Raw genomic sequence first — 44,684 nt, forward strand, 5'->3', positions numbered from 1 at the left:
TGCGGTCCATCCACTGGGTCATGTAGTGGCAGCCGATGCCGCCGAGGGCGCGACTGCCTTCCGGCACCTTGGTCGAGCTGTTGTGCGGGCAGCCGGAGCAGAAATGCGGGGTGCGCACGGTCTTGTGCTTGGGCGCGGCCAGGGCCTTTTCCTTGGCATCGAGAAAGGCCAGGCGCTCTTCGATGGTCGGGCTGCTGTAGATCGGCGCCAGGCGCTTGGCGATCACCCGGGCGATCATCGCCGGCGTCAGCTCGCCCAGGTTCGGCAGCAACGAATTGCCCTGCTCGTCGAACTCGCCGACCACGCGCGGGCGCTTGCCCACCGGCCAGTTGTAGAGCTGACCAGTGAGCTGGTCTTCGATGATGCTGCGTTTTTCTTCCACTACCAGAATTTCGTCCAGGCCTTCGGCGAACTGGTGCACCGACACCGGCTCCAGCGGCCAGCTCATGCCGACCTTGAGCACGCGCAGGCCAACCTTGGCGCACAGCGCCTCGTCCAGGCCGAGGTCATCCAGGGCCTGGCGTACATCGAGATAGGACTTGCCGGTGGTGATGATGCCGAGGCGCGGGTTGGGCGAATCGAGCTTGACCTGGTTGAGGTTGTTGGCCAGGGCGAAGGCGCGCGCAGCGTAGATCTTGTAGACGTTGAGGCGCTTTTCCTGCGCCAGGGGCGGATCGGGCCAACGGATGTGTACGCCGTCTTCCGGCAGCTGGAAATCCTCGGGAATCTTCACCTGGATACGCAGCGGGTCGACGTCCACCACGGCCGAGGAATCGACGTTCTCGGCGATGGTCTTCAGCGCCACCCAGCAGCCGCTGTAGCGCGACAGCTCCCAGCCGATGATGCCGTAGTCCAGCACTTCCTGGACGTTGGCAGGATTGAGCACCGGGATCGACGCGGCGATGAACGCATGCTCGCTCTGGTGGGCGATGGTCGAGGACTTGCAGCCGTGGTCGTCACCGGCCAGCAGCAGCACACCACCGTGTTTGGAGACACCGGCCGAGTTGCCGTGCTTGAACACGTCGCCACTGCGATCGACGCCCGGCCCCTTGCCGTACCACATGGCGAACACGCCGTCGTAGCGCGCACCAGGGAACAGGTTGGCCTGCTGGCTACCCCATACCGCCGTCGCACCCAGCTCTTCGTTGACGCCGGGCTGGAAGTGGATGTGGTTTTCCTTGAGGTACTCGCGCGCGTCCCACAGGCTCTTGTCCAGGCCACCCAGGGGCGAGCCGCGATAGCCGGAAATGAAGCAGGCGGTATTGAGTCCGAAGGCGGCGTCACGCTGCTTCTGCAGCATGGGCAGGCGGGTGAGCGCCTGAGTGCCGGTCAGGTAGAGGTGACCAGTAGCGAGACGATATTTGTCATCCAGGCGGATTTCGGCCAGTGACATGGAGCGCTCCTTTTATTTTTATGGCGAGCACGAGGAGCGCGACGGTAAACACGCTCCGTTGGTTTCCACGGCAGGATCGCTGCTGTGAATTTGCCTAAATCATGACCGGAGGGTTCCGCTTTTTTCTTTCTATTTTCGAGTAGCGAAGGCGATACTTCGCATGATCCTTCCAACAATCACAATAAATTGGAAACAATCATGCAGGACAAGCTCAGCCCCATCGACCGCCGGATTCTCCGCCTGCTGCAGCACGATGCCGACCTCTCTGCCGCCGAGGTCGCCGAGAAAGTCGAGCTGTCGCAATCGCCCTGCTGGCGACGCATTCATCGCATGCAGGAAGAGGGACTGATCGAACGCAAGGTCGCCCTGCTCAATCACAAGCGCCTGGGGTTCGGCATCACGGTGTTCGTCGACATCAAGCTGTCGGCCCACGGTCGCGGCAATCTGGATGAGTTCGAGCAGGCCGTGGTCGGCTACCCGCAGGTACTGGAGTGCTACAGCATGGCCGGCGGTTCGGACTACCTGCTCAAGGTCGTGGCCAAGGACATCGCCGATTACGAGCGCTTCCTGCGCGACCACCTGCTGCAACGCCCGCACGTGCACGAAGCGCACTCGCACATCGCCATGAGCGAGGTCAAACGCACCACCGAGCTGCCGCTGGATTGAACCCCGCCCTGCAGGAAACACATGCGTAGGGTATGCCGTGCGCACCGAAATACCGGTGCTGCCTTCATGGGTGCGCATGGCACACCCTGCAAAGGCCATCCGTGCCAAACATTACGTCTTATCTGATCGGCATCAGGCCAAGCGCCTGCCCTTGCGCGCCCGCATTGCGGCCATCAGCGATGGGCCGAGCGCGGTGAGCGCCGAGCCCAGCACCACCACCACGGCGCCTGCGTAGGCGATCCAGTTGACCTGCTCGGGCAGCACGTGGTCCGGCCACCAGGTCGAGGCCAGGGCCACGGAGACGAAGGTCACCAGCGGCGTCAGCGCGAGGGTCGCGCTGACCCGCGAAGCCTCCCAATGCGCCAGTGCCTCGGCAAAGGCGCCATAGGCGACCAGTGTGTTCAGGCAGCAAGCCAGCAGAAGCCAGCCCTGCAGCGGGCTCAACTCCAGTGCCTGCATTGGCTGCGCCCAAGGCGTCAGCAGCAGCGCGCACGACAGGTAGATGACCATCATCACCTGCACCGAATTCCACTTGGTCAGCAGTTGCTTCTGCGCCAGGCCGTAGAAGGTCCAGACGAAGGCAGCCGCCAGCACGGTCAGCACGCCGGTGGTATAGGCGGTCAGTGAGGTCAGCAGCTCACCCAGGCGCTGATTGAAGAACAGGCCGAAGCCCAGCAGCATCACCATCAGGCCAATCGCCTGCCCCAGGCTGAAGCGTTCGCGAAAGACGAACAGGCTACTGATCAGCAGCAGGATCGGCGCCACCTGGATCACCAGTTGCGTGGTCCCGGGGCTAAGCAGGTTGAGCCCGACCAGATACAGCACGTAGTTGGCCGTCAGCCCGCCAATGGCCAGTGCCAGCAGCCAACCACCCTTGCGTCCCAGCGGCCGAAAACGCGGTAACCGGCGACTCGCAGCGAGATAGGCAAATAGCAGGGAACCGGCCACGGCTAGGCGATACCAGGTGACCGTCACCGGGTCCATCACCTGCAGAACTTCTTTCAACTTGATGGGCAGGATGCCCCAGAGCACGGAAGTGATCAGGGCGAGCAGCAGGCCGTACATCCAACGGCCGGAAGAAATGTGCATGGCAACCTCTGGCAGGCGGCCAACAGAGCATGTCGACCGCAGCAGAGCATTCTAGGAGAGGCATACACACCTACACAGCAACAGTTCAGCCCGGTTGCCGAGCGAAACTGTACTGCTCAGCATCCGCAGAACGCCAGCCGACCGGCGTCAATAATCCATAAAATCCGCTAAAAGACGCTAACAGGCTGCCAAAATCTACCATCTGTCGTTTTGCCAAGCACGCCGCATTGGCCACAGTAGACTCAGATTATCCAGAACCTGCAGATGGAGCTCTCACCATGTTCGGCCAACGCGATATCGACCCTCAACCGGGCACGCACTACCGCAGTTCACGTCTGAGCGCCGTCAATGGCCAATACTTCTTCGCCACTCGCGAAGGCACACTGGAAGGCCCCTTTATCTCCCGCCATGACGCTGAGCAGAGCATCACGCGCTATATCGAACGCATGACCATGGCCGACAAGCTGCTACGCCACAGCAGCGAGCACATCGACCATCTGCAACGCCGCGAAGCGATCAAGCACAATCAGGAGCTCTGAGCGCTCGCCCCTTACAGATGCGCCAGGCCCAAATCCCCCCGATGCGCTGCGAGATGCGGCAACACCGCGGCCAGCAAAGGTTCCTTGAAGGCATCCTGAAAGCGATGCGCCAGGCCCGGAATCAACTTGAGCTCCGCGCCCTTGATGTGCGCCGCCACGTGCACGCCATGCATCACCGGCAGTAACGGATCGGCCGTACCGTGCACCACCAGCGTCGGCACTGTCAGACGATTGAGTAGCTCGACCCGACTCGACTCGGCAAGAATCGCCAGCAACTGACGCTGTACGCCTTCGGGATTGAAGGCGCGGTCATAAGCCTGCTCGGCCTGATGCAGGAGCAAGGCACGGTCATCATGCACCGAAGGGCTGCCCAGGGCCGCGAGCAAGTCGGCCTGCTGCTGCAACGCCGCTTCGCGACTCCCCGCCTCACGCCTCGCCAGCAGCGACACCAGCGCATCGCTGGGTGCAGGCAATCCCTGAGCACTCGAACTGGTCATCACCAGCGTCAGACTGAGAACGCGCTGCGGCGCCAGATCGGCCAGGTGCTGGGCGATCATGCCGCCCATGCTCGCGCCCAGCACATGGAAGTTGTCGACGCCCAGGCGATCCATCAAGCCCAGGGCATCGCCAGCCATGTCGCGCAGGTGATAAGGCGCACCGAGCGACAGGCCCAGGCGATAGCGCAGCACCTCGTAAGGCAGGTTGATGCTCGGCGCCGGCCGCCGCCAGGTGCTCAGCCCCACGTCACGATTGTCGAAGCGCACGACGCGAAAACCCTGCTGACACAGGCGCTCGACCACCTCGTCAGGCCAGTGGATCAACTGTCCGCCCAGCCCCATCACCAGCAGCAGAGCCGGATCGCGCTCGCTGCCGATGCTTTGATAAGCCAGGCGCACTTCACCGACATCCGCATAACGGGTCGGCTCGGACAGGTCGCAACGATTGGCCGCAAAAGACGGCAGGCCACAAAGCAACGCGGCCAGGAAAATTAATGCACGCATGGAAACACCAGAAACGCAGAACCCCATTGGAACGCGAGTCTGATGAAAGTCGTTCGATGGCGCTGCCACACATGCATGACAGTTTGATGAAGGAGGACGAACGGTTGCTTTGCAGGTGACCAGAAGCCCAGCCCAGAGCGTCGCGAACGCCCCTCCTACTTAACCGTGGGAGGGGGTTCAACCGCGACTGGCGGGAATCAGGCCAGCTCGGCGCGCAACTGCCTGGCTGCGGCCACCATGTTCACCAGCGCGGCCTCGGTTTCCGGCCAGGCACGGGTTTTCAGGCCGCAATCGGGGTTGATCCACAGCCGTTCGAGCGGGATACGCCGTGCCGCCTTGCGCAACAGCCCGGCCATCTCGGCGCTGTCGGGCACGCGCGGCGAGTGGATGTCGTAGACGCCCGGGCCGATTTCGTTCGGGTAGGCGAATTTCTCGAAGGCCTCCAGCAACTCCATGTCCGAACGCGAGGTTTCGATGGTGATCACGTCGGCATCCATAGCAGCGATGGACTCGATCACATCGTTGAACTCGCTGTAGCACATGTGGGTGTGGATCTGCGTTTCGTCACGCACGCCGCTGGCGGTCAGGCGGAAGGCCTCGGTGGCCCAGTTCAGGTAATGCTGCCAGGCGGCCTGGCGCAGCGGCAGCCCTTCGCGGAACGCGGCTTCGTCGATCTGGATGATCTTGATGCCGGCCGCTTCCAGGTCTACCACCTCGTCACGAATCGCCAGCGCCAGTTGCCTGGCCTGCACTTCACGGGAAACATCCTCGCGCGGAAACGACCACATCAGCATGGTCACCGGGCCGGTCAGCATGCCCTTCATCACCTTGTCGGTCAGGCCCTGCGCGTAGGTGATCCACTCCACGGTCATGGCCTTGGGCCGACTCAGGTCACCGACGATCACCGCCGGTTTGACGCAGCGCGAACCATAGCTCTGCACCCAGCCGAAGCGGGTGAAGGCGTAGCCGTCGAGTTGCTCGGCGAAGTACTCGACCATGTCGTTGCGCTCGGCCTCGCCATGCACCAGCACGTCCAGGCCCAGGCGCTCCTGCACCTGCACCGCATGGCGAATTTCGCTGTGCATGGCCTCGGTGTACTCGGCAGCGCTAAGCTTGCCCTGCCTGAACGATTGCCGCGCCAAGCGAATCGCCGAGGTCTGCGGGAATGAGCCGATTGTGGTGGTCGGCAGCAACGGCAGTTGCAGGCACTCACGCTGCTGCTCGATGCGCTCGGCGAATGGCGACTGGCGCTGGGCATGACGCGGACGGGTCGCTGCCAGGCGCGCCTGCACCTCGGGCTTGTGAATACGTTTTGAAGCTGCACGAGCGGCCTGCACTGCGCGGCTCGCTTGCAAGGCGGCTTGCACAGAGGCATCTTCCGGCGCCTCCAGGGCCTTACCGAGCAACGCGACCTCCTGGCATTTCTGCACGGCGAAGGCCAGCCAGCCTTTCAGCTCGGCATCGAGTTTGTCCTCACGGGCCAGATCCACCGGGCTGTGCAGCAGCGAACAGGATGGCGCCACCCACAGCCGTTCGCCCAGGCGTTCGTGAGCGTGACGCAGCACCTCGAGCACCTTCTGCAGATCGCAACGCCAGACGTTGCGCCCGTTGACCACACCCAGCGACAACACTTTATAGGCGGGCAAGCGGTCGAGGATGGTCGGGTACTGCTCCGGCGCACGCACCAGATCGATATGCAGACCATCGACCGGCAGGTTGGCGGCCAGGCCCAAGTTATCTTCCAGGCCGCCGAAATAGGTGGCGATCAGCTTCTTGCAGGGTTCGCGCTGGATCAGGTTGTAGGCGCGCTCGAAGGCGTTCTTCCACTCCTGCGGGAGATCGAGCACCAGAATCGGCTCGTCGATCTGCACCCACTCAACGCCCTGCGCAGCCAGGCGCTGGAAGATCTCGCCATAGACCGGCAGCAGGCTTTCAAGCAACTCAAGCTTGTCAAAGTCGCCCCCCTTGGCCTTGCCCAGCCATAGATAAGTCAGCGGACCGATCAGCACGGGCTTGACGCTGTGCCCGAGGGCATGCGCTTCATCCACCTCCTCGAACAACTGCTCCCAGCTCAGGGCGAACTGCTGGTCCGCGCTGAATTCCGGCACCAGGTAGTGGTAGTTGGTATCGAACCACTTGGTCATTTCCTGGGCGTGGGCACCTCCGCAACAAGTGCCACCGCTCTTGCTTGCAACGGCCCCACGGGCCATGGCGAACAGGGTATCCAGCGTCGGCTTGCCATCGGCCGGGCGAAAACGCTCGGGAATCACACCGAAGGCCAGGGAATGAGCGAGCACCTGGTCGTACCAGGCGAAGTCGCCCACCGGCAGCAGGTCGATGCCCGCATCCTTCTGCAGTTGCCAGTGTTCGGCGCGCAGGCGCTGGCCAACGGTGCGCAGGCCGGCTTCGTCCAACTCACCTTTCCAGTGGGCTTCGAGGGCTTTTTTCAGTTCGCGGTCGCGACCAATACGCGGGAAACCGAGGGAATGGGACAGGGCCATGTCGTGAAACTCCAGAATCAATCGAGATGGCGCCATTCTCGGCATCGATGCCGAGTGAGACAAACTCAAGATTTTCGCCTTGATCTATAGATTTACTCATGTAGGCTGTATGAACGATTTTCATCCGGCCACGGCATTGGATGAATGAATTCCTCGCAGAGACCCGCCATGCTCGAGCTACGCCACCTGAAAACCCTGCACGCCCTGCGCGAAACCGACAGCCTGGTGGAGGCCGCCGAGCGCCTGCACCTGACCCAGTCGGCGCTGTCGCACCAGTTCAAGGAACTGGAAGAACGCCTCGGCCTGCAGCTGTTCGTGCGCAAGACCAAGCCGGTGCGCTTCACCAGCGCCGGCCTGCGCCTGCTGCAACTGGCCGATGCCACCCTGCCCCTGCTGCGCGGCGCCGAACGCGATCTGGCGCGCCTGGCCGGTGGCACGGCCGGTCGCCTGCACATGGCCATCGAATGCCACAGCTGCTTCCAGTGGCTGATGCCGACCATCGATCAGTTCCGCGATGCCTGGCCGGAAGTGGAGCTGGACCTGGCCTCGGGCTTCTCCTTCGCCCCGCTGCCCGCCCTGGCCCGAGGCGACCTGGACCTGGTGGTGACGTCAGACCCCATCGAGCTGGCCGGTATCACCTATGTGCCACTGTTCACCTACGAGGCCATGCTCGCCGTGGCCAACCAGCACCGTCTGGCGCACAAGGCCTGCATCCAGCCACAGGATCTGGCCACGGAAACCCTGATCACCTACCCGGTGGAACGCGATCGCCTGGACATCTTCACGCGCTTTCTCGAACCCAACGATATCGAGCCAGCCCAGGTGCGCACCTCCGAGTTGACGGTGATGATGATGCAACTGGTGGCCAGCGGTCGTGGCGTATGCGGCCTGCCCAACTGGGCACTGCACGAGTACAGCTCGCGCGGTTACGTCAGCGCCAAGCGCCTGGGCGAAAAAGGGCTGTTCGCCACGCTCTACGCGGCGATCCGCACCGACATGCTCGACGCGCCTTTCATGCGTGACTTCCTGCTCACCGCCAAGGACACCTCCTTCGCCAGCCTCGAAGGCGTCAGCGTGGCACGCTGACGGCCGCACGCAGGGTGCGCCGTGCGCCCCAACAATCCACCACCGCCGGCCCTGGTGCGCACGGCGCACCCTACGACCATATCTCCAATCGCCAACGCCACGGCGAACTCACACCCACACCAATTGCCTTGTTACAACTCCCGCATTGCCGCAGCGTGACCAACAGTCATAGCATGACCACCGGTCACGAAACCCGGAACCGTCATGCGCTACCAGGATCAACTTTTCCAGCAGCGGGAAAATGCCCTGCTGCAATCCGCTCGCCAACTGTTTCAGGAGCAATCCTGGGATCGCGTCACCATCGCCGAGGTGGCCCGTCACGCCGGCATTGGCAAGGGCACGGTGTACAAGCACTTTTCCAGCAAGGAGGCGCTCTACGCGCGCCTGGTGCTGGACTGCTCGCGCCAGCACCTGAGCGAACTGCATGAGACCGCGAACCGGGCTCCGCCTCGCGAGGCCATGCGCCGTGTGATTCGTCGCGCCTTCGAACAACTGCTGGCCGACCCACTGCAAGCCCAACTCTGCCTGCTGTGCGACCGCCCCGCCTTCCAGGAACGCCTGGACGCGCCCTACCGTGAGCAGTTCCTCGAACTCGAAGGTCAGTACATGGCCCTGTTCAACCAACTGCTGCAGGGCAGCTTCGGCGAACTGAAACTCTCCCCCACGGATTGCCAGCACCTGCTGTGGGGCGTGGAGGCTTGCGTCAATGGCGTGATGGCACGCATCGCCTCCGGCGGCTTCGCCCACTGGGCCGAACCCATCGAACTGGAGGCCTATTTCCAGCGCGTCACCGATTTCATCATTGCCGGCCTGCAAGGCCAGGCCGCCGCGCTGCACGCAGCGCCTGCACTCAGCGAGTAAACCCACATGTTCGCCCAACTCAGCAAGCGTCCCTGGATCATCGCCATCGTCATCGCAGTTCTGCTGCTGGCCTGGCTGTTCAGCGGCGAGCGTTTCGTCGCGCGCGACGATGTCGAGCCCGACCAACCCGCCACCAGCAACGATCTGGCGCGCGTCGAAATTCAATGGCTGCAAGCGCAACCCATGCAGCGCGAGCATGTGGTGCAAGGGCAGATCGAAGCCTGGCGCCGAGTGGAACTGCGCGCCCAGGTCAGCGGCAGCGTGCAGAACCTGGATCAGGACAAGGGCAGCCGCGTCGCGGCCGATCAATTGCTGCTGAGCATTTCGCCAGACGACCGCCCGGCCCAGGTCGCGCGCAGCGAAGCCGATGTGCGCCAGCGTCAGAGCGACGTCACCGCCGCCAAGCGCCTGCGCGAACGCAGCCTGGTTTCGGCCAACGAGCTGATGCGCCTGGAAAGCGAACTGGCCAAGGCTCGCGCCGAACTCGACAGCGCCCGCCTGCAGCAGCGCAACACCAGGATCACGGCGCCATTTGCCGGTATCTATGACCAGCGCATGGTCGAGCTGGGCGATTTCGTCCAGCCCGGCCAGAGTCTGCTGACCCTGGTGGATATCGACCGCCTCAAGGTCAGCGCACAGATTGCCCAGCAGCAGGTCACCCAGCTGGAACTGGGCCAACCGGTAAAAGTGGAACTGCTCGATGGCCGTACACTGCAAGGCGAACTGCACTTTATCGCCGCAGCTGCCGACCCCGGCTCGCGCAGCTTCCGCATCGAGGTCAAGGTGGACAACCCAGACAGCCTGCGCCTGGCCGGCGCCAGCGCCACCCTGCACATCCAGACCGGCGAAGCCATGGCCCATCGCCTGTCCCCTGCCCTGCTCAGCCTGGATGAAACCGGCCGCCACGGCGTCAAGTGGGTCAACGAGGCGCAGCGCGTGGAGTTCACCCCAGTGCAACTGATCAGCGTCGACAACCAGGGCGCCTGGGTCAGCGGCCTGCCGCCGAAGGTGGCGTTGATCACCCTCGGCCAGGGCTTCGTCCAGCCCGGTCAGCAGGTACGCACGCAACTCGCGGCCGAGGGCAGTTGAGATGCACGCCTTGATCGCTGCCGCACTCGACCGTAGCCGTACCACCATCCTGGTCCTGCTGTTCCTGCTCTGCGGCGGGCTGGTGGCCTACATCGCCATGCCCAAGGAATCCAACCCGGACGTGGTCATTCCCATCATCTACGTTTCGGTGACCCTCGAAGGCATCAGCCCGGAAGACGGCGAACGCCTGCTGGTGCGTCCACTGGAGCAGGAGCTGCGCAGTCTCGAGGGCGTCAAGGAAATGCGCTCGGTATCCAGCGAAGGGCACGCCTCGGTGACCCTGGAGTTCGACGCCGGCTTCGACGCCAAGGTGGCGCTGGCCGATGTGCGCGAGAAGGTCGATACCGCGCGCAGCAAGCTACCAGAAGAAGCCGACGAGCCAACCGTCACCGAAGTCAACGTGGCGCTGTTCCCGGTGCTGTCGGTGGGGCTGTCCGGGCCGATTGCCGAAACCGAGCTGGTGTACATCGCCCGGCGCCTGAAGGAGAACATCGAGGGTATCGCCGAAGTGCTGTCGGTGGAGATCGGCGGCGACCGCGAGGACCTGCTGGAAATCGTCGTCGACCCCCAGGTGCTCGACAGCTACGGCATCGACTACAACGAGCTGTTCAACCTGGTCAGCCGCAACAACCGCCTGGTCGCCGCCGGCAGCCTGGATACCGGCGCAGGCCGCATGAGCATGAAGGTGCCCGGTGTCATCGAAGACCTCGAAGACGTGATGCGCATGCCGATCAAGGTAGTCGGCGACAGCGTGGTCACCTTCGCCGATGTCGCCACCATTCGCCGCACCTTCAAGGACCCCACCGGCTTCGCCCGCATCAACGGCCAGCCGGCCATCGTGCTGGAAGTGGCCAAGCGCAGCGGCGCCAACATCATCGAGACCATCGACCAGGTCAAGGCATTGATGGAGCAGGCCAAACCCCTGCTGCCGCCGGGCGTTGAAGTCAGCTACATCATGGATCAGTCGCAGGAAGTGCAGAGCATGCTCGGCGACCTGCTCAACAACGTGCTCACCGCCATCGTCCTGGTACTGATCCTGGTGGTGGCGAGCATGGGCATGCGTTCGGCGCTGCTGGTCGGCCTGACCATTCCCGGAGCCTTCCTCAGCGGCATCCTGCTGATCTGGATGCTCGGCTTCACCCTCAATATCGTCGTGCTGTTCAGCCTGATCCTGGTGGCCGGCATGCTGGTGGATGGCGCCATCGTCGTCTCCGAGCTGGCCGACCGCTACCTGCACCAGGGCCAGACGCCTCGTCAGGCCTGGGCCAATGCCGCCACGCGGATGGCCTGGCCGGTGATCGCCTCAACCGCCACCACCCTGGTGGTGTTCCTGCCGCTGCTGTTCTGGCCGGGCGTGGTCGGTCAGTTCATGAAGTACCTGCCGGCCACGGTGATTCTCTGCCTGCTGGCATCGCTGGCCATGGCCCTGGTGTTTCTGCCAGTGCTCGGCGCCGTCACCGGCGGCCAGGCACGGCCGCAGGCACAGAGCGCAAGCCGCGCGGGCAGTGCCTATCGCCGCCTGCTGGAAAAGCTGCTCAAGCGCCCCGGCCTGACCCTGCTCGGCATGCTCGCGCTGATCGCGCTGATCTATGTCGGCTACGGCCGCTTCAACCATGGCGTGGAGTTCTTCCCTGACGTCGAACCGGAAAGTGCACAGATCTGGCTGCGTGCACGTGGCGACCTGTCGGTGCAGGAGAAAGACGCCCTGCTCAAACAAGTGGAAAACCAGGTGCTGGGCATGCGCGAGGTCAAGGCACTGTATGCGCGCTCCCTGGCGCAGCCGGACGGCCAACTCGGTGCCGACGTGATCGGCACCCTGCAGTTCCAGTTCGTCGACTGGCATCAGCGCCGCCCGGCCAAGGACATCCTCGCCGAAATGAGCCAGCGCACCGCCGGTATTCCCGGCGTGGTGCTGGAGTTCCGCAAGCAGGAACAGGGTCCCACCGACGGCAAGCCGGTGAAGCTGCAGATCAGCTCGCTGGACCCGGCACTGGGCGAGCAGTGGGTCGAGCGTATCCGCGGGGAAATGCAGAAGCTCGGCGGCTTCGCCGATATCGAAGATGACCGTGCGCTGCCCGGCATCGAATGGCGAATCAAGGTCGACCGCGAGGCCGCTGCGCGCTTCGGCGCGGACGTACTCAGCGTCGGCAACGCCGTGCAGATGATCACCAACGGCCTGAAACTGGCGACCTACCGTCCCGAAGATGCCACCGACGAAGTGGACATCCGCGTACGCCTGCCCGGCAACTGGCGCTCGCTCGACCAACTCGGCCGCCTGACCCTCAATACAACGGCCGGCCAGGTACCGCTGAGCAACTTCGTCGACCTGCAGCCTGCGCCCAAGGTCGGCACCCTGCGCCGCGTCGATGGCGACCGCACCATCACCCTGCAGGCCGACCTGGCCGAAGGTGCGCGCCTGGACGAACGCCTCAAGGCATTGCGCGAAGCGCTCGGCGATGTACCGGCCGAGGTCAAGGTGAAGTTCGCCGGCGAGGATGCCGACCAGCGCGAGGCGGCCACCTTCCTGATGACCGCCTTCGTCGTCGCCATCTTCCTCATGGCGATCATTCTGGTGACCCAGTTCAACAGCCTCTACCAGGCGGCGCTGGTGTTATCGGCCATCGTCCTGTCCACCGCTGGCGTGTTGATGGGCTTGCTGATCAATGGTCAGTCGTTCGGCATCGTCATGGTCGGCATGGGCCTGATCGCCCTGGCCGGCATCGTGGTGAACAACAACATCATCCTGATCGACACCTACAACCAGTTGCGCCGCCAGGGCCTGGAGCCGCGCGAAGCAGCGCTGGAAACCGGCAGCCTGCGCCTGCGTCCGGTGCTGCTCACTGCAGTGACCACCATCCTCGGCCTGATGCCCATGGTGCTCAGCATCAACGTCGACCTGCTCACCCCGAGCCTTGGTTTCGGCGCGCCCTCGACGCAGTGGTGGACGCAACTGTCCAGCGCCATCGCCGGCGGCCTGGCCTTCGCCACCGTGCTGACGCTGCTGCTCACACCTTGCCTGCTGGTACTCGGTGCCCGCTTCGAGCGCCGCCCGCCACCGCTGGAGACCTACGACACCGACCTGCTCGACCTGCCGGAACACCTGATCGCCGCCAAACCCGACAAGGCGCAGGTGCAGCGCACCAGCTGACGCCTAACCGCCCTGGAATACATGGCAAAACGCCAGATATCGCCTAGGCTAACCAGCAACGATGCTTAGGGCGGGAATGGAAAGACGGCAGGGATGCTCTTAATAGGCAGCAGACGCGCAAGGCGTCTTGCAGAAACGACAAAGCCCTCTCTCGGAGGGCTTTGTCTTTTCCGCTCGCTTCGCATAGGCCAGCGCAAGCAATGAACACCGAGCTAACGAAGTGTATGGGGTCGGCATCCTGCCTGTTGGCCACTTCGTTAGCCCGGTGACCGGAGAGTAGTTCAGGCAGTGGCACTGTGCCAAGCCTCAATTACGTGGCATGACTCACAGAGCGGAGCAGCTCTCCAACGCAAGCTGTCGCCCTTCGAAATCCCCCTGTCTATTCGCATGACGGCTAATCAGCACTCCCGCTCCCAGCGTCGAACACGGCACAGCGCACTCATGCACAACTTCCGAGCAGAACCTTACTGCAGCGCCATACAACTAAGCACAAAAGATAATGTTTTTATGGCGCCATAAAAATAACACACTAAAAAGCTGCAACTTTTTTTTGGCGCCCAAAAAAACAGCAAATATAAGTATTTGTTTTTATTGATAAAAAAATTAAACACTGACAATAAAAAACATTTCAAAACTTTTGGTTCAGGTTTTGCTTGAAATGCCAAAACAGCCAACTTAGTATCCGCGCCAATTCGAGCACCCCCTATTCGATTGCAGTCACCATTACGCAATCTTAGTGGCGTACTTAATGAACACGGATGTTGGCCAATTCAAACCGGCTAACTCATTTATATGAGAGAGGGACCTATGAGAATCAGCATCTTTGGATTGGGTTATGTAGGCGCCGTATGCGCCGGTTGCTTGTCGGCTCGCGGCCATGAGGTCATCGGCGTCGACGTCTCGCAAACCAAGATCGACCTGATCAATCAAGGCAAGTCCCCCATCGTCGAACCCGGCCTCGCCGAACTGCTCGAAGCCGGCGTCAACTCCGGCCTGCTGCGTGGCACCACCGATGTGGGTGCCGCAGTGCTGGCCAGCGAACTGTCCTTCATTGCCGTGGGCACGCCGAGCAAGCGCAATGGCGACCTCGATCTCGGCTACATGGAATCGGTGTGCAAGCAGATCGGTACCGCCCTGCGCGACAAGCAGGAACGCCACACCGTGGTCGTACGCAGTACGGTCCTGCCGGGCACGGTAAAGAACGTGGTGATCCCCCTGATCGAAGCAGCGTCCGGCAAGAAAGCCGGTGTCGATTTCGGCGTGGCCACCAACCCGGAATTCCTGCGTGAAAGCACGGCGATCAAGGATTACGACTTCCCGGCCATGACCGTGATCGGAGAACTGGACGAACAGTCTGGCGATCTTCTGCAAGAGCTGTACAGCGAGCTGGACGCCCCGATCATCCGCAAGTCCATCGAAGTGGCGGAGATGATCAAGTACACCTGCAACGTCTGGCACGCGGCCAAGGTCACCTTCGCCAACGAGATCGGCAACATCGCCAAGGCCGCCGGCGTCGACGGCCGCGAGGTGATGGATGTGGTCTGCCAGGATCACAAGCTCAACCTATCCAAGTACTACATGAAGCCCGGCTTCGCCTTCGGCGGCTCGTGCCTGCCCAAGGATGTGCGCGCCCTCTCCTACCGCGCCGGCAGCCTGGACGTGGAAACGCCGCTGATCGGCTCGCTGATGCGCAGCAACGCCGCCCAGGTGAAGAAGGCCTTCGACATCGTCACCCACTATGACAAGCGCCGCATCGGCCTGCTGGGCCTGAGCTTCAAGGCCGGTACCGACGACCTGCGCGAAAGCCCCCTGGTCGAACTGGCTGAAATGCTGATCGGCAAAGGCTACGAACTGCGCATCTACGACAGCAACGTCGAGTACGCCCGGGTTTTCGGTGCGAACAAGGAATACATCGAATCGAAGATCCCCCACGTTTCCTCGCTGCTGTGCAAGGAGCTCGATGAGGTGGTCGCGCAATCCGACGTGCTGATCATCGGCAATGGCGAACAGCGCTTCGCCGAGGTCATGAACAGCGTCGGCGACGACAAACAGATCGTCGATCTCGTGGGGTTCATGGCGCATGCCACCCAAGCCAACAAGGAAGGTATCTGCTGGTAGCAGACAGCTAACAAGAACAGAGGCGGCACCGGTCAGGTGCCGCTTGGTTGGTTATGGCGTGTCGCCCGTTCACTGCCCATACGATCCGAATCGATGTTTACAGGAGTGACAGCATGATTCCTCTGATTTTGTCCGGCGGCAGTGGCTCCAGACTCTGGCCGCTCTCGCGCAAGCTGTATCCCAAGCAGTTCCTGGCCCTCACTGGCAGCGAAACCCTGTTTCAGCAGACGCTCGGCCGCCTGGCCATCGAGGGCATCAGCAAGCCTATCGTGGTGTGTAACGAGGAACATCGTTTCATCGTCAGCGAGCAACTTGCCGCTGTCGGCAACGAGGCGCAGACCATTCTGCTCGAGCCGTTCGGCCGCAACACCGCGCCGGCCGTGGCCATCGCCGCCATGCACTTGCTCGCCGCCGGCCGTGACGAGCTGCTCCTGGTTCTGCCGGCCGATCACGTGATCGAAGACTTGCCGGTATTCCACAGCGCACTCGGCGTGGCTCGCAAGGCTGCCGAACAGGGCGAGATGGTGCTGTTCGGCATCCCCGCCGAGCGCCCTGAAACCGGTTACGGCTATATCAGGACCGGCGAGCGATCCGGGCTGCCTGGTGGTGTTCTGTCAGTCGAGCAGTTCGTCGAGAAACCCGATCTGGCCACCGCCAGCGAATTCGTGGCGCAGGGCGACTACGTCTGGAACAGCGGCATGTTCCTGTTCCGCTGCAGCCGCTACCTGGAAGAGCTGCAACGCCACGATCAGGACATCTACGACACCTGCCAACTGGCGCTCAGCCGCAGCAAGAGCGACCTGCAGTTCATCCGTATCGACCCCAGCGCCTTCGAGTGCTGCCCGGACAACTCCATCGACTACGCGGTGATGGAAAAGACCGATCGTGCCTGCGTGGTACCGCTCGCGGCAGGCTGGAACGATGTCGGTTCCTGGTCCGCACTGTGGGACGTCCAGGACAAGGACGACCAGGGCAACAGCCGCTCTGGCGACGTGGTGATCCACGACAGCCAGGACTGCCTGGCTCACAGCCAGAGCAAGCTGGTGACCTTGGTCGGCCTGAAGGACGTGGTGGTGGTGGAGACCAAGGACGCCGTGATGGTCGCCCACAAGGATCGCGTGCAGGACGTCAAGCAACTGGTCAATACCCTCACCAGCGACGGGCGCCCCGAGGCGCAGAACCATTGCCAGGTCTATCGCCCGTGGGGCAGCTACGACTCCATCGACAGTGGCAACCGCTTTCAGGTCAAACGCATCGTGGTCAAGCCAGGCGCCAGCCTGTCGCTGCAAAAGCATCACCATCGTGCTGAGCACTGGATCGTGGTCTCCGGCACCGCGCGGGTGACCTGTGACGACAAGACCTTCCTGCTCTGGGAGAACCAGTCGACCTACATCCCCATCGCCGCCGTTCACCGCCTGGCCAACCCCGGCAAGATTCCCCTGGAGATCATCGAGGTCCAGTCCGGCAGCTACCTGGGCGAGGACGACATCGAGCGCTTCGAGGATGTCTACGGCCGCACCGACGCCACGATCAGCTAGCGACTTTCGGCGTCACCGCGCCTGACGCTCGTACACGGCTTCACTGGAGGAAGCACGTCACATGCCTAGGTTATTCAATGGGGTCGACACCTCATCCGGTTTCGGCAAGCTGTGCGGTTGGCTATGCCTGATCGCCTTGCTCGCACTTGCCTCGGAAATGGTCGACCCGAGCTACCTCGACCCGTCGCATCAGAAATTCATTTTTCTGATCGGCGCGCTGGGCATGTGGCGTTATGGCAACGCCGCCACTCACTATCTGCGCGGCATGTACTTCCTGCACTGGCGCTTCCCACGGATGCGCAAGGCCGTCGAACGCATGGGGGCCGCGGCACTGCCCGAACACATGTTCATGGTGGTGACCAGCTTCCGCATCCCGACCCACACCACCTTCAAGGTGTACCAGTCGGTGTTTCAGGAAGTGCAGCGGATGCCGGTGCCCTGCACCGTCATCGCCTCGATCGTGGAGAAAGGCGACGAGAACTTCATCAAGGACATCATGCGTCAGGAAGTCCGCGACCGCGACGACATCAAGCTGATCATCATACGCGCCCGCGGCACCGGCAAACGCGACGGCCTGGCGCATGCCTTCCGCGCGCTGTCCCGGCAGATGCCGCTGGAGAACGCCGTGGTCGGTGTGGTCGATGGCGACACCATGATGCTGCCCGGCTGCGTCGAGCGCGCCGTCAGCATGTTCGCCTATCTGCCCAGCGTCGGCGGCATCACCACCAACGAGTTCTGCGAGGTGGAAGGCAGCCGGCTGATGCAGGAGTGGCACACCATGCGCTTCGTCCAGCGGCACATCAACATGTGCTCGATGGCACTGAGCAAACGCGTGCTGACCATGACCGGGCGCCTGTCGTTCTTCCGCGCCAGCGTGATGACCAACCCGGAATTCATCAAGGACGTGGAAGCCGACTTCCTCGATCACTGGCGGCTGGGGCGCTTCCAGTTCCTCACTGGCGACGACAAGTCCTCCTGGTTCAGCCTGATGCGCGCCGGCTGGGACACCTTCTACGTGCCCGACAGCCACACCCTGACGGTGGAGCATCCACCCGACAACAGCTTCCTGCGCGCGACCCGGCAACTGATGTACCGCTGGTATGGCAACTCGCTGCGGCAGAACTTCCGCGCTACCCGACTGCTGGGCCTCGACCGTCTGGGCCTGTTCACCATGTACGTGCTGTACGACCAGCGCGTGTCCATGTGGACCTGCCTGATGGGATTGAGCGCCTCGGTGGTGGCCGGCCTGCTGTTCGGCATCCAGTACCTGTTGCTGTACCTGTTCTGGGTGCTGTTGTCGCGCACCCTGGTAACGCTGTTGTTCTTCTTCGCCAAGCACCCGGTGCATCCGATGTACCCCTTCGTTCTGTATTACAACCAGATCGTCGGCTCGGTGATGAAGGTTTACACCATGTTCCACATGGACCAGCAGAGCTGGACCCGGCAAAAGACCACGCTCAGCAATGGCAGCGTCAGTTTCGATGCGGCCCTTAATCGATGGACGTCGAAGACGATGTTGTTGTCCTCCATTGCCATCTTCTTCGGGGTCATTTCGGTCCTGCTAGAACTCACGCAACCTTAAGTAAAGGCGCGAATGCTATGAGTAGCACCACTGTCTTACCTGCAAATGTTGTTCACGAAGCAATCGATGAGCGCCAGTTCGTCCGCGCCAAGATTCCCGCCCGCATCAGCCTGCAAGGGCACGGCCTGAACGGCGTGGAATGCGAGATCCTGGACATCTCCCTGGGCGGCATCGGTCTGTCCCACGAGCAGCCGCTGAAGCTCGGCAGCCTCTTCCAGGGCTCGATCAAGCTGAAGCTGAACAGGGTCGACCTGAACATCGACACCAAGCTGAAGATCGTCTCCCAGCGCGGCCATGAAGTGGGCGCCGAGTTCGTCGAACTGGATCGGCAGAAGCGCGACATCCTGCGCTACATCATCTCGGCCTACATGTCCGGCGACATCGCCGACATCAACGGCCTGTTCAACGTGATGCAGCGCGAGAACTACATCAAGGAGCGCAAGACCAAACAGGCCAGTTCGCGCACGCCCACGGAACGCCTGAAGGCAGCGCTGGGTTCGATGCTATTTCTCGGCGCCGGCCTGGCGGCACTGAGCCTGATCCTCTACAAGAGCTACCTGCTGTTCTTCCAGATGCCGGCCGCACAGGCGGTGGTCAGCGCCAACGCCTACGTGGTGAGCATGCCGGAGAACGGCAACCTCAAGTACCTGATCGGCCCCGAGCAGACCAGCGTGAGCACCGGCCAACCGCTGGCCAGCGTGTCCACGCAACTGGCCAGCAGCCTGACCAGCCCGACCGACATCGCCGCCCTGGCCAGCCTTTCCGAGCAGGATGCAGCCGCCCTGCTCGGCCGCGTGACCGTCGAGACGGTGATCGCCAGTCCCTGCGACTGCAGCCTGTACTTCCCCCGCCCGCGCATGGACGGCTTCGCCTACAAGCAGGAGCAACTGGTGCATCTGCTGCCGCAGGATCAGCCGCTGAACGTCAAGGCCAGCGTCCCCTTCGACCGCATGGACAAGATCGAGCGCGTGCGAGCGGTCGAGATGCGTGTGCTGGGTAGCGACGCCCTCTACAGCGGCGAAATCATCGCCAGCCGCGTCGACGACCAACGGCAGATGGTCGAGCTGACCATCAAGCCTGATCAGGCGTTGCCGCGCAGCGCCTATCAATTGCCGACGGCCGTCGACTTCAAGCTCGGCCTGCCCCTGCGCTGGACGTTCTGAGGTCGCCATGCCGGTCAGATACCTTCTTTGCACAACTGCCCTGACGCTGGCGCTCGCCAGCTCGGCGCATGCGGCGCGCAGCCTCGAACAGGTCCGTTATGCGCTGTTTCAGGACGGCCAGGCACAGGTCGAAGCAGACCTGCGCCATCTGGCCGCGCGTGGCGACCTGGGCGCCACGCGCCTGCTCGGCGAAGTGCTGGCCGGCCGCAGCCCGGCGAATACCACGCAGGCCATCGACCTGTTCAAGCAGGCCTTTGCCGATGGCCGCGGTGACATCGGCGCGCTGATCCCCCTGGCTCGCCTGGTGGACAACAAGCCGCGCTGGCGCGAAGCCAATCGCGCATACATGCGCCAGGCTCTCGGCCGCTTTACCGCTGGACGAGACTTCATCGCCGTCGACACGCGCCTGGAAGTATTCCTGGTCTACCCCGAGCTGTTCACGCAGGACGAGGTTACCCGCCTGATCGAACTCTATGACCGCGCCTGCCTGATCTACTGCCACGCGCCGCTGTACCGAGCGGTGGCGGCAGCCCGCTACGGTGAAAGAAGCGAAGCCGAGAAGTGGTTCCAACTGGCCGTGGAAAGCGACCCGCGCGCCGTGCAGCGCTATTACGAGTTTCTTGGCGAGCAGCGCAACGTGCTGTTTCGCGCCTTCGCCGAACGCCTGACGCCGCGCATGAACACGCTGCCGGTCGACCTGGTGCACCGCATCGCCCAGCAGGTGGCGAACATCCGCAACATCGAGATCAGCACTTTCAACAACAACCGCCCGACCACTCGCGCGCAGAACGACGAAGAAAAGCAGGCCCGCGAACTGAAGGCGAAGACCCATGCCAGCCTGGTCGAACAGCTCGACCGCGAAGTGCTGCAGTGGCTGGACAACGCCATCGAGCGTGATTTCGGTCCGGCCATGCTGAGCAAGGCCAGCTTCCTCATGACCGCACCGGACCGCTACGGCCCGGAGCCGGTGCTGGACCTGATCCAGCGCCTGGAACAACGCCAGGGCGAGAGCCTGACCCTGAGCATGGCCGAACGGGAAAACCCGATCACCCCGCAGCGCATCAAGGCACTGCGCGCCAGCCTGCACATGGTGCTGTGGCGCACCCTCGATCCGCAGTTGAGCCAACGCCTGATCACCGAGCTGCAGGCCGAGCAGTACCCCGAAGCACAGCTGCTCGAAGGCGACCTGTACAGCCAGGGCGGGCTGGACGAGCCCGATCAGGATCGCGCCCTGACCCTGTACATGGCAGAAGCCCGCCAGGGTTCGGTGAACGCCCTGCTACGCATCGCCCGCCTCTATACCTACGGCCGCGCCATCTGCCGCGATAACGGCAAGGCCTACGCCTTCGCCTATGCCGCCCACGAGCTGGGCGACCAGCGCGCCACCGACCTGATGCACTCGCTCAGCACCCGGCTCACGCCTGAACAGCGCGACATAGCCGCCGCCGAAGGCAACCGTCTTATCGAGGAATCCACACTGTGAGCGCTCCCAATTCCTTTGCCCGCGCAGCCCTGCTGCTCGCGTGCCTGCCGCTCGGTCTGCTGCACGCAGAAGAAACCAGCATCGCCTCGCCCGAGCTGGAGCCGGTCACTTCGCTGCTGACGCACAAGTTGTTCCTGCGCACCGGCTATGGGCCGGACGAAACGCGTCTGGGCGAAGACCGTCGCAGCTTCTTCAGCCTGCGCTATGAGCCGTCCTACCGCTGGTACTCCCCCGAACAACGCTGGGCCAAGTGGGAAGCCTTCGGCCGCCTGTGGCTCAACTACGACACCGATCCGAATGCCCTGCAAAGCGACGAGGGCAACGACGAGAACCTGTCGAGCCGGCGCCATGCCTACAGCGAAGCCCGCGAGTTCTATGTACGCCGCAACCTGCTGGGCGACGACCCGCGCTTTTCCGCGACTTTCGGCCGCCAGCGCTTCAGTGATCGTTTCGGCATCTGGTGGGACGACAGCATCGAAGCCCTGCGCCTGGACTACAACGACAGCTTCGGCAAAGGCTTTGTCGCCATCGCCGAGAAGTTCTACTACTACAACTCCGACGACAACCGCCTCGACCCGCGCGACAAGAAAATTCGCTACCTGATGGCCGAGTACGCCTGGCGCTGGCATGCCGATCACTGGATCGGCGCGCGCCTGCTGCACGAGGACGACTACTCGGGCAGCTCGCCCGATGATCGCCAGGACTTCGACGGCCTGCGTTACGGCGTATTCCTGCATGGTGACACCCGCCACCTGACGTCGCTGGTCAGCGACTACCACCTGGAAGTCGCGGCACTCGACGGCAGGCAGGAAACCACGCAGAACAATGGCCTGCGCGACAGCGGCGACAAGACTGGCTGGGCCGTGGTAGCGGATGTCGGCAAGCGCTTCGAAACGCTGCCATGGACACCGCGCGTGGGCATCAGTGGTGGTATCACCGATCGCCCGGACGACAGCGGCAGCGACGGTTTCACCCTCAACCGCATCCAGTCCGACCGGCGCAACGATCCGCTGAGCTACAGCAGTCGCCTGGTCAGCAACCTGGTCAGCGTCAACCTGAGCAACCTGGCCTTCTACGGCATCGTGCTGGAAACCCAGCCCACCGACCGCACTGCGCTGGATCTGCGCATCAGCGATCTGCATCTGCGCAACCGTTCGGCGCAGCTGCCCCTGCGTACCACCACCGAAGGCGTGGTGCGCGATACCGGCTCGTCCCATCTGGGCCAGGTGCTGGACATCAACCACTACTGGCGCATGTTCCCGCTGGCCTACGACGGCAAGCGGGTACAGCTCAACACCCTGGCCAGCCTGAGCTACTTCAAGGCCGGTAGTGCGCTGGAAATCGGTGATGACTATCAATTAACGCTGGGCATAACCCTGACTTACTGACCGAGAGCAGCGCTAGCATGATCTTCGCCTCCAACGTCTTCCTGTTCCTGTTCCTGCCGGTGTTCCTGCTTTGTTACTACATAGCCAAGGACCACTGGCGCTCGTACGTCATCGTGCTCGGCAGCTACCTGTTCTACGCCTGGTGGCGTCCGGACTTCCTGCTGCTGTTCGTCGCCATCTCGTACTGGAACTACTGGTTCGGCCTGCGCATCAAGGCGCGGATCGATGCCGGCGAGAAGAAGATCGCCTTTCGCCTGCTGACCGTCGGCGTGATCGGCAACCTGGCCACGCTCGGCTACTTCAAGTACGCCAACTTCGGCGCCGACGTGCTGGTGGCGGTGCTTGAACCGCTGGGCATCAATACCTTCACCCTGGAACACATCATCCTGCCGCTGGGCATCTCCTTCTATGTGTTCCAGGCGCTGAGCTACATCTTCGACATCTATCGACGCAATGCCGAACCCACTCATCGCTTCGTCGATTTCGCCGCCTATATCGCCCTCTTCCCGCAACTGATCGCCGGGCCGATCCTGCGCTACAGCCTGATCGACAAGCAGTTGAAGAACCGCACCCACTCGCTGGAGCTGTTTTCCTTAGGGGCCTGTCGCTTCATGCTCGGTTTCATCAAGAAGGTGCTGATCGCCGACTCCCTGGCACCGATGAATACCCTGTTCATTGGCGGCGGTGGCGAACTGCAGATGGCCGACGCCTGGTTCGGCCTGTTTATCTCGGCCCTGCAGCTGTACTTCGACTTCTCCGGCTACAGCGACATGGCCATCGGCCTGGGCATGATGATGGGCTTTCGCTTCGCCGAGAACTTCAACCAGCCCTATATCGCGCAGAGCATCACCGAGTTCTGGCAGCGCTGGCACATGACCCTGGCCGACTTCTTGCGCGACTACGTGTACATGCCGCTGGTACGCAAGCGCCTGACCGGCATGCTCGTCGGGCTGGTCATCACCATGGTGCTGTCCGGGCTCTGGCACGGGCCGAGCTTCGCCTTCATCTTCTGGGGGCTGTTCTTCGGCATAGCCATGGTGCTCGAACGCAAGCTGGGCATCGCCACCAAGGTCAACACGCCCTACAACTTCTGGCGCAACGCCCGCTGCATGTTCGTGCTGGCCTCCTGCATGCCGCTGTTCTTCACCGGCAACCTGCCGCACGCCCTGCAGGTCTATCAGGCGCTGATCGGCCTCAACGGCATCGGCTCGCTGGACCTTTACTGGTTCGGCACCTCAGCCATGACCATGACCTTCACCCTGATCGCCCTGCTGTGGATCGTCATCGCCGGCGGCATCAACATTCGCTACTACGCCGGCACGCACAAGGACCAGTACTTCATGCAGCACGTCAGCGGTTTCAGCGCCCTGCTGCTGTGGGTCGGCTTCCTGCTGACGCTGACGCGCCTGGCCGCGAACTCCTTCTCACCCTTCCTGTACTTCCAGTTCTGAGGATGCCCCCATGTTTCCGGTGATGAACTCGGCCAGCAAGATCAACGGGATTCTCTTCTGCGTGATGCTGTGCGCCATGTTCCTGTATTCGCTGCCGACGGTGTTCGCCTTCGCCGGCACGCAGACCCAGGCTGTGTCGCTGTTTCTCGACGGCAAACTGGTGCGCAAGTTCGAGCAGTTCTACGACAAGCGCCTGTTCCTGCGCGACCCGTCCGTCGAGCTGTGGGCCAACATCCAGCACGCGATCTTTCGTGAAGGCGCCAGCGGCGTGGTGCTGGGACGTGACGGCTGGTTGTTCACCAACCAGGAATACCTGCAGCCCAGGGACCTCGAGGGCAACCTGGAGCGACAGATCGTGCTGATCGACAAGGTGCGCGCGCAACTGGCGCAACAGGGCGCGCGGCTGATCGTCCTGCCCATTCCGATGAAGCTGGACACCTACACCGTACATTCCACCTATGCCCCCTCGCAGCCGATCAGCGACCTGTACCAGCACTTCAGCCAGCGCCTGCACGAACACGGCATCGACACCGTGGACCTGCGCAGCGCCTACCAGAACGCGGCGGCCAATGAGCAGCTGTTCCTGCGTAACGATACCCACTGGAGCCCGAGGGGTGCCGAACTGGCAGCGCAAACCCTGGCCGCGCAGTTCCCTGAACTGCAGGGCGAGACCCCTTACCTGACCCAGGCGGTCAGCGAAAAAGAGGTGACCGGCGACCTGCTCAACTACCTCAAGTTCGACCCCAGGCTGGCGCCCAGCTATTTCGAGCCGGTGCATATCCAGCTCTACGAAACCCTGCAGCAGAGCCGCAACGACCTCGCCGACAGCCTGTTCGGCGAAGAGGCCGTGTCACTGGCGCTGGTAGGCACCAGCTACACACGCATCGATGACTGGAACTTCGTCGGTTTTCTCAAAGAGGCCCTGCAGCGCGACCTGGTAAGCGTCGCACTGGAGGCCCGTGGCCCGTTCCAGTCGATGAACGAATTTCTCGCCGGCCCAGCCGCGAAAAGCGCTGAGCTGCAGACGGTCATCTGGGAATTCCCCCTGCGCACCCTGCTCGCCCAGCGCCAGATTCCTTCGCCCCTGGCTACGCCAGAAACTGCCCAACACTGACCGAGGTACCGTCGCATGCCTGCCTTCATTTCCCGCGCCCTGATCATCCTGCTGACGATCGCCAGCGCCGCCGCCCAAGCCCAGGACGGCAACGCCGACCTTTACGATCCGGTGGCCCCGGCCAACTCGGCTTTCGTACGGGTGCTCAACCTCAGCGAACGCAACATCGAAGTCACCCTCAGCGGCAAGAACAAACCCCAGGTCGTCACCGGCGGGCAGTTCGGCGGCTATCGCTTCGTTGTGCCGGGCAAGCAGCGCATCGCCGTGGCCAACCAGGCGATCGAGCATGAGCTGAAGGCCAACACCGCCAGCACGGTGATCTACCGCGACGGCCAGTTGCTGCTGATCGCCGACCAGTTCGTCAACGAACCGCGCAAGGCGCAGATCGCCTTCTACAACCTCACCGACAAGCCGGCAGCGCTGAAGACCGTCGACGGGCAGCACGTGGTGGTCGACACCATCGAGCGCGACCAGACCGGCAGCCGCATGGTCAACGAGCTGAAGATCGCCTTCGCCGCCTATGCCGATAGCGAACAGCTGATCGGTTTCGACGAGCTGTTCCTGAAAAAGGGCCGCTCCTACAGCTATGCCCTGCTACCCGCAGCCAACGGCTACCGCGCGATAACCCTGGCCAACAGCATCGACCCCAGCGAATGAACCCTGAACGGCCGGCCAAACAAGTGAGCGGACGATGATCCCAACGAGCATGAAGCACTATTTTCTACTGGCCATTGGCAGCCTGGTCGCAGCAGGCGTACAGAACGCCTCCGCTGCGGCGCAGGGCGAAAAGACCGATGAATGCACGGATTTGCAATGCCTGATCTGCCCGCAACTCAGTGCGCCCGAGGAATATGCCGAAGGCAACATGAAGTCACTCAAGCAGATCGTGCCGGGGAGCGACCGCTGGCTGTTCCGCTCGGAGGTCGACCTGACCAACGAGTTCGGCATTCCGCCAGCCATGCAGCCGGAGTTCGCCCGCCTGATGCGTGCGTTCGCCAGCCATGGCACCCAGGTGGCGGTAGCCGTGCAACCGACTCGCGGCCTGATGCATCGCGCCCAGCTGCAGCCAGGGCAGATGCATGGCTTCGACTACGCGCGTGCCAGCGCCAACCTGCGCAAGTTCCTGCAGCAGATGCGTGACGGCGGCGCCATCGTCCCGGACATCATGACCCTGGTGGAACAGCCGCCGAAGGACTTCTTCTTCCGCCGCGACCACCACTGGACCCCGGTAGGCGCAGAGGCCACCGCCCGCGTCACCGCCGATGCCATTCGCCAGCACCCGGTCTACGCGCAACTCCCGCGCAAGGGCTACACCACCGAGCGAACCCTGACCCTGTCCAAGGACGGCACCCTCAACCTCGGCCTGGCGGCGATCTGCGGCAACCACTTCGGTTATCAGTTCGTGCCCGGCTACCAGACCGTGCCGGAAGACAACGACGCCGCCCTGCTGTTCGAGGATCAGCCCGACCCGGAAATCGTCCTGGTCGGTACCAGTAACTCCGCCGCCCGTGAAGACGAGACCAAGCAGTTCAACTTCGACGGATTTCTCAAGCAGTACCTGAGCAGCGACCTGATCAACTACGCCCTGCCCGGCGCGGGCCAGGACGGCTCGCTGCTGGAATACCTGCTGTCGTCCAACTACGCACCGGACAAGGCGCCCAAGCTGATCATCTGGGAGCTGCCGGCCAACTACCGCCTGGATGGCGACCTGATGTACCGCCAGTTGATCCCGGCGGTCAACGGCGGCTGCAAGGCCAGCGACAGCCTGCTCGAAGCGCGTCTCGAACGCCCGGCCATGGGCCTCAACGATCGTCTCGAACTGCTCAGCAACGCCGGTGCGCAGCGCAAGGACCTCAAGGGCCGCGATGCGGTGCTCGACATCCGTATCAGCGACCCCAACATCAAGAACTTCTACATCATCACCTACTACGACAACGGCACGCGCGACAAGGTGTGGTTCCGCCGCGAGGCCATCGTCACCGGCGGCCAGTACTACCTGGAGCTGAGCCGCGCTGCGGAGTTCCGCGACGCCAACCTGCTCTCGGTGCTGCTAGAACCCACCCAGGTCGTGGAGCAACCCTTCCAGATCGAGACCAAGCTATGTCTGTGAGGATGTCGCCCGGCCGCCTGACGGCCATGCTGGTGCTGCTCGCCGGCTCCATGAGCGCCAGCGCCACGCAGTCGATCTGGAGCAACCACGCGCCGAACGTGGCGGCGCAGATGACGGGCGACTACCGCAACGCGAGCTGCCCGAAAAAACCGCCTGCCGCCTACACCGGGCACCTGCAACTGGACAGCAAGTACGACCAGAGCGACGCCAGCAAATCGCGACTGGTAGCACGCCAGAGCAAGGACACCGAACGCATCCGCCAGCAGGTCAAGCAATACATCGGCGGCTTGGTGAAAGCGACACAGGTGTTCCAGCGCACCCGCAAGGCCGATGAAGCCACCACCGCCCTGGCCTGCCTGAACCAGTGGCTCGATGCCTGGGCCGGCAAATCGGCGCTGCTCAGCGACGACGCCAGCAAGACCGGTGTCGCCTCGCGCAAATGGGCCCTGGCTGCCATCGCCTCAACCTTGCTCAAGGTCCAGGCCTTGAGCGATCAGCGCTATCAGCTGAGCACCGTTCAGGCGCGCTGGCTGGGCGAGCTGTCGGCCAAGGTGATCGCCGAGTACGAGCCGCGCCGCTACGACAGCGGCATCTACTTCAACAACCACGACTACTGGGCCGCCTGGGCCGTGGCCGCCACCGCCATGCTGCTCGACGATGACCGCGCCCTGGCCTGGGCCGATGTCGCACTGCGCCGCGCCTTCACCCAGCTCACCCCCGGCGAGGGCGATTACCAGTACCTGCCCCTGGAGGTCGCTCGCGGCCGTCTGGCTGCCGACTACAGCCACTACGCCCTGGTGCCGCTGATGCTGCTGGTGGAGGCTGCCGAACATAACGGTCGCCCACTCACCGAGCAGGAGCGCGAGAAACTCGCCGGCCTGGCCAACTTTGCCGCGCGCGCCGCGCTGGAGCCCAAGACCCTGGCGGAACTGACCGAGCGCCAGAGCGAAGTCGGCCCGCACAAGATGGTCTGGGTGCTGCCCTTTCTCACTCGCTATCCGCAGCACCAATGGGCCGCACGCCTGTACCAGGCACACGGTAAAGCCATCAATCATTACAGCCAGGTGGGCGGCGATCTGAAACCGCTCTACCCCCAGCTCAACTGACGCAGGATGCCACCATGTCCCAGGCACTGACCCTCTCCCGCGCGCTGCTGCTGACGGCCTGCGCAGCCTGCAGCCTGAGCGCCCTCGGCGGCCCGGCGGCGTTGCACACGCTGGACCCGCAATGGCAACAGCAGCAGCAACAGCGCACCCGCCAGCAGATCATGCAGCACAGCCAGCCACCGGCCTTCGACCTGCCGGCACCGTCGCAGCGCGGCAACGCCAGCCTGGAGCCGATGTATTCGGCGCAGGCGGGCAGTTGGCCGTTCGAGCCGTTCGTGCATAACGGTCTGTTCCGCGCCATCGCCAGCTACCAGGCGCAACACCCGCGCGCCGTGGTCATCCGCGGTGGCAGCGTCAGCCTGGAGCAACTGCACGCGCAACTGAACGACCCAAAGGTGCTGCGTAAGCATGAAGACGGCTATCTGCTCAGCTACCCGCTGATGATTGCCGAAGACGCCGCCCTGCTCGTCGACGACCAGGTGCTCTACCTCTTCGGCCCGTCGGGCACCGCGCTGATCAACCAGGGCTTGCTGCAGGTGCAGGGCTCGCGCCTGGAAAGCTGGAGCGACGGCCGCGCGCTGGCCACCGACCGCCCTACCCGGCCCTTCATCATGAACTGGGCCGGCAGCCGCTTACGGGTTGTCGACTCGCATCTGGTCAAGATCGGCTACAACGCCAACTTCTCCCGTGGCATCAGCAGCGGCATTAGCGCGCAGCAGTCCGCCACCCGGCCGGCGGCGCGCATTCTGATCGACAACAGCCGCTTCGACAGCATGGCCAGCGCCCTGGAGCTGCGCCACAGCGAGGCCCTGATCCGCAACAACCAGTTCAGCCACCTGCAGCAGTACGGCATCGACCTGGGCAACAGCCGCTTCCTGATCGAAGACAACCGCATCGACGGCGTAAAGCACAACAGCGGTATCCGCATCGGCGGCAGCAGCAGCGGGCGCATTCAGAACAACCTGATTTTGCACACCGGCAAGAGCGCCATCGAAGTCAGCGAGCAAAGCGGCGCCCTGCTGATCGAGAACAACCGCCTCGGCGCGTCCAAGGGCTACGGCGTGATGCTGCGGCAGATCAACGGCGGAGCCGGGCTTCTGATCGAGAACAACCTGATCGCCAACAACCAGCTCAGCGCCATCGACGCCGGCGGACTCAGCGGCGCCCTGATCATCGACAACCGCATCCAGTCCACCCCGGAATACGCCATCAGCCTGCGCAACGAGCAGCTCACCGCAGGCCAACTGGTCATCACCGGCAACACCCTGGAAAGCATCGGCAAAGCCATGATCCGCGTGGAAGGCATGCAGAACACCGTGCTGGGCAGCAACCAGTACCGCGCCAACCCGCTGCTGCAGAACCTGCTGATTGGCGATCTGCTGCCCCTGCAGAGCCAGATCCTCGACAACACCGTGCGGCGCAACTGCCACCTGCAGATATCCCAGCCCCTGACCGGCACCGCAGGCAGCGCAGACGCCCCCACCTGCACCAACTGACCAGCGCCAGACGTGGCTGAAAGGCCTGCACTCAACCCGATCCGAGTGCAGGCCAGAACACTAGCGATGTTCGACTTTCAACGCTGAAAACACCGCAGCCCCGGCGCTGGTTTCATTGCCGTTGTTGTCGAGCGTGTAAACACCCGCCTTGAAATACAGGTTGTGACTGGCCCAGGCCGAATTGAGCACAGCGCTCCAGGTCTTGACCGCGCCACCCGGCTCAACCAGGCCAATCGTCAGCCTGCCGTTCTTCGCCAGAAAGACCTCATAACTGAAATCCTGATTCAGCTTGATCTTGCTCGACAGCACGATCTTGGTGGAATTGCTGCTGGCCGGATTGCCCCGAAACGAAATCACCACATTGCCATAGCCAGTGGGTGACAAGGATTGATAGCCCAACATCATGGGGGGCGACGTGCTGTTCTTCGAATGGATCTGGGAAAAGGCGAGCAGCCCATTCGACGGCACCTGAGTGATTCTCGCCGTGGCGGTCAGCACGTTATCCGCGGCGCGATAGGGCCAGTTGCGCAGAGCGCCGTTGGCGAACGTCTCGCGCAACTCACTGCGCGGATAGGTCGAGTTGGCAGTCGTGGTGCCGTTGACCGGCGCCCAGAAAAACAACTTGCCCTCCTTCGACTGAAAGTAATGATCCTGATACCCACCGGCCAGAACGGGGGTGGAAATGACGGCAGCAGGAACACCGACAGGGATGGTCAGGTTCCAGGTGGACAGATCGATCATGGGGGCGGTACTCCGAGAGAGGAACGACGGTCGTACGCCCGATCTATCCATGACCGTGCCGGCATCGCTTCGAGCGTTGAGGCGCAGAATATCGGCACACTCAGCGCCAGTTAACGACCATCCGTCACCGTGCTGGCGCTATTTTTTTGACCTTTTGAAACATAGCCAACAGCAAAATCTATCCACCCATTCACCGCTAAGGAATTTCCCAAGCGAAACGCCGAACAGCGCGCCAAAACTGAAGGAGTTGGCGCCAATGAGCGCTTTGCAGAAATGTGCGCCAGCTCGCGCTTTGTAGCGCGGCGAGCGCTCCTTCTAGTGCGCTCAGCCATTCACTGCCGGCTCAAGCGAACTCACGGAAACGATAAAGCCCCGAAGCGCATTGCGCTTCGGGGCTTTGGTTTGGATATGAAGGGAAAGATGGAGATTTGAACCCGTTCTAGCAGGTGCCCATTATTGCCCGTCCCTGCCCAACGATAGCAAAATCAAGGCTTTCGCCTCATACCTTCTACCCATTGCTGCCCTGTTTCGCCCGTTGATTTCGACACTTTTTCGACACGGCAGCTAGACATGTTTCTGGCGCAAAGGTAGCTTTTCGCCATCAGCAAAATAATGAGCGTTAGCTCACAATATGACGAAGGAAGCGATCATGGCTGTTTCTAAAGAGACTGATGCAATTGGCCAAGCAGTAGCTGCAGGTGTAGGCGCAACTGCTGGGGCTGGAGCTGGCGCAGCTATTGGAGTGACTACAGTAGCTGCCGCAGCACAAGCCGCCGCAACTGCAAGCCTTGCGGGAGCTGGTGCCGTCGCAGGAGCAGGAGCAGCAGCAACAACCGGTGCTCTTGCTACCGCTGGTGGAGGAGCTGTGGCTGCCGGTGGTGCAGGTATGATTGGCGGCGTTGGCTCTATTGCAGGCGCTGCTGCAGCTTCCGCTGCTGTTCCTGTAATTGGCTGGGCAGTGGGCGGCGCACTTCTTGCCGGGGCTGGTGCATGGGGTGTTTACAAGCTCGCCACTCGAAAAATCAAGTAATTAATAATCCTTTTGTTTCATCTTACTTTATAAAAACAGCTTATACATTTAGCATTATAAAAATACTGGGAGTCAATATGTCTATTTTTACGGAAATCATGAATGAACGTGCTGAAGAAAGAGCCAAAGCAGATGAAGCAGCTCGTCAAGCACAAGAGCTAAAAGCGTCTAAAGATGCTGAATTTATTGAAAAATTTAATTCCCACATTGACACCATCGCCAAGCCCATATTTGGTGAGTTTGTCGCTGACGCCATTGCGCACAATTTCCCTGCAGCTATTGAAGAAAATAAAGATGGATACGGCCATCCTTATATTTCTCTGCGTTTCATACCAGAAGAAGGCAAGGAACTTGGCCGGGTTCCTACGTCTGAATGCTCGTATGTTATCAAGGCGATCCTACATAGTCGCCAAGTTGAGCATAATATTTATTATGACCAGCGCCCTGGTGTGAATGGCTTTAAAAAAGAGTCATTTGGCGTTCAATCTATCTCTATGCAAATGGTAGAAAGGAAGCTTCGTGAGCTTTTTAGCTTAGCCCTTAAATCTCGCGAATAGTTCTTAAAAAAACCAAAAAATGGTGGGCAGATCTATTTTTTCGATCTGACGAAAGCGATGAATAAATCCGTCCACTCTTTCGTGATTCTCGCCTGCAAGCGCAACAAATAAATTCGCCGTTATTTGAAGACTGCCAATTGGCGGAGCCATACTACCTTCCTTACTACTAAACCAGTACGAAAAACCATCTGACCACTATTAGAGTCCAAATAATGAACCTCTCAAATCCGTGGCTGATTTTTGGCGCAATAACCCTTGTATTCTTTAGCTTCTCCGCTTCTCTTCTCGGCTTTATCTGGCCAATAGAAGAGTTCTCCGTCTCTAAATCCGGCGTATTTGGAGACAGCTTCGGTGTTTTGACTTCTCTATTTAATGGCCTTGCTTTGGGTGGATTAATCTTGACCATTGCACAGCAGAGAAATGAATTCAAACAACAGCATTTCGAAAACATACTTTTTGAAATGATTCGCCTTCATGTCGACCTGACAGGCTCAATCGATCTGAAGAAGAAGAATGAAGACAACACTGAGTTTTTAACCGAAGGTCGAGACTGCTTTAAGTTTTTCTACGAAAAACTAACCGGCACATTTCACCATCAAGACACAAACTACAAAAACAAAGAAGAAATCAAACGCTTTGAGGATGCATACGATTACTTTTGGAGCAAGTGGCACAAAGAGCTTGGTCATTACTTCAGGTCGCTTTACACAATCTTCAAATACATTAGCGACTCAGACATAAAAGACAAAAAACAGTATGCTAATATTGTAAGGGCGCAACTTTCCGACTACGAACTTTTAGTTCTTTTCTATAATTGCCTTGCACGATACGGAGTAGAAAAATTCAAGCCTCTGGTAACTGAATATGAGCTCTTTGACAACCTACCAATCGACAAGTTATACAAGCAGGAAGATAGATCAAAATATGAATCCAAGGCGTTCGGCTCTAACAAATCGCTCCCCTAAAGCTCTTCAGTAAAGGGGGTAGATTTTTTCAATTGGCAAGCGCAATAAATAAATCTGCCCCTTTTCGATAGGGCAATCGAGACTCGTATGGATAGCCAGAAAGCAGCCAAAGTCAGTACCAATATAGAAGAGCTTCAAGCTCTAATGGCTGCGTATGCCACTGACGGTCGTAGCTATGGTCAGTCTGAGGCTTATAGAGAGCTTTATGCGGAAATAATCATTGACCTAGAAGAATCTAGGTACTCCAACCCAAATCCGCACAAAACCATTGAATCCTTCTATGCGCACTGCAAGATGAAGGAAATGAAAATCTACGCAATGCGCAGGGAGTACATAGCGGACATATATTCCGACATTCAACTTGAATTAAAGCGTATTCAGCGCCATGCGGCCTCATCGAAAGGCTGGAAAAAGGCAAACGATGCGCTTCAAGACAATTTAAGCCCTATTCGCGCACAGTGGCTAAAAGCTAAAAACTTCATCTACGCCCCAGCGCCTGACTTCGAGAACTCAATTAAGGAATCCATAAATTCTATTGAATCCTGCCTTATGGTTCTTCTAGAAGCACCAAATGGTACGCTCGGCAAAATCATAAAAAATGCGGTACTAGACCAAGATATTGAAAGACTAATTAGTCAAGCTTATGGCTTTGCCAGCAATAAGGACTTTGTTAGGCATGGTGGAACGGGGGAGTCAGCCGTCCGAAAGGAGGAAGCTGAGTTCTTCTTGGACTTCTCGGCCATTGCTATCGTATATATCGTAGCGAAGTTAAAAAAAACCTAGCAATGGCCTGTAACAAATAGCTCAGGCCACTCGCTCCAGACCGGCTAAAATCGCTCCCTAACCAAACGGTAGGTTCTATACAATGATGACAATCGATCTGAATGACCCAGCACAATTCACTAAGAAGAACGTCTCCAATTTAATCGGCTCTGTCATTGACAGTCAAAATTGGCAGTTGCGCGTCACAAAGAGTGGTATTGCATATCTGTCCGACGTAGTCGGAAACAAAAACACAGAAAATCTGGCGTTTCGCTTAGAAACGTGGTGCGCTGGAAATAACTACGTAGGCTTCCAGGCAGCTCATGACGAAAGCTGGGTAAACCAAGTATATGAAGACCTCAAAGAAAACTGGCCAAACCCAAAGAGCACGCTGATCGATTATTAAACCTACTCAGTCGCTCAAATCGCTCAAATCGTTCACTGGATCGGGTCAAAACTCGGCCCTTAACCAAACCTCAGCCATAAAAGGAATTCTAATGAGCCAGTACGAACTCACAAACATTATAAAAGTATTAGAATTAAGGAGAACCGAAGAGCTCAATAGCTACCTTGATATCGGCTGGGTGTTGATTGGCACTTCAAGCGACCAACACTCTGCGCACGGTTATCACTTGTCATATAGTATTGGCTGGTCTAAAAACCTAGGCGAAGTGAAGTTCCCAGAAAAAACCAAAAGCGAAATAGAGCTAGAAAACTGGGCTAATAATTCATAATTTACTACTGACAAGAATAACAATCGGGGACAGACCACGATTCATCTTCCGTGAATCGTGGTCCGTCCCTGCACCCTATTGTTCTCCTATTTTTCCGTAAATCGTGCCCCCTATTGGTCTCGCGCCGAACGCTGGGCAAAGCTCTCCCGTCCGGCAGCGGTCGGTTTTGTTCAAAGGGGTAAATGCTGGGTCAGGCGCTTTGGCGGCGGTCCCGTGTGCGTTCTAAGGTCAGATCGCTGACACGGATGGCGCTTTCCCTTTTTTCATCAGCGGTTTGGCGAATCGCTCGTATACCACTCCAACTCCCATTCACATTCCCAGGTATACGCGGCGTACCGGCCGTGGATATCACGAGGCCGCTCTGATCGGCGCATTCATTGCCTCGCGTTCTTCAGTAAGCCGGGCCAGTGCTTCTTCATGGGTTACGTGGCAACGCGGGGTGAGCAAGGAAACCACTACCCCAGCCACCAGAGCAGCCATTACCGCAGGAATGCTCGGGTTGCCCCAATAGGCGGTCCAGCCCGCATGGGCGATGATGGCGAGCGAGGTAGCGGATGCGGCGATCAGAGTGGCAATCGCGCCTTGCCAGTTGTAGCGGGACCAGAACTTGCCGAGGATTGCGCAAACGAACATGCCAGCCATGACTGTTGCGATCATCTTGGTGATGTAGCTGATGATGTTGTCCGACGTGAGTGCGAATGCGAGCGCCAGGCCGATGGTGAACAGCAGCGCGAACCGCGAATAGCGCACTACGCGTTCGGGCGCAGGCATGTGGCCGGTCACCAGCGTGTAGATGTCGCGCATCATGATGGAGACGCCGGCTAGCGCGTCCGAGCTGGCACTGGACATGGTAGCGGAGAGGCCGGCGATCATCACCAGCAATCCCAGCCCGAGCGGCAGTACCTGAGTAGCAAGGAAAGGAAAGGCGTAGTTGCTGTTTTCCAGATCCGGCGCGAGGGTGTGGGCAGCCATGCCAATGATCGCGGGAATGACGGAAAAACCAAGGTACAGCACGCCGGTAAAGATAAAGGAGCGTCGCACGCTGCTGACTGAATCCGCCGAATAGATCCGCTGGCGGAACGAGGGTGTCGCGAGTACGCCGACTCCGACCACGACAGCCAGGGAGATCGCTGGAATCAGCCCCAGCGTGCCTATCCCGAATGCATCCGTGGCGGCGGGATCCATGTGATCGGTGAGATGCTCGAAGCCGCCGATCTTTATCAATGCGAACACAGCCATGGCGATGAAGCCCACGAAGAGCAAGATCGCCTGGATGGTGTCAGTCCAGACCACGGCCAGGTACCCGCCAATGATGCAGTACAGGCCAAAGCCGATGGCGACTACGAGTTTCGCTGTGTTCAGGTCGATACCGGTGATCCACGCCAGGTACATGCCGCCACCCAGAATGTGCGCACCCAGCCAGCCAATGCTGGCGATGTAGATCAGCAGGGCAACTACGTTGCGAACAACCCTGTTCCCGCCCACGTAATACGCCAGCTCCTCGCTCATGGTCATGAAGCGCAGCTTGCGTACCGAGGCGAACAGTACGGCAAGCAGGAGGATGCCGACCGCACCGCCGATGCCGTACAGCGCACCGGCCCAGCCGTTGTTGTAACCAAAGCCGACCGCTCCCATGCTCGAACCGGTGCCGACCATGGTCGCAACCGTCGTGCCGATCGTGAGAAAGAGCGGGATGCTGCGGCCGCCGAGCAGAAAGTCGTCGCCATTGGAGCGGTGGTTTCGCGAAACCCACCAGCCCAGCCAGATCATGGCCAGGAGATACAGGAAGAAACTGCCGAGAAAGATGTTGCTGTTCATACCGGACCTCAGATTGGAATGATTGTTGAGTGAGGTAGTAGTCATGCGAGCCGGAGAATGCGGGGCGCCGGCTCGGTCAATGGGTGATGTGGTTGTTTTCCTCCTTCGCAGCGGATGGGAGTGGAATCAGGCGCGAGACGCCTTGAAGCACTTCACGTCGACCTCGACCTTGCAATCGACGACCAGGTCTTGAACGCTGCAGATGCGTGCTGGCGGGTGGTCGCCGAAGACTTCCTTGAACACCTTGTTGAAGGAGCTGAAGTAGCGAGCGTCGGTGAGCACGGTGGTCACGTGCACGACGTCTTCGACGCCGTAGCCGGCCTCCGCCATGATGTCCAGGCAATTCTGAAAGGCGAGGCGGGATTGTTCGATGATGCCGCCCTCGACGACCTCACCGTCTTTCATCGGCGTCTGTCCGGAAACGTACAGCCAGCCGCCGGCCTCTACGGCGCGCGAGAAAGGCAGTTTCTGTCCGCCGGTGCCGGTGCCGCCTTCGGCGCCATATCGTTTGATGCTCATGCGTTCTCCTTGGTTTTGGGTAGTAAATGAGAGGATTTGGCGGTGCGCTTGAGCAGGCGGCCGGCGCGCTGGACGAGACGCCCGTGCTGGTATGCCACCGCTCCGTTGACCACGACCAGATCGATGCCCCGTGCCGCGGCAATTGGCTCGTCGAAGGTGGCGCGGTCCTGCACGTTGTCGAAGTCGAACAGGGTCAGGTCGGCGTAAGCGCCTTCGCGGAGCTCACCGCGATCACCCAGGCCGAAGCTACTGGCCGACAGCCCGGTCATCTTGTGAATGGCCTCGGACAGGGTGAACAGCCGCTGGTCGCGGCAGAAATGCCCGATGACGCGCGGAAAAGTGCCCCACAGCCGGGGATGCGGATGGGGGTCGTTCGGCAGGCCATCGGAGCCGACCATGCTCAGCGGATGCTTCAGGATGCGCCGCATGTCTTCTTCGGCCATGTTGTGGTAGACCGCTCCGGCGGGCTGCAGGCGACGGGCGGCCTCAAGCAGCGAGACATTCCAGGCATCTGCGATGGCTTGCAGCGGCTGGCGCGCCATCTCGGGGTGCTGATCGGACCAGGTGATGAAAATCTCGATCTCGTCGGTGACCTGTCCCAGGTCCAGCGTCGAGGAGCCCGCGGTATAGGGATAACAATCGCAGTAGCAGGAGTGGTTCCGTGCCGCTTGCTCGAGCTTCTCGAGCGCCAGCGGCGCGGTGCCCCAATTCCCCACCCCAGCGCACTTCAAATGAGAAATGACCAGCGGCGCGTCGCCATGGCGGGCGGTAGCCACCGCCTCGTCCATCGCGTCCAGAAGACCGGCGAACTCGTCGCGCAGATGCGTGGTGTAGATGCCGCCCGCGGCGCCCACTTCCTCAACCAGTGCGCGCATTTCAGCTTCCGGTGCCTGCCGGGCATTGATATAGGCGAGTCCCGAACTCAGGCCGATAGCGCCGTCGGCCAGTGCCTGGCGCAGGGCGATGCGCATCCGCTGGATCTCGTCCGCGCTGGCGGGACGATCGAAACGATCCATGAAGTTGGCGCGCAGCGCCGTATGGCCGATCAACGCCGCGACATTGATGCTGGGACGGGCCACCTCCACCGATTCGGCATAGGTGCTGAACGCGGGATAGCGAAAGTCCTCGACACGGCCCAGCAGATTCATCGGATCGGGGACTTCATCGCCGGGCAGGCGCACCGGCGAAGCGCTGATGCCGCAGTTACCGACCACGACGGTGGTTACGCCCTGGGTGAGTTTGGGCAACATCTCCGGCGTACGGATGACATTGATGTCGTCATGGGTATGGACGTCGATGAAGCCGGGCGACAGGCAGCGCCCGTCGCCCTCGATGCAGATATCGGCGGACCAAGCGCTGAGGTCGCCGAGGGCGACAATGCGTTCGCCGCGCACGGCCAGATCGCCGCTATAGGGTGCGGCACCGGTGCCATCGATGAGCTGAACATTGCGGATCAGCAGGTTGGCGTGCTGAGGCATGCATCAATCTCCCAGCGGCTGGCGGTTGTCGCCGCCACGATGGGCATCGAGCGTGAGCTTCAAACGACGCAGCTTGTCTCGCGAACGCTGTCGGTGCCGCAGCGCCAGGCTCATCGCAAGGACGTCGATGGCCGCCAGCATGGCGTAGCGCGACGACGAAGGGTGGTAGATGAAGTCGGTTTCGCGCGACGCGACGGGAAGCACCACATTGGCCTGCTGCGCCAGCGGCGAGTCCGACGCGGTTAGCGCAAGCACCTGCGCGTCGTAACTGCGGGCAATGCGGGCCGCATCGACAATCTCTGGGGTAAAGCCGGTGAGTGACAGTGCGACCACCACATCGTTGGGGTCGAGCGTGGCGGCCACCATGCGCGGCATCAGCGCCTGAGGATAGGCGCTGATGGCGTAGCCCAGGCGCACCAGGCGAAATTGCAGTTCCTGCGCCAGGACGGCCGAACCGCCGCCTGCGCCGAAGACGACAATCTGCCGCGCGCCATCGAGCAGGTCGAGCGCGCCATCGAGGTCCGCGCTGGCCATGAGTTCGCGATTGAGGTCCAGGGTCTGCTTGGCGATTTCGTACACCACGCCGATGCCATCTGCCTCGGTTGCTTCCTGGATGAAGCGACGACCGACAGCGAGCGATTGCGCGAGCCGTAGCTTCAGATCACGTACATCCTGGCAGCCGATGGACTTGGCGAAGCGGGTGACGCTTGCATCGCTGACACCTGCGCGGGCCGCAATGGTCGAGATATTGGCGCTGGTCACGAAATCGATGTCCTCGATGACCAATGCGGCAACCTTGCGCTCGGCTTCGCGCAGGGTGGGATAGCGTTCGGTGATGCGCGACAGGATGTCGATTTCCAAATTCACTTGATGACTCCATTGCTGGCCGAAGGCGCGACCGAAGGGTCGCGTTCGGACTGTGATAATTTCTAACTTAAAAAAAATATTTGTGAAAGTTATTTTCCATGATTCAATCAACTCACCCACTCGGCGCCAGCAAATGCGGCTCTGCGTGACCCCCCATGACACGCTGAACATCCACCAAGGACCCAACATGGAACCCATTGCCCTGTCCGCCACGCCGCAGCCTGCTTTGGAAAAAGGCGCAATTGCAGGCTCGGGACAATCGCTGCTGCAGGACGTCAGCTTGCCGGCGGCGGTCATCTACGAACGCCCATTGCTGAATAACATTTCCTGGATGCAGGCCTTCGCCGAGCGCCATGGCGCCCGGTTGGCGCCCCACGGCAAAACCACCATGACCCCCGGCCTGTTCCACCGCCAGCTCGAAGCCGGCGCCTGGGGCATAACGCTGGCCACTGCGACTCAGTGCGTGGCGGCCTTTGAGCATGGCGTGACTCGGATGCTGATGGCCAACCAACTGGTCGGCACCGCCAACATGTCGCTGGTGGCCGGCCTGATCGCGAAAGGCGCGGAGTTCCATTGCCTGGTGGATGGGGTGGAAAACACCCGGGCACTCAATGCCTTCTTCGCGGAACGCGGGTTGCGCCTGCAAGTGATGATCGAGCTGGGAGTCGAAGGCGGCCGTTGTGGCGTACGCAATAACGGGGAACTGGATGCGCTACTCGCTGCACTCGCCGAATTGCCGGCCCTCTCCCTGACCGGCATCGAGGGCTACGAGGGCCTCATCGGCGGCCAGGACCCGATTGCCGGCGTCCGCGCCTATGCCGATCGGCTCGTGGATACGGTCAGGCGTCTGAAGCGGAGCAATGCACTCGCACTGCCCAAGCCGCTGATCACGGCGTCAGGATCGAAGTGGTTCGACCTGATCGCCGAAGCCTTCGATCGGGCCGACCTGCGCGACGAATACATACCGTTGCTCCGCCCTGGCTGCTATGTCGTGCACGATCACAAGCTGTATGCCGGTGCGATGGAGGACGTGAAGGCCCGGCATCCAGACTTGCAGGGTGAGCTGATGCCAGCGCTGGAAGTGTTCGCCCACGTTCAATCCCTACCCGAGCCGGGGCTCGCGATCATTGCGCTCGGCAAGCGCGATATCGGTTGCGATCCGGACCTGCCGATGCCCCAGCGGTGGTACGCCGAAGGGAAACCGCCACAGGATGTATTCGACTGGACCGTGCGAAGCCTCATGGACCAGCACCTGTACCTCAGCGTACCGGCCGGGACGGACCTTGCCGTAGGCGACATCCTTTCCTTCGGCACATCCCATCCCTGCCTGACCTTCGATAAATGGCGCCAGGTGTTGCTGGTGGACGATGAGTTGAAGGTCGTTGAAACGCTCGCGACGCGCTTCTGAGAAACAAGTCGCCGGTACATAGCACGGATGGCTAAGCGACCCCTTCTCCCGCGATCACACGTTGCACACAAGCATCAGGAGTGCACATGACTGTCTTGTTCAATTCCTCTGCCCCGCTCAAGGTAGGGCTGATCGGCGAATGCATGGTCGAACTTCAGCAGCGTCCTGACGGAAGCGTGCGGCAGACCTTCGGTGGGGACACGCTCAATACGGCCATCTACCTGAACCGTCTGTGCCGAGACAGCGGCATCGTCACCGAATACATCACTGCGGTAGGCGAGGATGCACTGAGCCAGGCGATGCGCGAGTGCTGGCGCGAAGAAGGCGTTGGCGACGGTCGGGTTCGCGTACTGCCGGACAGGCTGCCCGGCCTCTATCTGATACAGACCGATGCGCATGGCGAGCGAAATTTCCTCTACTGGCGTGGCGAAGCCGCGGCGCGCCATTGCTTCGACGGGCCAGGTGCCGAAGATCTATTGGCGTCACTCGCGGACTACGGAGTGCTCTACCTGAGCGGCATCAGTCTGGCGATCCTGACCACCGAAGGGCGTGAACGTCTGCTCGGTGCGCTGGCACAGGCTCGGAGTCGTGGTTCACACATAGTGTTCGACAACAATTATCGGGCGCGTCTATGGTCGGATGCTGCCCATGCCCGCACTCAATACGAAGCGCTACTGGCCATCACCGACATGGCCCTCGTAACCTGGGAGGACGATGTCGCCCTCTTCGGCTTCGAAACGCCGGAACAGTTGTTCAGGCATTACGCCGATTACGGGGTACGCGAGGTGGTGCTCAAACGGGGCGCTCGAAGTTGCCTGCTGAGCACGCCGAATGGTCGTGCTGAAGCGATGGCGGAGCGGGTGGAGCGTGTTGTGGATACTACCGCCGCCGGTGACTCCTTCAGTGCCGGCTATCTGGCTGCCCGCCTGCTGGCGAGCGATCCACTGACAGCGGCGTACTGGGGCCACCGCCTCGCGGGGGCGGTGATCCAGCACCCTGGAGCGCTGATCCCTCTGCATGCCATGCCGCAAATGCCACTGCCGGGCGATGGAGCCAGCGAATAACCGGGGACAGACCACGATTAATTTTTCGTAAATCGTAGTCCGCTCCCTATTGTTTGTTAGGTCAGCTGGACCTAAAACCGGGAAGTCCGTTCGCGGCACGCCACTCTTTCACGGTGCGAGTGATGCCCTCTGCCGACGTATCGGCCCCTTCTTCTGGGTAATAAATCAGGTCGGCCCCTGCTGGATGCTGGGACACTTCTCTGAAGTGAAGTAGCAGCACATCCGCCAGCTCGTCAGACTCCGACATGTCTTCTTTGAATAAGTCTTCCAGCAATTGTACGAACTCCGCTTCTGTATAATCCGAGAGGCTCTCTTTCAAACCATAATATTTGGCCATGGAACAATGTTACCCAATGCTTGATGCTATTACTCTGAAATCGCTATGACCAACCTGTAGTTTGAGCCTGAAGACGGGCCCATACAGCGTAGAACACGCCACGGAGTATCGGTAGCCGATGCCTCCTAGCCCTCGGCTATCCTGCTTCTGTTAGGTCAGTCAGACCTAAAACCGGGAAGCCCGTTCGCGGCACGCCACTTCTTAACTTCTGCCAAAACTCCTTCAGGACTGTCATCCACTCCCGAAGCGGGATAAAAGATCAAATCTGAGCCTCTAGGATGCTGCGTAACGCTCACGAAATGGTCTGTAAGCTGGCCGATATAGTTTTCAAGCGCAGCACCTTTCAAACCATTGATATCCTCGAAGAACTCTCGCAGGAAGGAGAGAAATTCAGCTTCCGTGTATTCCTCGATGGTTGCCTTGTTCTGGAAGTTCATCATTGATCCTTACTGGAGCTGAGCCGCAGCACATCAAGCGCCTATTCGCGCGGAGAACGGACTCACAAGCTCAGCATCCTTTGCAATAGCGAAGACTCCCCAGCTTTCGCTATCCACTCTTGCTGTGTCAGCTGGACTTGAAGCCGGGCAGCCCATTTGCTGCACGCCACTCTTTCACGATGCGGGTGATTCCTTCTGGGGAGTCGTCTGCCCCTGCAACCGGGTAGTAAATCCAGTCCGATGCAGAGGGATTTCCTGTCACGTCAATGAAGTGCTCCAACAAATCATCCTGATATTTCTCACCGCCGACAGCACTGCAAATCTCCTTAACTAGCAGGAGAAAGTGAGACTCGGTGTAATCGGAAAGTTTTTCTTTCCGCCTAATCATTTCACGCTCCTGTGCGTATCGATGTGATGCTTGGACTGATAAGGGGGCAGATTTATTTTCAAGTTCTAGTGATTCCGACACCTTGTTCCCGTGATTCTGACCTCATCCTGTTCCAGCAAATAACATGGCGATACCTGTTGATCGGTGAGAGGGCAATAGCCTATGAGTCCCCAGCCATCGCCATTCCCCAATTGCTATGTCAGGTGGACTTGAAGCCGGGCAGCCCGTTCGCGGCACGCCACCCTTTCACTGTGCGGGTGACACCCTCTGGCGAATCATCAACTCCGTCTTCTGGGTAGTAAAGCAAGTCAGTGCCCGCCGGGTGTTGAACTAATCGCTCCCAGTGATCAAGTAGCTCATCCCGCTCACTTTCAGATTTGCAGCGCCCGATAGAGCGCACTAGCTCAATAAACTCCAACTCTGTGTATTCCGACAAGCTGTCCTTTTGTGCCATTTACTTATCTCCGCGATGTATTTCGATATGGTGCCGGGCGGTAACTACTCGCAGATTGTCAAGGTCGTACACTGCACCGCCGTCCCTAATATGATCCATATGGTGTATCTCAAACTTACGGCGCTTGCCCGCCTGCTCATGACGCCGGCCAATCGGAGCCAGTCCGTTTGCCATATCGGAAAGGTTCCGATCGTTGAACTGACGCGCAAGCTCTGCATCCCTGGAAACCTCTATCCAGAACGCAGCCCTGAAGGAGTCGAAGCTACCAAAGCTCTGGCCCCTCAGTTTATCGGCTATATACGAGGGAATGGGAGCGCCCAGCCCCTCACCCGCCCCCGCCAACCAGATGCCCAACACATCCTCGCCGTACCCAGTGACAACCCCCGGATCATGCCGGGCATTCATCACGATATAGAGCGGCGCAATGCCTGAGCCAGCCGGGAATACCAGGATGAAATCCCGATACTCTGGCGGGTAGATCGGATTGACGATGAGGTTGTCGGCCTGCTCTACAGGCGGGTAAATCGTGATCAGCGGGGTTTGGGGGGCAGCCTCCAAGTCAGGAATGCCTAAGATATCGGAAGGATCGGTGGCAGGCGTCCAGATCAGCTCAACACCACCCCCGAAGTCCGCCACCATCTGGCTACCCACTCGGGCGAACTGGACAACAGGAATCGTTTCCCAGTCGCTTCGCAGCTGCGTGTTGTACCCGTAGCCCTTCAGCATGCCGTTCGGTCGTTCCTCGACCCGGATGCGAACCCGGGTGCGGGCCTGTCGCATCGTGCGAAGCTGCTCCTCCGTGTAGTGCGCGCTATCACCCATGCTGGACGGCCAGAGCATCGCCACAACACCAATGAGCGTGCCCCCAATCACTCCGCCCGTGACGACGCCGCCGCTAACTACACGACCACCCGCCCCGACCGCTACACGCCCACCGTTGGCCACTGCACCACCAGCAGATGCGATCTCGCAGAGCCCACCACAAGACTCACCGGCATCTAAAGGCGCAAGGCCACGCAGCGCCAAGGCGCCAAAACCAGCAGGAACATTCCCACTGATCTTCTTGAGCTGCACCTTGCCGCTCTCGTCCACATCTCTGCCGCCGAGTAACACCAGGTTGCCGTAGTCACTCACGTCATCGACCGGGAAAGTGCCTGACGACGTGCTGTAGTCGATCACCGAATCGGGCAGCCTGCTGCACTT

Annotated in this window: 39 protein-coding genes (1 of these 39 running past the window's edge); 25 read left to right on the forward strand and 14 right to left on the reverse strand. The window is 60.7% G+C overall.

All coding sequences use genetic code 11. From position 1 onward, the window contains the following. A protein-coding gene (locus INS93_RS11265) for an indolepyruvate ferredoxin oxidoreductase family protein (RefSeq protein ID WP_192981869.1) crosses the window boundary here: on the reverse strand, nucleotides 1-1,393 show its 5' portion. 2,075 nt of this gene lie to the left of the window's left edge; only the first 1,393 of its 3,468 coding nucleotides appear in the window; its start codon is at nucleotides 1,391-1,393; its stop codon lies beyond the left edge, outside the window. Between the two features lie 198 nt (nucleotides 1,394-1,591). Here INS93_RS11265 and INS93_RS11270 point away from each other — a divergent pair, with 198 nt between their 5' ends. Then, nucleotides 1,592-2,059 carry an Lrp/AsnC family transcriptional regulator gene (locus INS93_RS11270; RefSeq protein ID WP_160017566.1) on the forward strand — a complete coding sequence of 156 codons (468 nt, stop codon included), beginning with the start codon at nucleotides 1,592-1,594 and terminating at the stop codon, nucleotides 2,057-2,059. A 132-nt stretch (nucleotides 2,060-2,191) separates the two neighbouring features. Here the strand turns inward: INS93_RS11270 and INS93_RS11275 are convergent, their stop codons facing one another. Beyond that, entirely contained in the window at nucleotides 2,192-3,148 is a 957-nt protein-coding gene (locus tag INS93_RS11275; RefSeq protein WP_192981871.1) for a DMT family transporter, read from the reverse strand. Nucleotides 3,149-3,426: 278 nt separating this feature from the next. Here INS93_RS11275 and INS93_RS11280 point away from each other — a divergent pair, with 278 nt between their 5' ends. Beyond that, nucleotides 3,427-3,687 (forward strand): DUF6316 family protein, encoded by a 261-nt coding sequence (locus INS93_RS11280; RefSeq protein WP_160017564.1) that lies wholly within the window; start codon nucleotides 3,427-3,429, stop codon nucleotides 3,685-3,687. 11 nt (nucleotides 3,688-3,698) lie between these two features. On the opposite strand, the gene INS93_RS11285 is transcribed toward INS93_RS11280, so the two are convergent. Together INS93_RS11285 and metE are read right to left on the reverse strand one after the other, a co-directional pair. After that, complete coding sequence (locus INS93_RS11285) at nucleotides 3,699-4,688, reverse strand: alpha/beta fold hydrolase (RefSeq protein ID WP_160017563.1); 990 nt, start codon at nucleotides 4,686-4,688, stop codon at nucleotides 3,699-3,701. A 197-nt stretch (nucleotides 4,689-4,885) separates the two neighbouring features. Then, entirely contained in the window at nucleotides 4,886-7,189 is a 2,304-nt protein-coding gene (metE, locus tag INS93_RS11290; protein ID WP_192981875.1) for a 5-methyltetrahydropteroyltriglutamate--homocysteine S-methyltransferase, read from the reverse strand. Nucleotides 7,190-7,357: 168 nt separating this feature from the next. Here metE and metR point away from each other — a divergent pair, with 168 nt between their 5' ends. The 16 genes from metR (at nucleotide 7,358) to INS93_RS11370 (ending at nucleotide 29,922) form a co-directional block, all read left to right on the forward strand. After that, nucleotides 7,358-8,275, forward strand: coding sequence for a transcriptional regulator MetR (gene metR / locus INS93_RS11295; protein WP_125834287.1), 918 nt, complete (start codon nucleotides 7,358-7,360; stop codon nucleotides 8,273-8,275). A 204-nt stretch (nucleotides 8,276-8,479) separates the two neighbouring features. Continuing rightward, the gene (locus INS93_RS11300) at nucleotides 8,480-9,136 is read left to right on the forward strand and encodes a TetR/AcrR family transcriptional regulator (RefSeq protein WP_192981878.1); all 657 of its coding nucleotides are present in this window, start codon (nucleotides 8,480-8,482) and stop codon (nucleotides 9,134-9,136) included. Between the two features lie 6 nt (nucleotides 9,137-9,142). Further along, nucleotides 9,143-10,225 carry an efflux RND transporter periplasmic adaptor subunit gene (locus INS93_RS11305; RefSeq protein ID WP_192981881.1) on the forward strand — a complete coding sequence of 361 codons (1,083 nt, stop codon included), beginning with the start codon at nucleotides 9,143-9,145 and terminating at the stop codon, nucleotides 10,223-10,225. A gap of 1 nt (nucleotide 10,226) precedes the next feature. After that, a complete protein-coding gene (locus INS93_RS11310) occupies nucleotides 10,227-13,373 on the forward strand; it encodes an efflux RND transporter permease subunit (protein WP_192981884.1) in 3,147 nt (1,048 codons plus the stop codon). 807 nt (nucleotides 13,374-14,180) lie between these two features. Beyond that, entirely contained in the window at nucleotides 14,181-15,491 is a 1,311-nt protein-coding gene (gene algD / locus INS93_RS11315) for a GDP-mannose 6-dehydrogenase (protein ID WP_192981887.1), read from the forward strand. A 113-nt stretch (nucleotides 15,492-15,604) separates the two neighbouring features. After that, a complete protein-coding gene (locus INS93_RS11320; RefSeq protein WP_192981890.1) occupies nucleotides 15,605-17,029 on the forward strand; it encodes a mannose-1-phosphate guanylyltransferase/mannose-6-phosphate isomerase in 1,425 nt (474 codons plus the stop codon). A 61-nt stretch (nucleotides 17,030-17,090) separates the two neighbouring features. After that, nucleotides 17,091-18,611, forward strand: coding sequence for a glycosyltransferase (locus INS93_RS11325; protein WP_192981893.1), 1,521 nt, complete (start codon nucleotides 17,091-17,093; stop codon nucleotides 18,609-18,611). A gap of 17 nt (nucleotides 18,612-18,628) precedes the next feature. Continuing rightward, the gene (locus INS93_RS11330) at nucleotides 18,629-19,774 is read left to right on the forward strand and encodes a PilZ domain-containing protein (protein WP_192981895.1); all 1,146 of its coding nucleotides are present in this window, start codon (nucleotides 18,629-18,631) and stop codon (nucleotides 19,772-19,774) included. Between the two features lie 7 nt (nucleotides 19,775-19,781). Continuing rightward, nucleotides 19,782-21,257, forward strand: a complete 1,476-nt coding sequence (locus INS93_RS11335; RefSeq protein ID WP_192981897.1) for a sel1 repeat family protein — start codon at nucleotides 19,782-19,784, stop codon at nucleotides 21,255-21,257. Continuing rightward, complete coding sequence (locus tag INS93_RS11340) at nucleotides 21,254-22,645, forward strand: alginate export family protein (protein ID WP_192981899.1); 1,392 nt, start codon at nucleotides 21,254-21,256, stop codon at nucleotides 22,643-22,645. The genes INS93_RS11335 and INS93_RS11340 overlap by 4 nt, the downstream gene beginning before the upstream one ends. A gap of 17 nt (nucleotides 22,646-22,662) precedes the next feature. Next, nucleotides 22,663-24,096: an MBOAT family O-acyltransferase gene (locus tag INS93_RS11345; protein ID WP_192981901.1), complete on the forward strand. Its 1,434-nt coding sequence runs from the start codon at nucleotides 22,663-22,665 to the stop codon at nucleotides 24,094-24,096. A 10-nt stretch (nucleotides 24,097-24,106) separates the two neighbouring features. Next, on the forward strand, nucleotides 24,107-25,210 hold the full coding sequence (locus INS93_RS11350; protein WP_192981903.1) for an alginate O-acetyltransferase: 1,104 nt from the start codon (nucleotides 24,107-24,109) through the stop codon (nucleotides 25,208-25,210). A gap of 15 nt (nucleotides 25,211-25,225) precedes the next feature. Next, nucleotides 25,226-25,867, forward strand: coding sequence for an alginate O-acetyltransferase AlgF (locus tag INS93_RS11355; protein WP_160017549.1), 642 nt, complete (start codon nucleotides 25,226-25,228; stop codon nucleotides 25,865-25,867). A gap of 49 nt (nucleotides 25,868-25,916) precedes the next feature. After that, a complete protein-coding gene (locus tag INS93_RS11360; RefSeq protein ID WP_226945468.1) occupies nucleotides 25,917-27,320 on the forward strand; it encodes an alginate O-acetyltransferase AlgX-related protein in 1,404 nt (467 codons plus the stop codon). Beyond that, complete coding sequence (locus INS93_RS11365; RefSeq protein ID WP_192981908.1) at nucleotides 27,311-28,426, forward strand: polysaccharide lyase; 1,116 nt, start codon at nucleotides 27,311-27,313, stop codon at nucleotides 28,424-28,426. The genes INS93_RS11360 and INS93_RS11365 overlap by 10 nt, the downstream gene beginning before the upstream one ends. A 14-nt stretch (nucleotides 28,427-28,440) precedes the next feature. Then, a complete protein-coding gene (locus INS93_RS11370; protein ID WP_192981910.1) occupies nucleotides 28,441-29,922 on the forward strand; it encodes a right-handed parallel beta-helix repeat-containing protein in 1,482 nt (493 codons plus the stop codon). Nucleotides 29,923-29,982: 60 nt separating this feature from the next. Here the strand turns inward: INS93_RS11370 and INS93_RS11375 are convergent, their stop codons facing one another. After that, nucleotides 29,983-30,663 carry a polysaccharide lyase family 7 protein gene (locus INS93_RS11375; protein WP_192981912.1) on the reverse strand — a complete coding sequence of 227 codons (681 nt, stop codon included), beginning with the start codon at nucleotides 30,661-30,663 and terminating at the stop codon, nucleotides 29,983-29,985. Nucleotides 30,664-31,653: 990 nt separating this feature from the next. Between INS93_RS11375 and INS93_RS11380 the strand changes: the two genes are divergently transcribed. From INS93_RS11380 to INS93_RS11400, 5 genes are all read left to right on the forward strand, one after another. Continuing rightward, on the forward strand, nucleotides 31,654-32,250 hold the full coding sequence (locus INS93_RS11380) for a hypothetical protein (RefSeq protein ID WP_192981914.1): 597 nt from the start codon (nucleotides 31,654-31,656) through the stop codon (nucleotides 32,248-32,250). A gap of 212 nt (nucleotides 32,251-32,462) precedes the next feature. After that, on the forward strand, nucleotides 32,463-33,215 hold the full coding sequence (locus INS93_RS11385) for a putative phage abortive infection protein (RefSeq protein ID WP_192981916.1): 753 nt from the start codon (nucleotides 32,463-32,465) through the stop codon (nucleotides 33,213-33,215). 87 nt (nucleotides 33,216-33,302) lie between these two features. After that, on the forward strand, nucleotides 33,303-33,998 hold the full coding sequence (locus INS93_RS11390) for a hypothetical protein (RefSeq protein ID WP_192981918.1): 696 nt from the start codon (nucleotides 33,303-33,305) through the stop codon (nucleotides 33,996-33,998). An 85-nt stretch (nucleotides 33,999-34,083) separates the two neighbouring features. Beyond that, complete coding sequence (locus INS93_RS11395; protein ID WP_192981974.1) at nucleotides 34,084-34,383, forward strand: hypothetical protein; 300 nt, start codon at nucleotides 34,084-34,086, stop codon at nucleotides 34,381-34,383. Between the two features lie 91 nt (nucleotides 34,384-34,474). Beyond that, on the forward strand, nucleotides 34,475-34,711 hold the full coding sequence (locus INS93_RS11400) for a hypothetical protein (RefSeq protein WP_192981920.1): 237 nt from the start codon (nucleotides 34,475-34,477) through the stop codon (nucleotides 34,709-34,711). A gap of 348 nt (nucleotides 34,712-35,059) precedes the next feature. Here INS93_RS11400 and INS93_RS11405 read toward each other — a convergent pair whose 3' ends face one another. The 4 genes from INS93_RS11405 to INS93_RS11420 all read right to left on the reverse strand — a co-directional run bounded on the left by INS93_RS11405 (nucleotide 35,060) and on the right by INS93_RS11420 (nucleotide 39,393). Further along, nucleotides 35,060-36,529: a sodium:solute symporter family protein gene (locus tag INS93_RS11405; protein WP_192981923.1), complete on the reverse strand. Its 1,470-nt coding sequence runs from the start codon at nucleotides 36,527-36,529 to the stop codon at nucleotides 35,060-35,062. Nucleotides 36,530-36,655: 126 nt separating this feature from the next. Beyond that, entirely contained in the window at nucleotides 36,656-37,048 is a 393-nt protein-coding gene (locus INS93_RS11410) for a RidA family protein (RefSeq protein WP_192981925.1), read from the reverse strand. Then, nucleotides 37,045-38,526 (reverse strand): N-acyl-D-amino-acid deacylase family protein, encoded by a 1,482-nt coding sequence (locus INS93_RS11415; protein ID WP_192981928.1) that lies wholly within the window; start codon nucleotides 38,524-38,526, stop codon nucleotides 37,045-37,047. The genes INS93_RS11410 and INS93_RS11415 overlap by 4 nt, the downstream gene beginning before the upstream one ends. Nucleotides 38,527-38,529: 3 nt before the next feature. Then, nucleotides 38,530-39,393: a MurR/RpiR family transcriptional regulator gene (locus tag INS93_RS11420; protein WP_192981930.1), complete on the reverse strand. Its 864-nt coding sequence runs from the start codon at nucleotides 39,391-39,393 to the stop codon at nucleotides 38,530-38,532. A 187-nt stretch (nucleotides 39,394-39,580) separates the two neighbouring features. On the opposite strand from INS93_RS11420, the gene INS93_RS11425 reads away from it, so the two are divergent. After that, a complete protein-coding gene (locus INS93_RS11425) occupies nucleotides 39,581-40,801 on the forward strand; it encodes an amino acid deaminase (protein WP_192981932.1) in 1,221 nt (406 codons plus the stop codon). An 86-nt stretch (nucleotides 40,802-40,887) separates the two neighbouring features. Beyond that, the gene (locus INS93_RS11430) at nucleotides 40,888-41,865 is read left to right on the forward strand and encodes a sugar kinase (RefSeq protein WP_192981934.1); all 978 of its coding nucleotides are present in this window, start codon (nucleotides 40,888-40,890) and stop codon (nucleotides 41,863-41,865) included. A gap of 61 nt (nucleotides 41,866-41,926) precedes the next feature. Here INS93_RS11430 and INS93_RS11435 read toward each other — a convergent pair whose 3' ends face one another. The 5 genes from INS93_RS11435 to INS93_RS11455 form a co-directional block, all read right to left on the reverse strand. Further along, nucleotides 41,927-42,202: a bacteriocin immunity protein gene (locus INS93_RS11435; protein WP_192981936.1), complete on the reverse strand. Its 276-nt coding sequence runs from the start codon at nucleotides 42,200-42,202 to the stop codon at nucleotides 41,927-41,929. Between the two features lie 155 nt (nucleotides 42,203-42,357). Continuing rightward, a complete protein-coding gene (locus INS93_RS11440; RefSeq protein WP_192981938.1) occupies nucleotides 42,358-42,639 on the reverse strand; it encodes a bacteriocin immunity protein in 282 nt (93 codons plus the stop codon). A gap of 127 nt (nucleotides 42,640-42,766) precedes the next feature. After that, nucleotides 42,767-43,027 (reverse strand): bacteriocin immunity protein, encoded by a 261-nt coding sequence (locus INS93_RS11445; protein WP_192981940.1) that lies wholly within the window; start codon nucleotides 43,025-43,027, stop codon nucleotides 42,767-42,769. Between the two features lie 199 nt (nucleotides 43,028-43,226). Then, a complete protein-coding gene (locus tag INS93_RS11450) occupies nucleotides 43,227-43,481 on the reverse strand; it encodes a bacteriocin immunity protein (RefSeq protein WP_192981943.1) in 255 nt (84 codons plus the stop codon). Then, the coding region (locus tag INS93_RS11455; RefSeq protein ID WP_226945469.1) for an S-type pyocin domain-containing protein at nucleotides 43,482-44,684 on the reverse strand (1,203 nt) is incomplete at its 5' end. It abuts the gene before it with no gap.

It is taken from the genome of Pseudomonas sp. EggHat1, from assembly GCF_014892995.1.
GTDB classification, from domain to species: Bacteria; Pseudomonadota; Gammaproteobacteria; order Pseudomonadales; family Pseudomonadaceae; genus Aquipseudomonas; species Aquipseudomonas chaetocerotis.

Excerpts from the sequence above, each read along its gene's own strand:
- INS93_RS11365 (WP_192981908.1), top strand. The coding sequence starts at position 27,311 with ATGTCTGTGAGGATGTCGCCCGGCCGCCTGACGGCCATGCTGGTGCTG.
- INS93_RS11440 (WP_192981938.1), bottom strand. The coding sequence starts at position 42,639 with ATGAACTTCCAGAACAAGGCAACCATCGAGGAATACACGGAAGCTGAA.
- INS93_RS11405 (WP_192981923.1), bottom strand. The coding sequence starts at position 36,529 with ATGAACAGCAACATCTTTCTCGGCAGTTTCTTCCTGTATCTCCTGGCC.
- INS93_RS11325 (WP_192981893.1), top strand. The coding sequence starts at position 17,091 with ATGCCTAGGTTATTCAATGGGGTCGACACCTCATCCGGTTTCGGCAAG.
- INS93_RS11385 (WP_192981916.1), top strand. The coding sequence starts at position 32,463 with ATGAACCTCTCAAATCCGTGGCTGATTTTTGGCGCAATAACCCTTGTA.
- metE (WP_192981875.1), bottom strand. The coding sequence starts at position 7,189 with ATGGCCCTGTCCCATTCCCTCGGTTTCCCGCGTATTGGTCGCGACCGC.
- INS93_RS11345 (WP_192981901.1), top strand. The coding sequence starts at position 22,663 with ATGATCTTCGCCTCCAACGTCTTCCTGTTCCTGTTCCTGCCGGTGTTC.
- INS93_RS11450 (WP_192981943.1), bottom strand. The coding sequence starts at position 43,481 with ATGGCACAAAAGGACAGCTTGTCGGAATACACAGAGTTGGAGTTTATT.
- INS93_RS11390 (WP_192981918.1), top strand. The coding sequence starts at position 33,303 with ATGGATAGCCAGAAAGCAGCCAAAGTCAGTACCAATATAGAAGAGCTT.
- INS93_RS11285 (WP_160017563.1), bottom strand. The coding sequence starts at position 4,688 with ATGCGTGCATTAATTTTCCTGGCCGCGTTGCTTTGTGGCCTGCCGTCT.
- INS93_RS11400 (WP_192981920.1), top strand. The coding sequence starts at position 34,475 with ATGAGCCAGTACGAACTCACAAACATTATAAAAGTATTAGAATTAAGG.
- INS93_RS11360 (WP_226945468.1), top strand. The coding sequence starts at position 25,917 with ATGAAGCACTATTTTCTACTGGCCATTGGCAGCCTGGTCGCAGCAGGC.
- INS93_RS11270 (WP_160017566.1), top strand. The coding sequence starts at position 1,592 with ATGCAGGACAAGCTCAGCCCCATCGACCGCCGGATTCTCCGCCTGCTG.
- INS93_RS11375 (WP_192981912.1), bottom strand. The coding sequence starts at position 30,663 with ATGATCGATCTGTCCACCTGGAACCTGACCATCCCTGTCGGTGTTCCT.
- INS93_RS11425 (WP_192981932.1), top strand. The coding sequence starts at position 39,581 with ATGGAACCCATTGCCCTGTCCGCCACGCCGCAGCCTGCTTTGGAAAAA.
- INS93_RS11350 (WP_192981903.1), top strand. The coding sequence starts at position 24,107 with ATGTTTCCGGTGATGAACTCGGCCAGCAAGATCAACGGGATTCTCTTC.
- INS93_RS11370 (WP_192981910.1), top strand. The coding sequence starts at position 28,441 with ATGTCCCAGGCACTGACCCTCTCCCGCGCGCTGCTGCTGACGGCCTGC.
- INS93_RS11410 (WP_192981925.1), bottom strand. The coding sequence starts at position 37,048 with ATGAGCATCAAACGATATGGCGCCGAAGGCGGCACCGGCACCGGCGGA.
- INS93_RS11310 (WP_192981884.1), top strand. The coding sequence starts at position 10,227 with ATGCACGCCTTGATCGCTGCCGCACTCGACCGTAGCCGTACCACCATC.
- INS93_RS11430 (WP_192981934.1), top strand. The coding sequence starts at position 40,888 with ATGACTGTCTTGTTCAATTCCTCTGCCCCGCTCAAGGTAGGGCTGATC.
- INS93_RS11320 (WP_192981890.1), top strand. The coding sequence starts at position 15,605 with ATGATTCCTCTGATTTTGTCCGGCGGCAGTGGCTCCAGACTCTGGCCG.
- INS93_RS11395 (WP_192981974.1), top strand. The coding sequence starts at position 34,084 with ATGACAATCGATCTGAATGACCCAGCACAATTCACTAAGAAGAACGTC.
- INS93_RS11380 (WP_192981914.1), top strand. The coding sequence starts at position 31,654 with ATGGGGTGTTTACAAGCTCGCCACTCGAAAAATCAAGTAATTAATAAT.
- INS93_RS11445 (WP_192981940.1), bottom strand. The coding sequence starts at position 43,027 with ATGATTAGGCGGAAAGAAAAACTTTCCGATTACACCGAGTCTCACTTT.
- algD (WP_192981887.1), top strand. The coding sequence starts at position 14,181 with ATGAGAATCAGCATCTTTGGATTGGGTTATGTAGGCGCCGTATGCGCC.
- INS93_RS11415 (WP_192981928.1), bottom strand. The coding sequence starts at position 38,526 with ATGCCTCAGCACGCCAACCTGCTGATCCGCAATGTTCAGCTCATCGAT.
- INS93_RS11355 (WP_160017549.1), top strand. The coding sequence starts at position 25,226 with ATGCCTGCCTTCATTTCCCGCGCCCTGATCATCCTGCTGACGATCGCC.
- INS93_RS11300 (WP_192981878.1), top strand. The coding sequence starts at position 8,480 with ATGCGCTACCAGGATCAACTTTTCCAGCAGCGGGAAAATGCCCTGCTG.
- INS93_RS11280 (WP_160017564.1), top strand. The coding sequence starts at position 3,427 with ATGTTCGGCCAACGCGATATCGACCCTCAACCGGGCACGCACTACCGC.
- INS93_RS11435 (WP_192981936.1), bottom strand. The coding sequence starts at position 42,202 with ATGGCCAAATATTATGGTTTGAAAGAGAGCCTCTCGGATTATACAGAA.
- INS93_RS11335 (WP_192981897.1), top strand. The coding sequence starts at position 19,782 with ATGCCGGTCAGATACCTTCTTTGCACAACTGCCCTGACGCTGGCGCTC.
- INS93_RS11305 (WP_192981881.1), top strand. The coding sequence starts at position 9,143 with ATGTTCGCCCAACTCAGCAAGCGTCCCTGGATCATCGCCATCGTCATC.
- INS93_RS11330 (WP_192981895.1), top strand. The coding sequence starts at position 18,629 with ATGAGTAGCACCACTGTCTTACCTGCAAATGTTGTTCACGAAGCAATC.
- metR (WP_125834287.1), top strand. The coding sequence starts at position 7,358 with ATGCTCGAGCTACGCCACCTGAAAACCCTGCACGCCCTGCGCGAAACC.
- INS93_RS11275 (WP_192981871.1), bottom strand. The coding sequence starts at position 3,148 with ATGCACATTTCTTCCGGCCGTTGGATGTACGGCCTGCTGCTCGCCCTG.